The organism is bacterium (assembly GCA_008933615.1).
Lineage (GTDB): Bacteria > CLD3 > CLD3 > SB21 > SB21 > SB21.
The window spans coordinates 1-57671 of record WBUR01000022.1; the positions used below are offsets into that span (position 1 = coordinate 1).

At 43.4% G+C, this 57671-nt stretch carries 57 protein-coding genes, 2 tRNA genes and 1 riboswitch (1 of these 60 running past the window's edge); of the genes, 24 read left to right on the forward strand and 35 right to left on the reverse strand.

Annotated features, from left to right (window positions below; genetic code table 11):
- From F9K33_09395 to F9K33_09430, 8 genes are all read right to left on the reverse strand, one after another.
- Positions 1 to 1158: hypothetical protein (locus F9K33_09395; protein ID KAB2879322.1), on the reverse strand; the 1158-nt coding region annotated here is incomplete at its 3' end.
- A 1-nt stretch (position 1159) separates the two neighbouring features.
- Positions 1160 to 1825, reverse strand: coding sequence for a DUF3137 domain-containing protein (locus F9K33_09400; GenBank protein KAB2879323.1), 666 nt, complete (start codon positions 1823 to 1825; stop codon positions 1160 to 1162).
- Positions 1826 to 1829: 4 nt separating this feature from the next.
- Complete coding sequence (gene trpS, locus F9K33_09405; protein ID KAB2879388.1) at positions 1830 to 2825, reverse strand: tryptophan--tRNA ligase; 996 nt, start codon at positions 2823 to 2825, stop codon at positions 1830 to 1832.
- Between the two features lie 81 nt (positions 2826 to 2906).
- A complete protein-coding gene (locus F9K33_09410; protein KAB2879324.1) occupies positions 2907 to 3416 on the reverse strand; it encodes an HNH endonuclease in 510 nt (169 codons plus the stop codon).
- Between the two features lie 147 nt (positions 3417 to 3563).
- Positions 3564 to 3917 (reverse strand): DUF190 domain-containing protein, encoded by a 354-nt coding sequence (locus tag F9K33_09415; protein KAB2879325.1) that lies wholly within the window; start codon positions 3915 to 3917, stop codon positions 3564 to 3566.
- A gap of 13 nt (positions 3918 to 3930) precedes the next feature.
- Positions 3931 to 4302, reverse strand: coding sequence for a fluoride efflux transporter CrcB (gene crcB, locus F9K33_09420; protein ID KAB2879326.1), 372 nt, complete (start codon positions 4300 to 4302; stop codon positions 3931 to 3933).
- A gap of 13 nt (positions 4303 to 4315) precedes the next feature.
- Complete coding sequence (locus F9K33_09425; protein KAB2879327.1) at positions 4316 to 5185, reverse strand: 4-hydroxybenzoate octaprenyltransferase; 870 nt, start codon at positions 5183 to 5185, stop codon at positions 4316 to 4318.
- 17 nt (positions 5186 to 5202) lie between these two features.
- The gene (locus tag F9K33_09430) at positions 5203 to 5784 is read right to left on the reverse strand and encodes a hypothetical protein (GenBank protein ID KAB2879328.1); all 582 of its coding nucleotides are present in this window, start codon (positions 5782 to 5784) and stop codon (positions 5203 to 5205) included.
- Positions 5785 to 5928: 144 nt separating this feature from the next.
- On the opposite strand from F9K33_09430, the gene xth reads away from it, so the two are divergent.
- The 7 genes from xth to ruvB all read left to right on the forward strand — a co-directional run bounded on the left by xth (position 5929) and on the right by ruvB (position 13654).
- Entirely contained in the window at positions 5929 to 6693 is a 765-nt protein-coding gene (gene xth, locus F9K33_09435; GenBank protein ID KAB2879329.1) for an exodeoxyribonuclease III, read from the forward strand.
- A 128-nt stretch (positions 6694 to 6821) separates the two neighbouring features.
- Positions 6822 to 7688, forward strand: a complete 867-nt coding sequence (locus F9K33_09440; GenBank protein ID KAB2879330.1) for an isoprenyl transferase — start codon at positions 6822 to 6824, stop codon at positions 7686 to 7688.
- Positions 7657 to 10131, forward strand: a complete 2475-nt coding sequence (gene bamA, locus F9K33_09445) for an outer membrane protein assembly factor BamA (protein ID KAB2879331.1) — start codon at positions 7657 to 7659, stop codon at positions 10129 to 10131. Before F9K33_09440 ends, bamA begins: the two co-directional genes overlap by 32 nt.
- A gap of 15 nt (positions 10132 to 10146) precedes the next feature.
- On the forward strand, positions 10147 to 10839 hold the full coding sequence (locus tag F9K33_09450) for an OmpH family outer membrane protein (GenBank protein KAB2879332.1): 693 nt from the start codon (positions 10147 to 10149) through the stop codon (positions 10837 to 10839).
- Between the two features lie 41 nt (positions 10840 to 10880).
- Positions 10881 to 11456, forward strand: coding sequence for an OmpH family outer membrane protein (locus tag F9K33_09455; GenBank protein KAB2879333.1), 576 nt, complete (start codon positions 10881 to 10883; stop codon positions 11454 to 11456).
- A gap of 72 nt (positions 11457 to 11528) precedes the next feature.
- The gene (gene lpxD, locus F9K33_09460) at positions 11529 to 12551 is read left to right on the forward strand and encodes a UDP-3-O-(3-hydroxymyristoyl)glucosamine N-acyltransferase (GenBank protein KAB2879334.1); all 1023 of its coding nucleotides are present in this window, start codon (positions 11529 to 11531) and stop codon (positions 12549 to 12551) included.
- A gap of 50 nt (positions 12552 to 12601) precedes the next feature.
- Entirely contained in the window at positions 12602 to 13654 is a 1053-nt protein-coding gene (gene ruvB / locus F9K33_09465; protein ID KAB2879335.1) for a Holliday junction branch migration DNA helicase RuvB, read from the forward strand.
- A gap of 61 nt (positions 13655 to 13715) precedes the next feature.
- On the opposite strand, the gene thiE is transcribed toward ruvB, so the two are convergent.
- The 8 genes from thiE to secD form a co-directional block, all read right to left on the reverse strand.
- The gene (thiE, locus tag F9K33_09470; GenBank protein KAB2879336.1) at positions 13716 to 14351 is read right to left on the reverse strand and encodes a thiamine phosphate synthase; all 636 of its coding nucleotides are present in this window, start codon (positions 14349 to 14351) and stop codon (positions 13716 to 13718) included.
- A gap of 60 nt (positions 14352 to 14411) precedes the next feature.
- Positions 14412 to 16100 (reverse strand): 2-oxoglutarate dehydrogenase, E2 component, dihydrolipoamide succinyltransferase, encoded by a 1689-nt coding sequence (sucB, locus tag F9K33_09475; GenBank protein KAB2879337.1) that lies wholly within the window; start codon positions 16098 to 16100, stop codon positions 14412 to 14414.
- A gap of 42 nt (positions 16101 to 16142) precedes the next feature.
- Positions 16143 to 16231 (reverse strand) — tRNA-Ser (locus tag F9K33_09480).
- Between the two features lie 98 nt (positions 16232 to 16329).
- Entirely contained in the window at positions 16330 to 17784 is a 1455-nt protein-coding gene (gene gatB, locus F9K33_09485; GenBank protein ID KAB2879338.1) for an Asp-tRNA(Asn)/Glu-tRNA(Gln) amidotransferase subunit GatB, read from the reverse strand.
- A 17-nt stretch (positions 17785 to 17801) separates the two neighbouring features.
- Positions 17802 to 19076 carry an adenylosuccinate synthase gene (locus tag F9K33_09490; GenBank protein KAB2879339.1) on the reverse strand — a complete coding sequence of 425 codons (1275 nt, stop codon included), beginning with the start codon at positions 19074 to 19076 and terminating at the stop codon, positions 17802 to 17804.
- Between the two features lie 96 nt (positions 19077 to 19172).
- On the reverse strand, positions 19173 to 19511 hold the full coding sequence (locus F9K33_09495; protein ID KAB2879340.1) for an STAS domain-containing protein: 339 nt from the start codon (positions 19509 to 19511) through the stop codon (positions 19173 to 19175).
- Positions 19512 to 19582: 71 nt separating this feature from the next.
- Positions 19583 to 20479, reverse strand: a complete 897-nt coding sequence (gene secF, locus F9K33_09500) for a protein translocase subunit SecF (protein KAB2879341.1) — start codon at positions 20477 to 20479, stop codon at positions 19583 to 19585.
- A gap of 36 nt (positions 20480 to 20515) precedes the next feature.
- On the reverse strand, positions 20516 to 22471 hold the full coding sequence (gene secD / locus F9K33_09505) for a protein translocase subunit SecD (GenBank protein ID KAB2879342.1): 1956 nt from the start codon (positions 22469 to 22471) through the stop codon (positions 20516 to 20518).
- Positions 22472 to 22727: 256 nt separating this feature from the next.
- Here secD and lhgO point away from each other — a divergent pair, with 256 nt between their 5' ends.
- The 3 genes from lhgO to F9K33_09520 all read left to right on the forward strand — a co-directional run bounded on the left by lhgO (position 22728) and on the right by F9K33_09520 (position 25099).
- Positions 22728 to 23942 (forward strand): L-2-hydroxyglutarate oxidase, encoded by a 1215-nt coding sequence (gene lhgO / locus F9K33_09510; protein KAB2879343.1) that lies wholly within the window; start codon positions 22728 to 22730, stop codon positions 23940 to 23942.
- A 112-nt stretch (positions 23943 to 24054) separates the two neighbouring features.
- Complete coding sequence (locus F9K33_09515; protein ID KAB2879344.1) at positions 24055 to 24708, forward strand: hypothetical protein; 654 nt, start codon at positions 24055 to 24057, stop codon at positions 24706 to 24708.
- A complete protein-coding gene (locus F9K33_09520; GenBank protein ID KAB2879345.1) occupies positions 24689 to 25099 on the forward strand; it encodes a hypothetical protein in 411 nt (136 codons plus the stop codon). Before F9K33_09515 ends, F9K33_09520 begins: the two co-directional genes overlap by 20 nt.
- 38 nt (positions 25100 to 25137) lie before the next feature.
- Here F9K33_09520 and F9K33_09525 read toward each other — a convergent pair whose 3' ends face one another.
- From F9K33_09525 to F9K33_09560, 8 genes are all read right to left on the reverse strand, one after another.
- Positions 25138 to 29568: a tetratricopeptide repeat protein gene (locus F9K33_09525; GenBank protein ID KAB2879346.1), complete on the reverse strand. Its 4431-nt coding sequence runs from the start codon at positions 29566 to 29568 to the stop codon at positions 25138 to 25140.
- Positions 29569 to 29664: 96 nt separating this feature from the next.
- Positions 29665 to 30087 (reverse strand): hypothetical protein, encoded by a 423-nt coding sequence (locus F9K33_09530; GenBank protein KAB2879347.1) that lies wholly within the window; start codon positions 30085 to 30087, stop codon positions 29665 to 29667.
- A gap of 12 nt (positions 30088 to 30099) precedes the next feature.
- Complete coding sequence (amrA, locus tag F9K33_09535) at positions 30100 to 30663, reverse strand: AmmeMemoRadiSam system protein A (GenBank protein KAB2879348.1); 564 nt, start codon at positions 30661 to 30663, stop codon at positions 30100 to 30102.
- A 26-nt stretch (positions 30664 to 30689) separates the two neighbouring features.
- Positions 30690 to 31547, reverse strand: a complete 858-nt coding sequence (aroE, locus tag F9K33_09540) for a shikimate dehydrogenase (GenBank protein KAB2879349.1) — start codon at positions 31545 to 31547, stop codon at positions 30690 to 30692.
- Positions 31548 to 31571: 24 nt separating this feature from the next.
- The gene (locus F9K33_09545) at positions 31572 to 32375 is read right to left on the reverse strand and encodes a hypothetical protein (protein KAB2879350.1); all 804 of its coding nucleotides are present in this window, start codon (positions 32373 to 32375) and stop codon (positions 31572 to 31574) included.
- Between the two features lie 115 nt (positions 32376 to 32490).
- The gene (locus F9K33_09550) at positions 32491 to 33234 is read right to left on the reverse strand and encodes a hypothetical protein (GenBank protein ID KAB2879351.1); all 744 of its coding nucleotides are present in this window, start codon (positions 33232 to 33234) and stop codon (positions 32491 to 32493) included.
- Between the two features lie 173 nt (positions 33235 to 33407).
- Positions 33408 to 34340 (reverse strand): thioredoxin-disulfide reductase, encoded by a 933-nt coding sequence (gene trxB / locus F9K33_09555; GenBank protein KAB2879352.1) that lies wholly within the window; start codon positions 34338 to 34340, stop codon positions 33408 to 33410.
- Between the two features lie 16 nt (positions 34341 to 34356).
- Positions 34357 to 34830 carry a hypothetical protein gene (locus F9K33_09560; protein ID KAB2879353.1) on the reverse strand — a complete coding sequence of 158 codons (474 nt, stop codon included), beginning with the start codon at positions 34828 to 34830 and terminating at the stop codon, positions 34357 to 34359.
- Positions 34831 to 35179: 349 nt separating this feature from the next.
- Here F9K33_09560 and F9K33_09565 point away from each other — a divergent pair, with 349 nt between their 5' ends.
- Positions 35180 to 36124 (forward strand): hypothetical protein, encoded by a 945-nt coding sequence (locus F9K33_09565; protein KAB2879354.1) that lies wholly within the window; start codon positions 35180 to 35182, stop codon positions 36122 to 36124.
- A 251-nt stretch (positions 36125 to 36375) separates the two neighbouring features.
- On the forward strand, positions 36376 to 37314 hold the full coding sequence (locus tag F9K33_09570) for a hypothetical protein (protein ID KAB2879355.1): 939 nt from the start codon (positions 36376 to 36378) through the stop codon (positions 37312 to 37314).
- A gap of 87 nt (positions 37315 to 37401) precedes the next feature.
- Here the strand turns inward: F9K33_09570 and F9K33_09575 are convergent, their stop codons facing one another.
- Together F9K33_09575 and F9K33_09580 are read right to left on the reverse strand one after the other, a co-directional pair.
- Positions 37402 to 39552: a TonB-dependent receptor gene (locus F9K33_09575; GenBank protein ID KAB2879356.1), complete on the reverse strand. Its 2151-nt coding sequence runs from the start codon at positions 39550 to 39552 to the stop codon at positions 37402 to 37404.
- A gap of 76 nt (positions 39553 to 39628) precedes the next feature.
- Positions 39629 to 40006 carry a hypothetical protein gene (locus F9K33_09580; GenBank protein KAB2879357.1) on the reverse strand — a complete coding sequence of 126 codons (378 nt, stop codon included), beginning with the start codon at positions 40004 to 40006 and terminating at the stop codon, positions 39629 to 39631.
- A gap of 182 nt (positions 40007 to 40188) precedes the next feature.
- On the opposite strand from F9K33_09580, the gene rpmE reads away from it, so the two are divergent.
- The 8 genes from rpmE (at position 40189) to F9K33_09620 (ending at position 46559) form a co-directional block, all read left to right on the forward strand.
- Positions 40189 to 40410, forward strand: a complete 222-nt coding sequence (rpmE, locus tag F9K33_09585; protein KAB2879358.1) for a 50S ribosomal protein L31 — start codon at positions 40189 to 40191, stop codon at positions 40408 to 40410.
- 103 nt (positions 40411 to 40513) lie between these two features.
- Positions 40514 to 41584: a peptide chain release factor 1 gene (gene prfA / locus F9K33_09590; GenBank protein ID KAB2879359.1), complete on the forward strand. Its 1071-nt coding sequence runs from the start codon at positions 40514 to 40516 to the stop codon at positions 41582 to 41584.
- Between the two features lie 151 nt (positions 41585 to 41735).
- Positions 41736 to 42896, forward strand: a complete 1161-nt coding sequence (mqnE, locus tag F9K33_09595; GenBank protein ID KAB2879389.1) for an aminofutalosine synthase MqnE — start codon at positions 41736 to 41738, stop codon at positions 42894 to 42896.
- Between the two features lie 63 nt (positions 42897 to 42959).
- Complete coding sequence (gene mqnB, locus F9K33_09600) at positions 42960 to 43616, forward strand: futalosine hydrolase (protein KAB2879360.1); 657 nt, start codon at positions 42960 to 42962, stop codon at positions 43614 to 43616.
- Between the two features lie 16 nt (positions 43617 to 43632).
- On the forward strand, positions 43633 to 44430 hold the full coding sequence (locus F9K33_09605; protein ID KAB2879361.1) for a 1,4-dihydroxy-6-naphthoate synthase: 798 nt from the start codon (positions 43633 to 43635) through the stop codon (positions 44428 to 44430).
- Positions 44431 to 44500: 70 nt separating this feature from the next.
- Complete coding sequence (locus F9K33_09610) at positions 44501 to 44776, forward strand: DUF3098 domain-containing protein (protein KAB2879362.1); 276 nt, start codon at positions 44501 to 44503, stop codon at positions 44774 to 44776.
- A 15-nt stretch (positions 44777 to 44791) separates the two neighbouring features.
- A complete protein-coding gene (locus F9K33_09615; protein KAB2879363.1) occupies positions 44792 to 45136 on the forward strand; it encodes a hypothetical protein in 345 nt (114 codons plus the stop codon).
- Positions 45137 to 45203: 67 nt separating this feature from the next.
- Positions 45204 to 46559 carry a hypothetical protein gene (locus F9K33_09620; GenBank protein ID KAB2879364.1) on the forward strand — a complete coding sequence of 452 codons (1356 nt, stop codon included), beginning with the start codon at positions 45204 to 45206 and terminating at the stop codon, positions 46557 to 46559.
- A gap of 57 nt (positions 46560 to 46616) precedes the next feature.
- Here F9K33_09620 and erpA read toward each other — a convergent pair whose 3' ends face one another.
- Complete coding sequence (gene erpA, locus F9K33_09625; protein ID KAB2879365.1) at positions 46617 to 46982, reverse strand: iron-sulfur cluster insertion protein ErpA; 366 nt, start codon at positions 46980 to 46982, stop codon at positions 46617 to 46619.
- A 206-nt stretch (positions 46983 to 47188) separates the two neighbouring features.
- Here erpA and F9K33_09630 point away from each other — a divergent pair, with 206 nt between their 5' ends.
- Together F9K33_09630 and feoB are read left to right on the forward strand one after the other, a co-directional pair.
- Complete coding sequence (locus tag F9K33_09630; GenBank protein ID KAB2879366.1) at positions 47189 to 47458, forward strand: ferrous iron transport protein A; 270 nt, start codon at positions 47189 to 47191, stop codon at positions 47456 to 47458.
- Positions 47443 to 49497 carry a ferrous iron transport protein B gene (feoB, locus tag F9K33_09635; GenBank protein ID KAB2879367.1) on the forward strand — a complete coding sequence of 685 codons (2055 nt, stop codon included), beginning with the start codon at positions 47443 to 47445 and terminating at the stop codon, positions 49495 to 49497. Before F9K33_09630 ends, feoB begins: the two co-directional genes overlap by 16 nt.
- A gap of 1 nt (position 49498) precedes the next feature.
- On the opposite strand, the gene F9K33_09640 is transcribed toward feoB, so the two are convergent.
- The 6 genes from F9K33_09640 to F9K33_09665 form a co-directional block, all read right to left on the reverse strand.
- The gene (locus tag F9K33_09640; GenBank protein ID KAB2879368.1) at positions 49499 to 49687 is read right to left on the reverse strand and encodes a (2Fe-2S)-binding protein; all 189 of its coding nucleotides are present in this window, start codon (positions 49685 to 49687) and stop codon (positions 49499 to 49501) included.
- Positions 49687 to 50232, reverse strand: a complete 546-nt coding sequence (locus tag F9K33_09645; protein KAB2879369.1) for a cob(I)yrinic acid a,c-diamide adenosyltransferase — start codon at positions 50230 to 50232, stop codon at positions 49687 to 49689. Before F9K33_09645 ends, F9K33_09640 begins: the two co-directional genes overlap by 1 nt.
- A 19-nt stretch (positions 50233 to 50251) precedes the next feature.
- A complete protein-coding gene (locus tag F9K33_09650) occupies positions 50252 to 51241 on the reverse strand; it encodes a hypothetical protein (GenBank protein KAB2879370.1) in 990 nt (329 codons plus the stop codon).
- Positions 51242 to 51287: 46 nt separating this feature from the next.
- Positions 51288 to 51851, reverse strand: coding sequence for a hypothetical protein (locus F9K33_09655; GenBank protein KAB2879371.1), 564 nt, complete (start codon positions 51849 to 51851; stop codon positions 51288 to 51290).
- Between the two features lie 121 nt (positions 51852 to 51972).
- A complete protein-coding gene (locus tag F9K33_09660) occupies positions 51973 to 54222 on the reverse strand; it encodes a TonB-dependent receptor (protein ID KAB2879372.1) in 2250 nt (749 codons plus the stop codon).
- 213 nt (positions 54223 to 54435) lie between these two features.
- Positions 54436 to 54613, reverse strand: a riboswitch (cobalamin riboswitch).
- A 62-nt stretch (positions 54614 to 54675) separates the two neighbouring features.
- Positions 54676 to 55737, reverse strand: a complete 1062-nt coding sequence (locus F9K33_09665) for a PQQ-binding-like beta-propeller repeat protein (protein KAB2879373.1) — start codon at positions 55735 to 55737, stop codon at positions 54676 to 54678.
- A 130-nt stretch (positions 55738 to 55867) separates the two neighbouring features.
- Here F9K33_09665 and F9K33_09670 point away from each other — a divergent pair, with 130 nt between their 5' ends.
- The gene (locus F9K33_09670) at positions 55868 to 56788 is read left to right on the forward strand and encodes a methyltransferase domain-containing protein (protein ID KAB2879374.1); all 921 of its coding nucleotides are present in this window, start codon (positions 55868 to 55870) and stop codon (positions 56786 to 56788) included.
- 162 nt (positions 56789 to 56950) lie between these two features.
- Positions 56951 to 57022 (forward strand) — tRNA-Glu (locus tag F9K33_09675).
- A gap of 60 nt (positions 57023 to 57082) precedes the next feature.
- Here the strand turns inward: F9K33_09675 and F9K33_09680 are convergent.
- The gene (locus tag F9K33_09680; protein KAB2879375.1) at positions 57083 to 57394 is read right to left on the reverse strand and encodes a DUF559 domain-containing protein; all 312 of its coding nucleotides are present in this window, start codon (positions 57392 to 57394) and stop codon (positions 57083 to 57085) included.
- Positions 57395 to 57559: 165 nt separating this feature from the next.
- On the reverse strand, positions 57560 to 57671 hold the 3' end of the coding sequence (locus tag F9K33_09685) for a hypothetical protein (GenBank protein ID KAB2879376.1). The gene runs 515 nt beyond the window's last position; 112 of the gene's 627 nt are visible here — the last part of the coding sequence; its start codon lies beyond the right edge, outside the window; it ends in the stop codon at positions 57560 to 57562.

Sequence of the window (57671 nt, forward strand, 5' to 3'; positions counted from 1 at the left end):
CACTTTTTCTTTATTAGCTGCGTTAGTTGTGGTTTCATCGTCTGAAGAGTTCTGGCCAAACTCCTGACCCTTTTCATTCGATATGTCATTAACAAGTACCCGTTCATCGTTTATTGGTTCAGTTACTTCCGTTACCGATTTGGTCAATCCAGTGTCCATTAATGCCTCTGTATATTCAGTCTCCGATTGCGCGTGATCATCGTCTAAAGCCTTAATGCCGTTCTCAACAAACTCAACTTTTATCTCTGCAGGCGTAGTCAACGTCTCCGGCGAAACTTCATCCTGACTCACATCAGAAACTGTCGATATCGCGTCGATGGTCGATTCAGTTTCAACTGTGTCATGCGAAACGTTTTTACTATTCATCAATTCAGTCAATTCGTGCAGGTCCGTTTCAACACGCTCTGCTTCCGGAATCATATCCTCTTGGAATTCCGATGCTTTGTATATCCAGATATCATCAAAAATAGAAGCTTGTTTAATGGCGATATCGGCCCTCTTCACAAGATCAAGTAGGGCGAGAAAAGTAACAACTATCTCTACCTTTGCCATATCTTCGCAAAGTTCCGTAAATAAATAACAAGTACGTTCTCTGAAAAAATTCATGATGTATTTTTGCTGATCTTCAACCGTCACATTGAGCCTCTCAATGCTGTGAAAAACAGCTATCGGCTTCTTTTCAAGGGCCTTCTTATAGGCGGCCAATAAATCAAAAAAAGATATGTCTTTTAGCCCAATGACTTCTTCCTCGTTTTGCGGCAAAAGGTCAAAATTGAAATAACTACGTCTATAGACCTGGCGCCAGTATTCGTCCAATTCCGACAGTGATTTAGAGGCTTCCTTAAATTGACGATACTCGATCAGGCGGCGGGATAACTCTTCCCTTGGATCCATCATATCTTCCTCGTCCTCTGCCACAGGATCTTTAGGAAGCATCGTCCGAACTTTTATCCGCATGAGCGTCGCCGCCATGAGAATAAATTCCGAAGCAATATCAAGGTTCAAGTCCTGCATTAATTGTAGGTACTCGAGATACGATTTAGTGATGCGCGCCAGAGGAATGTCATAGATATTCAGCTCATCTTTGCGAACAAAAAAAAGCAGGAGATCCAGCGGACCTTCGAAATTTTGTAGTTTTATTTTATATAAAGTAGTCATACTAATTTCTTCTGCGTCGATTCATTTCGTCCAGACGATCCGAGATGTCGCACATAAAATTAATTTTCTCTTCATAACGCAACATGTGTTTTTCGTCAATGATCGTCTCAGGCGCTTCATAGTAGAACCGATCGCCTTTCAATTCTACCCCAAATGCAGTGTACCGCTCTGCAAAATCCATGAATTTTGTAAGAAGCATTGGCGATAACATGGAACGAATCTTTTCTTCGTTATTAGATTTTACTATAAATTCTTTATCAAACGCTTCGTCGCCGATTGAAATATCCTGCATGCCAAATTTGGTTAGCAATGTTGTGAAGAACCCCTGTTCATAAACATTAAACTGAAAATCATCCGGGTTGTCGACGTGAAGCGTGAAAGCCGTATAGGTCTTCGATCTCCGGTTCTTGCCTGACCCCGACGAGCGGCTGAACATATATACTCGCAATGATCGTTTTCGATATACGCCGTTGAGCGAAGGAAAACCGCCAAAAAACCCTGTCGGAATAGAGGCCGGACAACCAAGCCTTTCTGCAAAAAATGCAAAACTTTTACGCAGTTTTCTTCTTTGCCGGACTGCAAGATATAAAACTAGAACAGGAATACAACTAAATAATACAAAAAAGCCGGCAAATATTATTGACTCATTTTCTAATAATCCGCCCATCCCCTTATTCCATCAAGTTCATTGAACGTCGAACCTGTTTGAGTGTGTCAGAGGCGATCGCGCGGGCTTTGTCTGAACCATCGGCGATGATCTTCTCTACTATATCAAGATTACTGACCAATTCTTTACGTTTTTGTCTAAACGGTTCTATCTTTGCAGAAATTTTTTCTCCCAGATTTTTCTTACATGCAACACACCCCAGTTCGCCCGATTTGCAGTTATTTCCAATTTCATCAACTTCACTCTTATTAAACACAGTGTGATACGTGAAAACGGAACAAATTTCCGGACGCCCCGGATCGTTTTTACGAACTTTATTCGGGTCGGTCACCATTTTTCTTACCTGCGACTGTACCGTAGCGTCGTCGTCGGACAGATAAATACAATTGTTCAGGCTCTTACTCATCTTCATATTGCCGTCAACACCGGGCAAACGCGGAGTAACGGTGAGTTTATGCTGCGGTTCAGGAAATTGGAAACCGGATTCACCAAACAAAAAATTAAACCGCCGCGCAATTTCCCTGCACAGCTCAATATGCGGTATCTGGTCCTCGCCGACAGGAACCGTATCGGCGCGGTAAACCAATATGTCCGCCGTTTGAAGCACAGGATATCCTAAATGCCCAAAATCAATTTTGGCCATCTCTTCGTCATTTGCATTCTCGATCAATCCCATTTCTCTTGCTTGTTGTTTGACTGCAGGATTTCTGATTAACCACGGCGTCGGCGTAATCATCGAAAAAAGTAAATGAAGTTCGGCATGTTCTTTTACCAGCGACTGAAGCATGATAATACTCTTATTAGGATCAATTCCCACGGAGATCCAGTCAATCGCAGTTTCTAGAATGTATTCATTTAGTCTGGAAGTATCTTTGTAACCGGTCGTCAACGCGTGCCAGTCAACAATTCCGTAGATAGTATCATATTCGCTTTGAAATTTAGTCCAGTTTTCTAAAGCCCCTACCAGGTGTCCCAAATGCAGTTTTCCCGTCGGACGCATCCCGCTGAATATTCTTGGCAAATGATTTAGCTCCTTCTTGTAAAAAAAACCTTGTTCAAATTAATAGAATTCGATACTCGATCACTTCATAAATAAATACTGCTTCCAGCGTTCATCCCGGACGCCCACATGTTTTTGTATGAAGCTCAAATGATGAGGTTTACGCGGATTGGTCATCAAGCGCATCTGCGCTTCCTCCGGAGTCATGTCGCCTTTTCGATTATTGCAGTGAATGCAAGCCGTTATCATGTTTTCCCAAGTGTCTTTTCCGCCGCGAACTTTCGGCATAATATGATCCACCGTCATCGAGTGCGTCTTGCTTCCGCAATATTGACATTCAAAACCGTCCCGTTTTAAAATGTTTTTTCTGGACAGCATGATTCCTTTATTCTTTTTATATATATAGGAATATATCCTGACAATGCTTGGAAAGGGATAAGATGAACGGACGGAACGTACCGCTTTACCTTCTATCACTTCAATAATCTCTGCCTTGCCCAAAAAGATCAATACAATGGCTTTTTTTACGTGACAAATGGTCATCGGCTCATAGTTCTGATTCAGAACGAGCACGTGGCCGCTTAGGGACATAGAAAAATCACACCCACTTTCAATGGTTTACACATTAAGTAGAGTTTTTACTAATGTTTAAGATACAGTAAAAAGAATCGTATGTCAAGAAAATGTTTTTTGTAACTCCCGCGAAATGCTGATTTTATGCCTGTCTACGATAGATAGTCAAACGCTACTCCTAGACGTATATTTGATGATCTCCACGCGCTCTAATGTCACCAACACACCGCAGTTTGACTCATTAATCATATTTTCAAAAACCGGGAGCGCTTCTTTAATCCTCTCGTCCGAATCGACGATCTCGATCAGCATTGGCAAATCTTCAGACAACCGCAGGATTTTTGCAGTGTGAATTCTGGAGTTTGCTCCAAAACCTTCTATGCCCCTTAAAACGGTCGAACCGGCCATACCTATTTCCTTAGCCTTTTCAACAATGGCCTCAAAAAGCGGTTTTGAATGGAATTTATCCGATTCCCCGACAAATATTCTCAGCAATTTTCCTTCGCCATCGATCTTCATAGTATACTCCCTTTCATATAATACGCGCTGTTATAAAACCCAACCAAACAGCAGTCAGGCCTATCAAAACGCTACTGATAATATTATACGAAGCGCGCATGAATTCTCCGTCTCTCAATAACGAAAACGTCTCATAACCGAACGTGGAAAAGGTTGTAAATCCGCCCAGAATCCCGACGGTAATAAATATTCTGAGCTGCGGATCAACAAAATATCGATTTTCAGTTAACTCCATGAAAAGTCCGATCAAAAAGCAGCCAATAATATTCACCGCCAATGTGCCGTATGGAAAACCCGTTCCTGCAAACTGATAGACAATGCCCTGCAGAGCATACCGACTAATCGCGCCGATTGCGCCCCCGATTCCAATAAGTATATATTTCATAGCTGCACGGCCCTTACACTAATAACCATACATCCGCTGCTGTAAATATAAAGTAGATCATACTGATGATTCCATTCATATTAAAAAAAGCCATATTGATTTTTGAAAGATCATGCGCGCGGATAAGGTTTTGTTCGTAAACAAGGATAATTCCCACGATCACAACTCCAGTGAAATACAGCCAAGACAACGCAAGCCAGAACCCAAGAATAATTAGAACAAGAAAAGCCATTGCATGTAACATCCTGGAAATGCGCAGCGCATTGACAACGCCAAATGTTTTTGGAATCGAGAACAGATTCTCCTTCTTATCAAATTCATAATCCTGACAGGCGTAGATAACATCGAATCCAGCAACCCAGCATACAACGCCGCACCCTAAAAGGAATGCCTGCCAACCCCATTCCCCCGTAATGGCAATCCATGCACCTAAAGGCGCCACGCCTAATGCGGCACCTAAAAACAAATGTGCAAAGGAAGTAAAACGTTTTGTATAAGAATAAAAGAAAACGATCGCCAGCGCCAGCGGTGATAATTTGAAACACAGATCGTTGAGACAATACGATGCTCCAACAAGTAAAAGCGACGAAGCCAGAACAAACAGAGTGGCCTGGGCTTTCGAAACAGCCCCGGTCGGTATCTCGCGGTGAGCTGTTCGCGGATTTTGTGAATCAATGCGGGCGTCCACAATCCGATTGAAACCCATGGCTGCGCTGCGTGCGCCCACCATAGCAACCATGATCCAGAATATTTTTTCAATAGATAGGTGAAAATATCGTGACGCAAGCACTGCCGAGGTCAATGCAAACGGCAGGGCAAAAATTGTGTGCGAAAACTTAATCATGCTACCAAAACGCACGATCGCCGAAATAACAGATTTCATATTTTATGCAGATGGGGCTAGTTGGGTGCGGTAAATTCGTCACGAATAAAGGCGTTTAGGTTCTCAAATTTCATTTTTGGATACCCGTGTTCCCTCGCTGCGTCAAAATAACGGCGCGCCGTTATTTCATCGTTTCGCAAAACATAGATAACCGAGAGATTAAAAAAGGCAACCGGATATTTTGAGTCGGTTTGAAGTGCCCGATTGAGAAATTGTTCAGCTTGCTCGAGGTTCCTTTTATATATATTGCATTTCCCTAGATAGGCCAATGCAACGGCTTCCACTTTGAATGAATATAACCCGTAGGAGAAGAACATCAGCCACTTGATCCATGGCGATTCTTCGACGTCTTTGAGAAACAGCTCGAATCGTTGAATGGCTTTGTCATAGTTTTTCTTTTCCAGGTTTTTGCGGCCTTTGAAAAAATCACGCCAATAATATTGAACTAATCTTCCCGGAACCAAAAAAACAAGCGCAATGATCAAAAGTTGGTATAGTTCCCAGTGAAAATTCGTTATCAGATATGCAAAAGCGATGAGTACAAGCAACAACACCGCAAAATATAGAACCCGGTTGCGTGCGACACGATGTTTAAACATAAGAACCTCTCCATTTTTACATTGTCATATACTAATATTTTCGACTCTTTTCAAGAATTTTTGTTGTTAAACAAACTCTTGCATTGAAAAATGCAGTACCATACATTATTTGGTTACTATTCAATTTTATACACCTGATGGGCGATGATTATTCTGTCGTGGAACGTTAACGGCCTGCGCGCCGTTTCCAAAAAAGGTTTCCTCCAATGGTTTGCTCAGGCTTCGCCTGACGTGTTATGTTTGCAGGAAATCAAGGCGCAAACCGACCAACTTGACGAGTCCCTGCTTCATCCGGACGGTTATGAAGGCTATTTCAATAGCGCCGAAAGAAAAGGGTACAGCGGCGTAGCAACCTATTGCGCAAAAAAACCTGTCGATTTTAAGAACGGATTTGGCATTGCAAAATTTGATTCTGAAGGACGCGTCTTGATGACCGATCACGGGGATTTTTTGCTATTCAACATCTATTTTCCAAATGGAAAAATGCGCCAGGAACGGCTGGACTATAAAATGGAATTTTATGAAGAGGTTTTGAAGTATTTTGAATCACTCAGGAAAAAAGGCAAGAAACTGGTTATTTGCGGCGATTACAATACCGCCCACAAAGAAATCGATCTCGCCCGGCCCAAGGAAAATGAGAAGATTTCCGGATTTCTGCCCATGGAACGCGCCTGGATGGATACATTAGTGGCTCACGGATTTGTCGACACGTTCAGGCAATTTAATAAGGAACCCGAACAATATACATGGTGGGATATGCAAACGTTTGCAAGACAGAGAAACGTTGGTTGGCGAATCGATTATCATTTTATATCCGAAGATCTTCTACCGCACCTGAAAAATGCGTGGATAATGCCCGACGTTTTGGGATCGGATCATTGTCCCGTTGGCATTGAACTCGTTTTCTGATGCCGATTACCGCCCTCCATCTAACCACAAAAATCCAATTTTCACCTTGCAATTTTTAATATCAATCTGTATATTTTTTTTCAATTTATACCGTATATTATACAATATTTTTTGGAGTGTTCCACGCCGTGTCTGCCCGCAATACTGATAAGTCCTCACGCAAGTCGGTCTTCGACGCCTTCACCCGTAATTTCTCAAAATCTAAAAAAGAAAAATTATTAGCCGAGGTGCAAGAAGCGGGTAATTTGCCGAGGCACATTGCGATCATTATGGATGGCAACGGCCGTTGGGCAAAAGAACGCGGCATGCCGCGAATTGCCGGACACAATCAGGGCGTGAAATCGGTGAAAGAAATCGTTGAAGCCTGCGGTGAATTAGGCATTGAGGCTTTGACCCTATACGCTTTCAGCCAGGAAAACTGGAAAAGGCCTACTTGGGAGGTTTCAGCTCTGATGAAGCTGCTGATGCGTACGATTAATAACGAGATCGACAACCTCAATTCGAACAATGTTCGCATTAAAACCATAGGCCATATTGAACTCCTGCCGCCTGAAACACTTAAACAAGTCCAAACCGCGATCAACATTACTAAAAGCAACACGGGCTTGGTATTGAATCTTGCATTAAGCTACAGCGCACGAATCGAGATCATGGATGCCGTCAAAAAGATTGCAAAGAACATAATTCAAAATTCGATTAACTTTGAAAAGATAGACGAAGATTTTTTTTCAAAAAACCTGGACACTTGGGATTTGCCCGATCCGGACCTGGTTATTCGAACGAGCGGAGAATACAGGATAAGCAATTTCCTCTTATGGCAGATCGCTTATTCTGAAATTTATATAACGGACACGTACTGGCCTGATTTCAGAAAACCGCAATTGTATGAAGCCATTCGCAATTATCAGAAACGGGAACGTCGTTTCGGGAAAGTAAGCGAACAGGTCAACGTCGAAAAAAAACATGCAAAAAAAACGATCCACGGCAAAAAATAAAATTGTTTACATCAGTGTGCTCAAATTCATTCACTCAACAACGGAACGGAAATTCTCATTAATGAAAAAATTGTTTTTGCATCGTCTGCCCATCGTGCTTGTTATGGCCCTGATCTCATGTCTTTTCACTGTTCACATTGCAGCGCAGACGCAAGGCTTGGCGGGGCGTCCTAAGATCGCTTCGATCAAAGTTGAGGGTAATCTCAAATCGGATGCTGAACTTATTATTATAGCCTCCGGCCTTTCTGTAAGTCAAGAATTCAATGCTGATGATATTACCAAAGCCATAGAAAACTTATGGGAAATGAACGTTTTCAAAGATATCCAGGTTTATGGCGAGCAAGTCGAAGACGGTATTGAGGTAGTTATCGTAGTGAAAGAATATCCAAGACTCGAATCGATGGACTTGGAAGGCCAGGACAATATTGATGAAGAAGACATTAGAGGTAAAATGGGGCTTTATACTTCGCAAACCGTAAGCCCCCAGCACATCAAAAAAGCAATCGAACGTATAAAAAGAAAATATGCGGAAGAAGGTTATTTGAATGCCGATGTGGAGATCACAACCTACGCTTCACAAAATGATTCCAACAAAGTCTTGCTTAAGATAAAAATCACCGAAGGAGCAAAAGTCAAAATTCGGGGAATCAACTTTTTTGGCAACTACTCCTTTGCCGACGCAAAACTGGAAGGTACCTTTGACGACACCAAATCCAAGTCCGGCGTTTTTCGGTGGTTTAAAGGAGGAGATTTCGATGAAAAAAAATACAGAGAAGACGTTAAGAAGTTAATTGCATATTATAAGAAAAAAGGGTACCGGGATTTCCAAGTTGTAAATGACTCTACGTATTATGCAAAGAACAAAAAAGATTTTTTTATAGATATTCACGTTGAAGAAGGCGTTAAATACAGAATTGGAGACGTTAGGTGGACAGGCAATACACTTTTTTCCAATGAAGAATTAAGCCATGCTTTCGGGTTCAGCCGTGGAGAGATTTTCAATCAGGAAAAATACGACAAAAACATGCAGGAACAGGTCAATGCGATGTATTACGATCGCGGCTACATCTTCGCTCAGATAGTTCCAATTGAAAAACCGGTCAGCAAAGATACGCTCGACCTTGAATTTATCGTAACCGAAGGTAACCAGGTATACATCGAGAAAGTTGAAATAAGAAATAACACCAAGACCAAAGAAAAAGTCATTCGGCGCGACGTAGTTGCATTCCCCGGTGAAAAATTCAGTCGCGAGGCATTGATACGATCCCAACGAAACCTTATGGTTCTCAATTATTTTGAAAACGTGATTCCCGATGTGCAGCCGATAAGCCAAGACAAGGTCAATGTCATCATGACGGTCACTGAGAAACCGACGGACACAGCAAATTTATCGATGGGATACAGCGCGCAGGACGGACTAATTGGGTCTGCCGGCGTTGCATTTAACAATTTCCTTGGCAATGGACAGATAGTGAGCTTGAATCTCCAATTAGGCGGCGCCGGATATAGGGTGTTTTCCGTCGGATTTTCCGAGCCTTACCTCTTTGATACCCGTACATCCTTCGGTGCCAGTTTCTACTTTTCACTTGACGGCAATCGTCGCGCGCAGTACGTTGGGTATAAACAAAGAAGTTTCGGCGGCTCAATCAGTTTCGGACGCAGGCTTAAATGGCCTGATGATTATTTCCTGGCAAACTGGTCGGTCGGTTACGCTAATTCAACTTTGAAACCGTTGAGTTTATCGAATTTATTCCCCCAGTTTACTTATGGTCAACAGCAGAGCCTGACTCTGACGCAGGTGATTCAACGTAACAGCAAAGATGCCGCTGAATTTCCAAAATCCGGTTCTGTTTACACATTGACAACCGACTTTGGCTTCGTTAGTATCGACACCTCCGGATATGCAAATGCAGTACGTGTATTGCCGCAGAATTACACGCGACATACTTTCCGAGCAGAAAATTATTACCCTACTTTATGGTCATTTGTTCTGTACACGGATTTTACCATGGGTTATTCACGAACATTTAAGAGAAATCCTTTAGTTGAAGAAATTCCTCAACTTGATCGTTTTTATATGGGTGGAAGTGCTTTGGATATAGGTTCAATTCAATTACGAGGTTATGGCGGCCGTGGCGTTGGACCGCAAGAGAGCGGTTTTGCCGCCGGCGGAGCTTCGATGGTAAAATACTCGGCAGAAATACGATTACCAGTCATTCCAAGCCCGACCATGTATATTCTGGGATTCGCCGAAGCAGGCAATGTATTTCGTTCACTGAGCGAGACTGATCCGTTTAAGGTGAAACGATCCTTTGGATATGGATTTAGGCTCTTTATGCCGCTGGTTGGAGTCATCGGATTGGACGTGGCTTATGGATTAGATAAAACGAATAAGAATCGGAATTTCCCACGTTTTCATTTCCAGTTGGGACAACAATTCTAATCACAGGAGTCTAACGTGAAAAAAAATATTTTCATCTTTTTATGCGGGATCGTTTTGCAATGTCCGGCTATTTATGCACAGAATAAGATCGCCTATATCGATTTTCAATATATCATATCCCAAGTGAAGTCAGCTGAAGATGTTCAAATCGAGATTCAGAAGCTGGCTTCAGATTGGACAAACGAAATTGTGGCCATGACGGACACTCTTACGAATCTTGAAAAGGACATTGAAACAGTCAGTCTTACGCTGAGTAAATCGGGAAGAGAAATACTCGAAAAAAGAATCAGTGATAAACGGCAGAAAATTGCTGCATTTCAGGAGCAAAAGTTTTCACCGGTCACAGGTGAATTATACAAGAAGCAGCAAGAATTACTCCAGCCGCTTATCGACAGAGTTCGCCGTGCCATTGATAATGTGAGGCTTCGTGAAAAAATAGATGTTATTTTTGACGTATCGGCAGGAAACCCGGTTTCCATCGACAAAAAATATGACGTGACCATTTTGGTTATAGACGAACTGGTCGCCGTTGGCCTTACTGTTAAGGAACAAGCCGTCAGCACCGAGTCGCGCACAAATATCCCCTCCGGTGGTCAACGAGAAATTCAATCCGGTTCAAGAAAAGTACAACCCGGCAAGGTGGAAGAAAAAGGTAAATCTCAGCAAATTGACGAGCCTAACAAACAAGAAAAAATAGAAGACAAATAGTAGTTTGCATCATATATTTAACATCCTAAGGAGACAATGAAGTGAAACGCTTAATCATGATACTCAGTGTTGTTCTGCTGGGAATGACGGCTAAATCAACCAGCGCACAAAGCAAGATCGGTTACGTCGATTCTCAAAAGATCATGCAGTCTTTAAAAGAAACGCAAGCCGTTCAAGCTAAACTGCAAGTGGAACAGGAAAAAATGGCCAAACAATTTCAATATCTGCAGGATTCTCTGGCAAATGCTCAGGACGACTTTGTAAATAATTATAAGAATAATCCTCTTATAAAAGAGAATATCAGACAATCCATTCAGAAAGGGATTGAAGAATTGGCGTATTATGTGCAGACTGCAGGCCAACGCTATAATGAAGAATTAGGTAAAAAGCAGCAAGAACTGATGCAACCCATTTTTGACAAAGTTAAGAAGGCCTTAGAAAACGTACGTAAGGCCGAAGGCATGGACTTTATTCTGGATTCTGCGTCAGGTATTTTGCTGGCTGAAGATACCAAATACGACCTGACGGAAAAAGCCATAAATGAATTGATAAAAATGGCCGGAACAACAACCAAAGATACCGGTGTAAAAGAAACCAAAGACACGGGCAAAAAATAGCAATTTTTCAATCCGTCTCATAAATGGAAACTCTTCCCGGAGAGTTTCCATTTTTTATTCACACGTATTATTATGATTTCATTTAGTCAAATTGCCGTTGAAATCAACTTAAATATTGTTGGCAGAGATATTTCCATCTCCAATATTTCAGACCCTGTTAAAGCGCTTGAGAATGAAGCCGTTTTTATTATCCAAAAAAAAACATTATATCATAAAAATATTATTCGCTCAAAAGCCTGGATCATAAATAAGGCGCTGTTCAATCCGGATCTTTCACAATTTTTAGAAAACTCGCAAATCAGCTACATCGTTTCAGACGATATTTACGATGCATTGTCCAAAGTAATCCGGTTATTCTACCCAAGTATGCAGTTGAAACCGTTGATTCATTCGTCGGCAGTCATAGATGAATTTGCAGATTGTGAAAAAACGGTGCACATAGGGCCGCACGTTACTATTGGAGCCTATTCTCATATCGGAAGTCGGGTAACGATCATGGCAAATTCTTTTATTGGAAATCATGTTCAAATCGGCGACCACACCATTATTTATCCCAATGTGACTATTTACGATAACTCATGGATCGGAAAGAACGTAATCATTCATGCGGGAACAGTTGTCGGTTCCGACGGATTTGGCTATTATAAACAAAATGATCGTCACCAAAAAATTCCGCATGTCGGGAAAGTAGTGATCGAAGATGATGTGGAAATTGGCTCTAACTGTACGATAGATCGCGGTACGTTGGGTGAAACACGCATTATGAGAGGTTCTAAACTGGATAATTTGGTTCAAATCGCGCACAATGTAATCATAGGCAAGAATACGCTGATTGCCGCTCAATCGGGCATCGCCGGAAGTACGACCATAGGCGACTGCGTTACGATTGCTGGACAGGTTGGCATCGTAGGACACATCACCGTGGGAAACAATGTTACCATCGGCGCGCAGTCAGGGGTCATTTCTTCTATCGGCAATGGAGAAACAGTTTCCGGATATCCAGCGCAGAACCATGCAGAATCTCTGAGAAAAGAAGCCTATATTCGAAAAATTCCGGATATACTTAGGAAACTTAAACAGAAACCTGATAAATAGTTTTGTGTATTGATTCACGCGTAAAATCTAATTAGATTTTAAAAAATTTTATGGAGATTGTTTTGGCGCTGCAACAAGAATCCGACGATATTATTCGCCCAAAGAAATCCTATGAGGATGTGGATCTTGATCTGTCATTGAGGCCGTCAAAATTCAACGAATTCGTTGGGCAGAACAAGATCATTCAGAATCTGAAAGTATTTATCGAGGCGGCAAAACTTCGCGGAGATTCCTTGGATCACGTTTTGCTTTCAGGGCCACCCGGATTAGGCAAAACCACGTTGTCTCATATTATTGCGCATGAATTGGGCGCCCAAATTCGCGTGACTTCCGGGCCGGTACTCGACAAAGCAGGTGACCTCGCAGGTATTTTAACCAATCTTGAAGAACGGGATGTATTATTCATTGATGAAATACACCGGCTGAATCCTATCGTTGAAGAATATCTGTATTCAGCGATGGAGGATTTTCAACTGGATATTGTAATCGACAAAGGTCCCAGCGCGCGAACTATTCAGCTGACTCTCCCCCATTTCACTTTAATTGGCGCAACCACCCGCGCCGGTCTGATAACCGCGCCGTTACGGTCACGATTCGGCATCAGCTGCCGGCTTGATTACTACAATGATGAGAATCTCACTGACATTGTAACACGATCAGCCGATATTCTAAATACGGAAATCAACAAAAAAGGGGCGGAAGAAATTGCAAAACGGTCCAGAGGGACGCCGCGAATAGCGAATCGGCTTCTGAAGAGAACGCGTGATTTTGCGCAGGTACAACAGCAAGCCATTATTGATAAGGCTATTGCAGATTACTCCTTACGTGCTTTGGAGGTGGACGAACATGGACTAGATGATATGGATAAACGAATACTGACGACGATTATAGAAAAATTCAACGGCGGACCGGTTGGTGTGGACAACATTGCCATTTCCGTAGGAGAAGAAGCGGGCACTATTGAAGAAGTATATGAGCCATTCCTGATTCAAAAAGGGCTTTTAAAAAGGACACCACGTGGAAGAGAAGTTACCCATCTTGCATACGATCACCTCAAATTAAAGCCAAGACGCAGTACTAAGCAAACCGACCTGGATATTTAGTTTTTTTTTGCAAGAATTCTGTGCAAGTTTCTACTCCAGATATTTTCATACAATATCTCCATTACACTTTTCTTTGTCGATCTATGATGGCACGTAAACACTCAGCAGTTTCTCGTGGAGTATCCGATTTCATGATTGATGAGATAACGGCGACGCCCGTTACGCCGGTTTCCATTACAGCCGCTGCATTAGAAACATCAATTCCGCCAATAGCGACAACCGGTAGCTTAGCGCACAGAACTATTTTTCTTACTCCTTCCACGCCAATGATTCCAGTAATATCATCTTTTGACACCGTTGGAAATACTGTTCCGGCTCCGACATAATCTGCGCCTTTTATTTCTGCACTATATGCTTCTTCCGGATTATGTGTCGAAATTCCAATTATCTTCTTATGCCCAAGAATTTTTCTGGCCTGTTCTATCGGCAAATCGCCTTGCCCCAGATGAACTCCATCAGCATCAATCTCACAAGCCACCTGAATGTTATCATTAATGATGAAAGGAACCTGATACTTCGACGTAATGACACGCACGGCACGGGCAATTTCCATAAATTCGTGAAATGTATTATTCTTGGAACGAAGTTGTACGATAGTAACGCCTCCCATTAAAGCTCTTTCTATGGTCTGAAGAAAGGGAAGACAAGTTGAGATTTCCGTATCGGCGATAAGATATAATGACAAGTTTGGTTTCATATAATAAAAAACTCCCGATATTTTACCGGGAGTTCTAATTTGTAGAATATTTCTGAGAAATTAAAGAGGCGTATTCATATCAAAATTCTCCAGATAATGTGTAACCCTCTGCAAAAATGCGCCGCCGAGCGCTCCATCCACGACGCGATGATCATACGACAGTGACGCAAACATAATCGAGCGTATCGCAATCGTATCATCGCCATCCGAAGACTCGATAACCACCGGACGTTTTTTGATCATCCCAACGCCCATGATCGCAACTTGCGGCTGATTGATGATCGGAAAACCTGCCGTGCTTCCAAAAACGCCCATATTCGTTAGCGTTATAGTTCCATCCTGAATTTCATCCAGTTTAAGTTTTTTCGTACGTGCCCGCATGGCCATATCATTGGCAGCCCGGCAAATACCCGTCAGATTCAACGTATCTGCATCTTTGATTACGGGAACTATGAGTCCGGTGTTATTCTCTATTGAAACAGCCATGCCGACATTGATATAATTTTTCTTAATAATCGTGGTGCCCTCGACAGAAACGTTGACCATCGGCAAGTCTTTCAGAGTTTTTGCCATGGCATCAATTAAAAATGGCGTATAAGTCAGCTTAAAACCTTCGCGTTTTTCAAATGCGTCTTTATGCTTCGTTCTGAATTTGACAATATTAGTCATGTCCACTTCGGTCATTGTATATACATGAGCCGATGTATCAACGCTTCTGCGCATATGCTCCGCCGTCAACTTACGAACGTTGTTCATTTCGATGAATTCTACACGCTCTTTGTTAAATCCGTACTTCACTTCGCTCGGCTGTTTTGCGACAGCCGAAGTAACGGCAGCAACTCTTGTAGTTTGCGGAGTAAAAACACCTTTACGGCGAGTACCCAAATATGCCATAATATCATTTTTCGTCACGCGGCGGTTCAATCCGCTGCCGGGAACGGTTTCCAGTTCCTGCATCGTGATTCCTTCTGTTTTGGCAATATTTCTAACCAATGGCGAATAAAACCTATCGCCGTTGCCGCCACTCAGCAGCGCGCCGGATTGAACGGTTGCCTTTACAGCGGGCGTAAGAATCTGATTCTGTTTCTGAAAATCTTCGATTGAACTTGAAAAGTGCATGGCCTCTTCTTTTTTTGTTTCCGTTTTAGACACCGAAGCGCCAACTTCACTTCCGATTCGAGCGACTAGTGTTCCAACCAATACTGTCTCACCTTCCGGCACCAGGATTTCTGTAATGAGTCCTGATACAGGCGAGGGAATTTCTGAATCCACCTTATCCGTACTTATTTCCAAAACGGTTTCATCCTTGGCAACCTTGTCTCCGACTTTTTTGTGCCACTTTAGAATTTTGCCCTCAGTAATGCTCTCGCCCATCTGCGGCATAACCATATCTACAGAACCTGCGGAACTCGGCGAAGCTGATTTCACCGGAGTTACTGCTGCGGATTTTTGATCGTCCTTTTTCTGAACAGAAGGTGTAGAAACGGGCTTTGATGATACGCTTACCGACGCATCAGTTTCTATGCGTGCGATCAAAGTCCCAACCGACACGGTTTCTCCCTCTGCAATTACTAATTCTGTGATGACCCCAGCGGTAGGAGAAGGGATCTCAGAATCCACCTTGTCCGTGCTGATCTCCAGAACGGTCTCATCTTTGGCAACTTTGTCGCCGACTTTTTTATGCCACTTTAGGATTTTGCCTTCGACAATACTTTCCCCCATTTGCGGCATGACCATGTCAACTTTCATAGGTCGCCTCCTTACGTTATGTTACTTTTATAAAACTTGAAGCGGAGAGAGTGAGATTCGAACTCACGGCACGGGGTTAGCCGCACACACGCTTTCCAGGCGAGCCAGTTAAACCACTCCTGCATCTCTCCTAAGACCATTTAATTTCGACACTATTCAACAAAAATCCACTTTTTTCAAAGCGGTGCAAGATAAAAAATATCGTTATGACCTGCAAGCAATTTTTCCGCTAGCCATGCTTCTTCAACTTCTCTTTCAATATCTCATTGGTCATACCGGGGTTGGCTTTGCCTTGTGATATTTTCATTACCTGCCCAACAAAATGTCCAAATAATGCCTTCTTGCCGCTCAGGTATTCCTTGAGCTGGGATTGGTTGGACTCGAACATTTTATCAACCAATTTTTCGATTTCTTCACGATTTGTGATTTGCAGTAATCCCTTTTCTTTCACGATAGTATTTGGATCTGCACCCTCTTTGCACATTTCTTCAAATACGCTTTTAGCCATCTTGCCGCTGATAGTTTCCTTAAGAATAAGATCCAGCATTATACCGAGATTTTTAGGCGTCACGATGAACTGATCCGCCTCTTGTTTGTTTTCTTTCATGACAGCCATCATCTCGCTCATGATCCAGTTGCTTGCGAGTTTTGCATCCTTCACAAATTTCAGAGTTTCTTCAAAATAATTTGCCAAAGATTTATTTAACGTCAACACTTCAGCATCGTATTTTGGAATTCCATACTCCTTCACAAAACGATCGCGACGCGCCTGCGGTAATTCAGATAAATTTTCAGAAACGGATTCAATCCACTCCTTTGAGACCTTTAACGGCACGAGATCCGGTTCTGGAAAATATCGATAATCATGCGCTTCTTCTTTGCTGCGCATGGCGCGGGATTCTCCTGCATTATCATCCCACAAAAGAGTTTGTTGAATGATCACACCGCCTTCCTTGAGCACTTTTGCTTGTCTTGCCATCTCATAGGCCAAAGCCCTTTCAACCGCCTTAAACGAATTCATATTCTTAAGTTCAGTCTTTGTTCCTAGTTTTTCAACGCCGACAGGGCGCATGGATATATTCGCATCACATCGAAGGCTGCCCTCCTCCATGTTTCCATCGCATATTTCAAGGTACTGGACGATCTGGCGTATTTTGGTAAGATAGGCGGTCACCTCTGCTGCAGATCGAAAATCCGGTTCAGATACAATTTCAATTAAAGGCGTGCCGCAGCGATTCAGATCAATAAATGTTGCGCTTCCTCCCGTTACTGCGTCATCATGAATAGATTTGCCGGCATCTTCCTCAAGGTGAATACGTTTGATACCGATGCGTTTGGTCTCCTCCCCAACTTCTATTTCAATCCATCCGTGTTCACATAAGGGTTTATCGAATTGTGAAATTTGATACCCTTTTGGCAAATCAGGATAAAAATAGTTTTTTCGCGCAAATATAGATTCGGCGGCAATAATGCAGTGCGCGGCGAGTCCCATGCGAATCGCAAATTCAACAGCCTGCTTATTCAGCACAGGCAAGGCCCCCGGAAGTCCCAGGCAAACCGGACAAGTTTGTGAGTTGGGTGTCCCGCCGTATGCCGCGCTGCAAGTGCAAAACGCTTTGGTATGCGTCAGCAGTTGACAATGAACTTCCAGCCCCATGACCGGTTCAAATAATTTATCACTCATAAAAACCTTGAATCAAATTATATCATAAGTGTACGATCTCGTTCCTGACCGACTGAAACAATTTTAATCTTAGCGTCTTCCATGAAATCTTCTATAAACTTTAAGTACGATCTGGCCTTTTCCGGAAGATCTGTATATTTTTTGGCATTGCTGGTATCCGATAACCAACCTTTAACGGTTGTATAAACAGGCTCAACTTTAGCAAGTTCTCCTGCATCCGTTACGGGATAATCTATTTTCACACCATCTACTTTATAAGCAATACATACTTTCAATTCGTCTAAAGTATCAAGTACGTCCAATTTTGTTATAGCCAATTCGTCAATACCGTTTACCACCATTGCATACTTTAGCTGTACAAGATCAAGCCAGCCGCAGCGACGCGGACGCCCGGTTACCGCGCCATACTCGCCCCCCAATTTTCTAATTTTTTCAGAAAATGTTTCATCAAACTCTGTTGGAAACGGCCCGTTGCCGACCCTAGTGGTATAAGCTTTTGCCACGCCCATCACATGATCGATTTTTGTCGGCCCCAAACCCAACCCCGTGCTGGCGCCGCCACTGCTGGAATTTGACGAAGTCACAAACGGATAGGTCCCGTGATCAATATCGAGCAGGGTACCCTGGGCGCCTTCGAGCAGGACTTCTTTGTTTGCCTTAACTGCCTCGTATAAATAAACAGCTATGTCTTTTACATATTCACTCAGCCGATTTCCCAGTTCATGAAACTGTTTGATCATTGGATCCGGAGCCAACTCCTCAGCGCCAAAAGCCTTAAGTATTTTATTTTTTTCAGATATATTTTTTTGCAGTTTTCCGGTTAGCTTCTCATGGTTCATTAAATCGATGGCTCGGATTCCGCAACGATCAATTTTATCCAAATAGGCAGGCCCGATGCCGCGCTGCGTGGTTCCCACCTGATTCTTTCCAAGATATTTTTCCTTCGCCTGGTCAATGAGCATGTGATACGGAAAAATAATGTGCGCATGCGGACTCACCATGATCCGGCCTTCCATTTTAATACCGCCCTTTGCAAGACCATCCAACTCCAAAAAGAACGCTATCGGATCAATAACAACCCCGTTGCCAAGAATACACATCACGCCGTCGTGCAATATGCCCGAGGGTATAAGCCTCAGTATATATTTCTTATCACCGTCCCATATCGTGTGACCTGCATTTGCACCGCCTTGATACCGCGCAACGACCTGAACTTTACTCGCAAGCAAATCTACAATTTTTCCTTTTCCTTCGTCTCCCCATTGGGCCCCAATAATAACTCTAACCGGCATGATTTCTTCCTTAGAATTGATAATATGCAAAAAATAACCCAAAACCTGCTGGCAGATCTTGGGTTTTGTACTATCATAGATTCATTAAATGCTACATCATGAGAAACTTTTTACCGCGTCATCTACGGTTTCAAATTGTTTGAAAACCGATGCCAATTTCGTAATCTGAAATATTTGCCTGATCTTCTGGGAAAGATTACTCAATCGTAAATCGCCGCCGTTGTTTTTGACATTGGTCAGATTGCTTATTAATATACCCAACCCGGAACTGTTGATTAGATCCACCGCCTGCAAGTTAACAATGAAGTTTTTTTTGCCTTCCTTTATCCAGCGATGCACTTCGTCGTTGAGTTGTGTCGCGTCCGGGCCGCCCAGGATGCTGCCGCAAACCTCCATTATCACAATTCCGTTTTTTTCAAGCGTGTTGAATTCCATATGAATTCTTTCTTATGATTAGACATCAAAACAAAATACACGATTTTCAAAACCCAGTCAAGTTGAGAAAATTATTTTGCTTTAGCTTTCAGGTCTTCGCCGGCCTGCCATTCGATTAATACCGGGCTTGCAACAAAAACCGAGGAATAAGTTCCAACTATGATGCCCGTGAGAAGCGCCCAGGCAAAAGGTCGAATTACTTCGCCACCAAGTATCAGCAGTACTATTACTGACAGCAAAGTCATGAATGACGTCATGATCGTCCGGCTCAAAGTTTCATTTATGCTTTTGTCTACAACCTGTTCAAAAGTCAAACCCCTTTTAAGTAATCGAAGATTTTCACGAATACGATCAAAAACGACAATAGTATCATTAACAGAATATCCGACAATCGTAAGAAACGCGGCAACCGCTCCGAGTGAAAACTCCAATCGTAAAACCACAAATACACCCAAGGTGATCAAAACGTCATGGGACAAAGCAATGACAGCGGCTAATCCCCACTTCCAGTGAAACCGGATGGCCAAATATACAATAATAAAGAATAAACCCCAAAGCGTAGCCCAAACAGCAGAACTTTTTAATTCTTCGCCGATCTTCGGCCCGACCTGGCTTACCGAACGCATTTCCGCCTGGTTAGCCGTAAAGTTGGCGTTTAACAAGTTCAAAACTTCGCCGGCTACCTTATCATTTTGTTCAATGACATGAATCAATACGTCACTTGGAGATCCGAAATTTTGTATACGATCGGCGCCAAATTTACTGGAAACAACCGAACGAACTTTTTCCAACTCAACCGGGTCCTTGAATTTCACTTCGAGTGAAGTTCCACCAACAAAGTCGACACCGTAGTTCAGATCCATAACAAAAAATAAAAGCAAACTCAATATGATCAAGCTGCCTGAGACCAGATAGGCCTTGGTTCGCAGCGCCACAAAGGCATAATTCTTATTAACCAAAAACTCCATTACAAATGCTCCTTACACTTTCGTGTATTATTTTTCTTAAACTTTTTGAGTTGCTATACGGTCATAATTCACGCCGATACTGATTCGTTGCTCTATCGTTGCACGATCGTAGATCAAATCCATAAGAACCCGTGTTACAAAAACTCCACAGAAAATTGTTGTAATAATTCCAATCATGAGCGTCAAGGCAAAACCCTTTATCGGGCCGGTACCAAACTGAAATAGTACCAAGCCGGTTCCAAAAGTGGTCAAATTAGCGTCAAGAATAGTAACAAATGCTTTTGAAAAACCCGTTTCTATAGATGCGCGAACGGTTTTGCCCAGACGTATCTCCTCACGGATACGTTCGTATATTAGCACGTTGGCATCTACAGCCATACCCATGGTCAAAATCATACCTGCAATGCCCGGCAATGTCAACGTAAATCCAAACCCGGTCAGAATTCCCATCAAAAAAAGCACATTAAGGACGAGCGCCATATCGGCAACGCCGCCTGAATTTCGATAATATATAATCATCGCAATAGCAACGACGATGAATGCAACCCAAAAAGCTAATTTTCCGCTGTCAATCGAATCTGCGCCGAGCGATGGGCCAATGGTGCGTTCTTCAATAATGTGAACAGGCGCCGGCAGAGAACCTGCGCGTAGTGCAATGGCAAGGCTCTTGGCTTCTTCCATGTTATCCATGCCTGTAATCTGGGTATTGCCGCCCGAAATTTTTTCAATGATATTCGGAGCCGATTGTACTCTGTCATCCAAAACTACTGCAATGCGTTTGTTAATATTCGCCCCGGTCACAACCGCCCAACGTTTGCTGCCGTCTGGAGTCATTTTTAGAGTGACGATAGGCCGCCCCGCCATACCGGGATCCATTCCCTGGTAAATATCCTGCTTCGCTTCGGTTACCACCGCGCCGGATAACTCCGCTGCTTTTTTTACAACGTAGGCGGCGTAAAATCCTTCATGAACTTCCTTATTGCTGAATAAAATTTCATTCGATTCACCGATAGCGGCTTGTACACCTGGCTTGATTTTTGTTCGGTCGCCGACTTTCATGAATAGCAGGGACCTCACGAATTCCAGGTTCTGCGCAGCAACATAAAAATCATAACCCGTTTGGCCGATCTGTTGTCCGATAATATATTGCGTAAACGGTTTCGCCCCGGATTGGATACCGGCCGTATCCGTTTTTGCAGTATCGCTTTCGGGCTTAAGCAATTCAGCCGATAGACCACTTAACCTGGTGGTATCTTTAGCAACTTTCACTGTTGAATCCGTCATTAAACCTTGCGCATTCAGCGTATCAATTCGCGCAAAATACGTATCCAATCTTTCAAATATGTTACCTGCATCCTGCGGATCACGGAGCAGTTTGAATTCGAGTAATGCCGTTTGCTGGATTAGATTCTTGGCAATAATAGGATCGTCAATTCCAGGCAATTCAACGACAATACGATGGTCGCCCTGTTTCTGAATTGTCGGTTCACTCACGCCGAACTGATCCACACGGTTCCTAATAATCGATTGGGCACGATCAACGGCGTCCTTAGCTTCGTCATTAAGAAATTTGACAACGCCGGCATCATCTTTATGTTTATCTCCCCAGTAATTAATCATCGGCAGGCTGGCTTCGGAAAAATGATTCTCCAATATCGTGGCAAAATTGGATTCCTGATCGGTGCGGTATTCGGCAGCCGCTTTCTCAAATATTTTTACAAATTCGTTATCTTTGGTCTTTACAAGATTCTCAAACAGCGTGACCACATCCGCTTCCAAAACAAGATGAATACCGCCTTTAAGATCAAGCCCTAGATTAATAGATTTGCCCTGAAGGTCGTTCAGTTCTTTGGTTCCCTCTGCCGATTCACGCATCTTCGCTTTATCGTCATTAGATAATCCATAGAATTTGAACGTCGGCCACAGTGCAACCAAGGATAACGCTATGCAAACGAGAATGATTCCTATCCTGACATTTTTGTTCTTAAACATTCCTTAAAACCCTCCAAGTAAACAAATAATTAACTATTTAATAGTTGATTATCCTATGTGATGTTAAAACTCAAGCTCTCCAAAAAGAGAGCCCAATATAGTTTGCGGTATCAAAAAAGTCAAGGGATTATTAGACATGCAAATGATATAGGTTTTTATTTTTGAATTATTTGTGATCAGTTCAAATAGTCGTTGAATATGAAACGAAGTTGATCGATATTTTACAGCTATACTTATATGTTTTATTTTTATTTGTATGTCCCAGCAGTTTGACATTGGTATTATCGGCGGCGGAATCGTCGGTTTGGCAACAGCTTATCGTCTATCGCAGCAATATCCTGGTCTAAAAAACGTCATCATTGAAAAAGAAAATCGGCTCGCGGCGCATCAAACAGGCCATAACAGCGGCGTTATTCATTCCGGGCTTTATTATAAACCGGGTTCGACAAAAGCTTCAACCGCCGTACGTGGCGCTCAAATGATGATTCAATTTTGTGAGGCGAACTCGATTCCATACGATCTGTGCGGAAAGGTTGTCGTAGCAACGGATGAAAGTGAGTTACCGGCTCTCGACGAACTTTATCGGCGAGGCGTCGCCAACGGCGTCGAGGACCTGAAAATCCTAAGCCGTGAAGAGTTGAAGGAAATTGAACCTCACGCTGCAGGAATACGCGCCCTGCATGTTCCGCACGCAGGAATTGTTGATTATGCGCAGGTTTCTGAAAAGTTAGGAGAACACATTCAGTTAGCCGGCTATCAAATTCTTCTGGGTTCGCGCGTAGTCTCTATTGCAAAGAACTCAAAAAATTGGATCTTGCGAACACCGCATGATGAAATTCAAGTCCGCTTTATCATCGGATGCGCAGGCTTATTTTCAGATCGCGTCGCACGTATGGGCAGAATAGATCCCATGGTCAAGATCGTGCCGTTTCGCGGCGAATATTACAAGATCAAACCCGATATGGACTACTTAGTAAAAGGACTCATTTATCCGGTTCCCGATCCGCGCTTTCCCTTTCTTGGCGTCCATTTTACCAATCTCATTCACGGCGGCGTCGAGGCCGGGCCGAATGCGGTGCTGGCATTCAAGCGCGAAGGTTATAAGAAAAGCGATTTCAATTTGATCGATACAATCGAAACACTCATTTATCCGGGCTTTCTAAAATTGGCCAAAAAAAATTGGCGTATGGGATTTGGCGAAATGAAGAGGTCGTACTGTAAAACGTTATTTGTCAAAGCGCTGCAGAAACTGGTGCCTGAAATTAAATCCTCCGATCTGATGACAGGCGGCTCCGGAGTGCGCGCGCAGGCTCTACTGCCCACTGGCAATTTAGCAGACGACTTTATGATCATCGCAAGCGCGCATGCCATACATGTCTGTAATGCACCGTCGCCGGCGGCAACGGCTTCGCTTTCGATAGCCGATACCATTGTTCAAAAAGCAGCCGAATGTTTTAACCTCTTAAATTAATTATTTTATGTTTTCTTTTTTTATAGAAAGATCATTCAGGTTCGAATGTCCTTGCGCCAAAGTCGAAATTTCTGATTGAACCATCCGCTAACTAATACGATGTGAGGTTGATATGATTAAATTTTTTACAATTCTATTATGTTTTGCAACCGCTTATCCTCCCCTGTTTGCTCAAAAAGATATTCGCGAGGTCACAGAAAATATTGCAGAAACAACGGTTTCGAATTTACAAGCACGATACAACAATAATCCGGGTGCGGTCAGAATCGGTGTATTTAATCTCGACCGGCAGGTTCTTAATGAAGCAAATCTTACTTACTCCATTTTTGAAAATTATATGACGGATCAGATCATCATTGGATTGATGAATAATAAAGAGCGAATTGAGTTTGACGTGGTTGAAAGAGGTTCACTTGAAAAAGTTCTTTTGGAACAGCAGTTGGCCATAAGCGATCTTGTTGATCAAAGTAAAAGTGTTGAAGCCGGGAAGTTACTGAATGCCAACGTTATACTGACCGGCTCGTATCAGGTATTGCCCGAAAATATTCAAATTACAATGAAGCTAACGGACGTTCAAACCGGCAGCCTTATCAGCGTCATGTCCTACGAAATTAAGATTGATAAAAGAGCAGATAATCTGCTTGGCATAAAGGACGAAATGGCCATTCGTGAAAAAAACCAACAACGACAGAAAGAATTATATCAGCAAAAAAAGGGGCGTTCGCATAGCTTTTTTTGGCGGCGGAATGAGCCTTATGTACCTTAATAGTTCGGGGAAAACCGATATCGACCATTATGCCGGAACGCTGGACGTATCCTTTGGTTATCGCCGAGTGGTGGCCAGCATTGGTTACGGATATTACTCATACAAATATAATCTGCGTAATAACCATTATCTTTTGGCTGGACTAAGTATTCGCATTATTTCCTTTTTAAGATTGGGCTATATGGTAGGATTACCGCTTGACAAGGATAATAGTTTAGGGCAAACCGTCAGCAGCGGGAGTCAAACGGCTCATTATCTCAAATGGACTGTTTTTGAACTTCGCCCATGTGACATTTCCCTGAATTATGCCGTGATTAATAAAAGAGCGTTTGCGCAATATTCAAATAATACTAACTTTGAATTTTGGGGCCTTGGCTTAAGTTTTCATTGACCGGCTTTAGCTTCTCGGAAAAAACCGCGACATCTGAACTATTTCATCAACTTTATCACCGCCTGCGCAAACTCACCTTGAGGCGCCCTCTGGAGATATTCTTTAAACTGCATTTTACTTTCAGCCGGCTGTTTGAGTTCGCGATATACCAACCCCAGATAATAATGATTTGCCGCCGCTTCTTTATCAAGATAACCTCGCTGGCTTTCAACCGCCTGCTCTAAGTACATTTTTGCATTTTTAAAATCGTTTTTGTGATAATAAATTATTCCGAATAAACCTTTGTACAGAAAATTCGTCGAGTCCTGAAGCCATGCCTGTTGTGCAAAATCCATCGCACGTTTCAGATCTTTTCCGGTTTTTACATACAGGCAGGACAATCGGTAAGCCGCAAAATCGAGACTGGGCCGGTTTTCAATTGCCCTTAAATAGTATTCAATGGCTTCGTGAGGAAGTTCGGCTTCCTCAAAATCCTTGGCGATGTCCGTGTACACGCGTGCTTTGTCAGGAAGCATGCCGAGTACAATTTCAAATTGAGCTTTTGACTCTGTCGTTCTGCCCCACTTTTGATACAGAATACCGAGATGACGATAAGCAAAATCGCTATAAATATCGTATTCAATGGTTGATTTGAACTCATCTTCAGCCTTTTTGAAATAGGCGTTCGCCGAGTCTTGCTTATTTGTCTTCATCAGGGCAATACCCATTTTGAAGTGAATCCATCCCATCGTGTCAAAGTAATAAGGATTGCGTTGCGACAATTCGATGGATTTTTGTGATAACTTCTCCGCTTCCGGCAGCCGTATCGCATCCGTCGCATAGCGCCAGGCCAGGTTATTGTAAGCGCCGTTCTCCTCCGGAAATTTTCGTATGTTCTCATAGAATAGCGAGTCGGCAATTTCCTGCATACCTGCAGACGTATAGAAATCCGCGTAGATCTGGTCGAGATTGGGCAGCGAAGGATTTGCCGCCTTTACAAAGTCGGCAGCTTCCAAAGATTTTCTGAGCAATGCCCATTTTTTTTGCGCTGTAAGAAAACGATTATTCACTTCCGTTTGATATAAGCCGCTCAAACTAAGATAATTTCCTATATTCTCTGGTTCGTATCGAATGGTGAATTGCGCTTGCTCATAAGCTTGTTCAAAATCTCCGGTCTCAGCCAGATAACCGGATAGTAAATTACGCGGGGTCGAAGTGAGCGGATTGATACGAATTGCCTGTTTAATCTCAGCAATAGCTTCGTCGTATTTTTTCTGAGCAAAAAGCGCGCTGGCCGTATATACGTAATTAATGATATTTGATTCGTCCAACTGTTTAGCCTTTTTAGTGATCTGCAGAACTTTGTCATAGTCATTTTGCGAAAGCATCAAGCTTGCACGGCGCAACACTAATTCAATGCTTGTGGGATTCAATTGCAGAAGAGTATCGAGAACAGCGGACGCCTGATCGTAATTATCTTTTTGCAGATGAATCAGCATGATCCCTTCCATCGCGCTCTCATAGGTTGGCAAAATAGTGAGCGCATCCCGATACTTCGACATAGCTTTTTCATACTGATGTTCCCCTATCGCTTTATCGCCCTGCCATTTTAGTTCAACCGCTTTGCCGGTTGTTATTGGCCCTTCCGTTACATTGATCTCTTTATCAAATGGAATAATGATCGCACATTCATTTCCGCTCTGCCGCCATTCCTGCAGGAAATCATCATATGAAACCGCCTGGTTATTAGCTACTGTCGGGTCATGCATGATGATCTGATGTTTGCTCTCGTCATAACCGATTACCACGACCACATGGCCGTATCCAAATGGCGTCAGAAAAACCAGAACCGGTATGCCTTGATCAATTCGTTCTTTGAGATCCTCTATCGTTCCGATATAGCCAAAGGACTTATATGTACCCAAACTTCGGGGATAAGAAAGGATATCATTGGACTGAGCTCCTGCATAATCGCTTTTAATAACTGAATAAATATCGTCTTGATCTATATAATGGTTATAATAGGACAACACCATAGACAGCGATGCAGCCGCGCATTGCGGGCCATGCTGCTTGACATAAGGAATATTTTCAATCACTACTTTTTTTGGCGGCTCCAGCTTCTCAAATTTGATATTAGTGAGAACGGCGCTATAGGACGCTTCCTGCAGTTCTGTAGTGGCTTTAAATTCGTTGAACTCTTTTGTCGAAAAATTATTAGAGAGCTTCCGTATCAATCGTTTCCCCGAATCAAATTCCAGTTCCGCAACGCCCCGATGTTGAATTGAAATGCGCCCTTGTTCTCCATACCGCGCCGCATCATAACTTCCGGTGATGCCATAATATTTTTTTCCATAGGCAATACCGTCGCTGATTTCTTCGAGCTCGGTCACCGCATCAATAGAACCCAGTTTGAAAACGTATTGATTGGATTTCCACATTTCTCCTTCGTATGTACGTTTTCTTAAGAATGCGCCGTGCAGATCTTCCATGACGGCTATTACAAAACGCGGCAAGGCGTGTGGATCGCTTTCCAGTAATCCGTAAATATTCGTGACTCCGTATACATCGGACATCCGTAAATATAATCGTTGCCCAATGGAACTCCGTTCTTTGGATGTCAATGCATACCCGTCGATAGAAATAATATCGAGCGCAAACTCAACCTCACCGTAATCAGTTATATCCTGAACTTGTTCCCGGAAAACGATAGTGAGTTCCCTCGACAGGTCGCCATTGGCATCAGCCCCGATGAGCGCATCGTTTTTGGATTTTACTTTCAGTGTGTACGTATTCGTCTGGCCGATTCTAAGTGAATCGTCAAAAACAACAAACCGATCTCCTACTCCTGCATAATCACTTCCAAGGCCATGGGTTTGCATATCTGAAACGGTTGGGCGAAAATAATCCGGATCTGCGACGATCAACCGATCATATGTTTTCACCGCATTGGTCATATCGGATTTATCGGCATATGTTTTTGCAAGGTAGTACATGGCATCAAAATCCAGCGAATCCAATTCCACCGCTTTGTTGAAATGCTGTATAGCTTTGTCATGAAAATCGATCTGGGAATATGTAAGGCCCAAATTATAATGAAAGACCTTTTGAATAACGGGATCGGAAGTAAATGTAACTCCCTTGACAAAAGACGTTTCAGCCAGTTTGTACTTGCCTGTTCGCATCCGCAGCAAACCAAGCTGCATGTATGCTTCGTAATAAGACGAATCAACGGACAAAGCGAGCTGCAGATAATATTCGGCAGAATCAGGCGATGACGCGCTTGTTCCTTTTTCATAATAGCGATACGCATCTTTATTAATTTTTCCATCTATCAACTTTTGAACCGTCACCATATAATCTCTGATATTGACCTGACGATTATCAAGTTCCAGAGAGCGTTGATAATATTCCTTCGCCTTGACCCAGTCCTGGCGGCGGAAATACAAATAAGCCGTATTGCCATATTCAAACGCGCCCATACGGCCTTGTTGAATTAATTTTTCGTAGTACCCTAATGCTTCTTCATCCTTGCCCAGAATAAAATTGATCCGGCCAAGTTCAGTCAGGACTAATGTAAAATTCGGCTCGATTCGTATAGCTTCTTTTAAAGAAGACAGGATGATTTCATATGCTTTTCGTTTATCTTTAACCGCATTTACGAGATCCATTTGCGATCGCGCGTCAAGATAATTGACAAAAGCGTTTTCATTAAATTGGCCCTTCAGGATAAGCCTGATGAGTCTTGCGTATTCGTTAACAAGATCGTCTTTGAATCCAATGGCCGCCGCTCGGTCAAACTGATTCAGCGCCAGCTCCCACAGCTTCATTCTCAGAAGACAATCACCGAATTCATAATACACACCAGCCTCGGCTGCTTTACCGGTTTTCACAACGCGGTCATACACCGGTATTGCCCTTGCATAATCCTTTTCATCGTAATAGAATCGCGCCAGTGATATCCACGAATCAAGACTACTGGAATCAAGCTCTGTGAGCTTCAGAAAGAAGACTTCAGCGCCCGGATCATTCAGGGCGCGGGCAGTTTCAGCCAGCCATACGACGCCATCTATATTATCCGGATAAGCGGCCGTATACCGCTGTAAACTGATATAAGCGCTTTCATATTCTTCCGTGTTAAAAAGCGCTTTCCCATACGGCAGATAAAGCTCAGTCATGCGGCTGTCTAATAACAGCGCCTTGCCGTAATTCTCCGCGGCCTTGCGATAAAGGCCTTGCCCGTCATATACTCTCGCCAGGGCAGCATTGGCCTCGGCAAAGTTATTGTCGATCCTCACAGCTCTCCGATACGCGTCCAGAGCGGATCGCCACTGGGACATTCCCTTTTTTTCAAAAGACCGGCCTTTTAAGTAGAATTCCTTAGCTGCCTTATTTTGAGTTGACAGCGGAATCGATGTGCAGGAAATCGTCCACGATAACGCCAAGACAATAAGCGCTGAAACGTATGACGATGCAATTTTGAATTTCATGTTACCTCAACATTTAGATAAGAAGCGCGTGCATATTGTACAAAAAAGGCGACACGGTGTCGCCTTGACGAAGAACGCGCGATGTGAAATATGAATTTATAAAACTCTGAATATGACCGATTGTTCCACGGCACAGTCGCCTTGGTTTAGCGGAATTTTTACAAATTGCATTTGCAGGAAAATCCCTTTCATACACTCCAGAAAACCAGCATTCTTAGTGCCGTCAAACACGATCGTCACGGAATCGACATTTCCGGCTGGCTTGATAACAAAACGAAATCTCACTTTAAATTCCCTCGCTTCACCGGATGTAATATTCCTGCCGTAGCAATTCGCAAAATACTGCGTCTTTAGATTGACCCGTTCCGCGATCTCGCTTTCCTCTCGTCCTTTGCCGTACACTGCAGGGGCAGTGCAGAAGATACTTAAACTTCCGCTTTGTGCATCTTGCGCGTTCGCTATGTCACAACTCGGCAAAAACGCAAACAACAATCCGGCAAAAAGAATAAAGTTATTCATTCATCCCCATTTTTAATTAATTCCTTCTTCATTGAAAACTAACGCGGTGAAACAGTAAATAACCGTCTCTGGCTTTTTCCATGCGTTTTTTGGCAATCCCGCTTTAATGCAAGTCTGTTCAAGGAATGTTTCCCTGTCCCATCGGTATTCCGTAGCAACTTGCGGAAGCAATAAGCCATGGTGGAACCCGCTCTCTATCAAGAGCCCGTGTTGACCGGGCAAGATACTTTCGACATCTTTGACTTTTTTCATCGGCGATAATACGCTGATTTCAATTTCGATGTTCCCTAATTCACCAACCGTTAATGGGCTAAAACGATTATCATGCAGAGCAGCTGATACAGCGGCCTTACTGACCGTCTCGGCAAGCGGTTCGTTGCTTTGGATATAACCCACACACCCGCGCAGGTGCTGATCAATCTCGATTGTGACAAAGGCTCCTGCTTTTATTTCTAACGAAGGAGAAATAGTGTAGCTTGCCGCCAAATCCGGTACCGGCACTCCTTTCACGGACGATACAATCGATTGCCGTGCGATGTCCAGTAAAAGTTTTTTTTCTTCAGCAGATAAATTCATATGTAGTTGAAATATAAGTCTGAAGACTACTGATTATCAACTTTTTCCAATAAGTTTTTTTTTACAATCTCGATGGGCATGATTCGCTCAGTCCACAAATAAAATGCCGCCGCTGCTTGTTCAACCAACATGTCGAGTCCGTTGATCGCAACTGCTCCGGAAACGTGCGCATACTGCAAAAACAGCGTTTTTATCGGATCGTAAATAAGGTCATAAACAATCATTTCGGAATCAAAAAAATCAGGCTCAACGAGGCATTCTTCCGAAGCTAACCCTACCGACGTTGTATTGACGATGACTTTGGACCCAAGTTTTGGCCATTCATCTGACGAAACAAACCGCAGTGGAATTTCAGGCCTTATGGATGCAAAGTCACTGATCAATCGCAACGCGCGTTCTTGAGTGCGGTTGTAAATAAAAATTTCGCCGACATCATAATTATTTATTAATGCATATATCACAGCCCGTGCGCTGCCGCCTGCGCCTAGAACCAACACTTTCTCATTTTCAATATTTTTTCGGAAGGGCTCCATTGATTTTGTAAACCCTACGACGTCCGTGTTATAACCGATCCATTTACCGCGCTTTTGGACAACCGTATTCACAGAACCGATCAATTTTGCCTCAAACGAAACTTCATCCAAATAGCCGGTCACAGCAACTTTGTGTGGAACGGTCACACTGAACCCGGCAACGCCAAGCGCTTTAAATCCGCTTAGAGATCCTCTGAGATCGAGACTATCAAACGCCAGAAAAACGGCATTGATACCTGACAATTTAAATGACGTATTGTGAATAAGCGGTGAAAGGGAATGTCGGATTGGAGAACCAATGAGGGCATATAATTGAGTAGAACCATTAATTTCAATTGAAGAATCAGTCATGCTCAGAATCAGATCCGATCAGATTTATGGCAAAAGGGCTTGGTTGTTTGAAAAAACATCCTCGTTTACTTGATCTAATATTTTAATTTTTTCCGTTTTGATCGTTCTGTTTTTCCTCATATTCTGTTTTTCCGTAGAAAATTTCATGGCGCCGTACGGCTTCCAGTTTTTCCAATAATACGATCCGTCTTCCGAGTCCTGAAGAAAAAATCTCCATTGGTCCATCAGGTATGTTTCCGGATTGATGAAAGCCCAATACTGATCCTTTGGCGTGAGGCCAACCTGATCGAAAGTCAGATGCAACGTTTCATAATTAATTCCGGACGCAGAATCCTTTTGCAGGCCGTTATAGTTCAGCGTAACGCCGGGATCCCTCAATTTCCACGGCATGATGATCCAGTACGTATCGTTAATGAAACGGTTGTAACCGTACTGAAGTTTATCCTCCGCCTCTTTTGCATCCAACAATTTACCGTCAACGTACGCCCGCCCCCTTTTCTTATTAATGTCCTCATACAGCATACAATAGGATTTTCCATCTCTCATTTTTCCCTGCACGCGGTAGCGTCCGGTGAATTTATCCCATACATGCTGATGCCTTGAGACTTCCTTCCCGTCTGCTTCAACAACAAAATCAAACCTGAAATAACGCGTTTCATTCCATGCGTTTAGACCGCCCATCGCGTTCATCATACGGTCGGCAAGTTCCAGAGCCTTATTATCAGTGGTATTGCCTTTTCCTGCGGTTTCATTTCTCGATGGCGTCGATTGTTTGGTTCCGCAGGCGCTCACGAAAAGAATCAAAATATAAATAAATCGAATATTCATTAAACTCTATTTTTGAGTGTCACAACTCGGTTAAAAAAACGATTAGCCACGAATCCACACAAATTTCCACAAAAAATTCAAATTCGTGAAAACTTGTGCCGTTTGTGGCTAATAATTACTTCTGAGTCTTGATCTTTGCTTTTTGCGTCAGCAGGTAATCTTCGTCCACCGTCTGCCATTTAACGCCGTAAGATCCGAGTGACGTTACGTCATATAATAGAAAAAATTTTCCGTTTTTCATTTTAAAAATCTGCACCTGCAGTACTTTTTCATCGGAATCGTTCGTTAAATTATCAAATATAGAATATCCGCGTAATTCTGCGGGAGTGATTTCAGGACCAAGATCCTCGTCAAGAATGTACGGAACAAGCTCGTTGTTAAAAGAATACTCCTCGTATTTGGTAAAACTGGAACCTGCAAATCCTCCGCCGACCATGCCGCCTAAAATTACTGCCATGGAAAGAGGATGGGCCATAGCCGCAGCCCCGCCCTCGCTGGATGCCGCTGAACCTACTGCATAACCTCCGGCAATCCCCAAAACACCGCCGATCACCGAGCCCCAGATAATTTTCTTCTTCTTATTGTGATCTCCGGAAAAAACAATTTTTGAAATGACTTCAACGGGCAATTCGGCATTTTGTCCGTTCTGCGAAACCACCAATTTATCATTTGAGGCGCTCATTATTTTCGTCTCAAAGTCAACATTGGCTATGAATACCGTTACGCGGGCATGCGTCTTGTTTTCTTTATTCGCCTGCCAATCCGCTTGATTGAGCATCTGGCTGCGCGGTCCGCAACTAATAACCAGAATCGTAAACAATAAAAACGCTAAGCCTCTAAGGAGATTTTTTGGCAACATGACTTGAACTCCGGGTAAGTTTATCATTGAAAACATATCTATTCGTTATAGTCCGCAAGAATCAATCACCACCGTTACAAAATTCTTGGATTGCTGTGTCATCCAGTTGTATTTCGCAAAATCTTCTTTTCTCTGTGCACTCCGTTTCTCCGTGGTAAGTGTTTGCATTTCGTCTAATGCGCTAAATATCTTTCGGCATCGATTGCCGCCATACATCCGCTGCCCGCCGCCGTAACCGCTTGACGGTAGTAACTGTCCTGCACGTCTCCGCATGCAAATACCCCGGGAATATTGGTTTTAGTGGACGTGCCTTCCGTGATCAGATATCCGTTTTCATCCATATCCAAGATTCCCTTGAATAAATCGGTGTTCGGTTTGTGTCCGATCGCAAGAAAAAATCCCTGCGTTGGAACATCTGAAATAACGCCGGTTTTCACATTTTTGACTTTCAGAGATTTAATATGCGAATCCTGTGTTCCTACTATATCCACCACTTCGGAATCCAAAAGATATTTGATCTTTTCATTTTTTTTGGCGCGCTCGATCATGATCTTCGATGCGCGGAATTCCTGCCGGCGATGAATCAGCGTTACGGAGTTTGCGAATTTCGTGAGGAACGTTGCTTCCTCCATTGCCGTGTCTCCCCCGCCGACCACGTGAATATCTTTTCCTTTAAAGAAGAACCCGTCGCAGGTCGCGCATGCCGAAACGCCGTAGCCCATCAATTCTTTTTCTTTGGGCAATCCAAGTAATTTTGCCGACGCGCCGGTTGATATAATTACAGTTTCTGCAAGATGTTCCACCCCGCCGTCGTCCACTACTTTGAACGGTCTCTTAGAAAAATCAACTTTCTCAATAGACTTAAATTCGCATTTTGCGCCAAAACGTTTTGCCTGCTCTCTGAATAGCTCCATCATTTCCGGCCCCAAAATACCTTTGGGAAAACCGGGATAATTTTCAACTTCTGTTGTAATAGTCAATTGTCCGCCGGGTTGATTTCCTTCAAAAACAATTGGATTTAAATTAGCTCGTGATGCATAAATAGCCGCGGTCAAACCTGCCGGGCCGGAACCGATAATAATGACGTGGTGTACTGTCGCGCCCAAGTGTTATACTCCTTTTCTACAAATTGGTTAAACTTAATTTTCGCAGCCGGTTAAATAAAAACCACTGCAGCGGAATCTGTATCGCCAACTGGACACATCCGCCGATCAAAAAGTACTGCAGTGTCTGCGTCCAATCGATCCACCGAACTAATAACAGCGCCATTGTAAATAATATTCCGGATAAAAAAAAGAAAAAAGGCGCGCGGCTCACGTAAGCCTTTAAAGAAAAAGGTTTATTGAACTTTTCTGAAACAAAAAAATACCACGCACGATCAGCAAACCAGCCTGAAAATGTGATGGAAAGACATAAAGCTAGTATTTTTAGCCAGACGAAAATATCCATATTCGATCCTAACAATACAGTTCCAAACCAGATGAACATTGCGCTGACATTTGCGAATGTAAAATTTCTCACCGTCCCGTTCCATACTGTTTCCGAGTCGGAACTGAGCAGATAGTTTTTCATCGATTGATGTTCTTCGGGGGTCATAGTTTCATACTTTAATAGATTCTGTGCGACAAGAAGATAAAGTAAAATCAGCCTGAAATCAATTAATCGGACATAAAATTTTGTTATTCTTCTCTCAACGAGTAATTGCTTTTTTTTGGCAGCTTTTGCCGGAGGTATTCTACAGTAAGAAAATATAAAAAAACATGACGAAGGTCATTGTTTTTAAAAAAAATTTTCATACATTTTTTATACGTAGCCCATCTAAAAAAGCCAAATAACCAATCACGGAGGTGACTATGACCTGCAACTCACGATTGGCATGCAATCTGCCGGGGGGGGGTAATACTCTTCTGCATTTTTCCTTTTAAAGTAGTGAAGGAGATCAATCATGAAACCGTATATATATATTGCAGTCTTTGTTTTCTGGACTGCCTGTGACTCATCGGAAAAACACACCATAAGTCCCCCGCAGCTCAAAGGGAAGATCGTGTATTCAAAACCAATCGTTTCGCTTCCGTTACGGGTCCTGGTTGCTCGGGATCTGGACAGCGTTTCGGAGCAATATATATCAGATTCCACCGATGGTTATGGTTCTTTCAATGAGCCAAATTGGAGTCCTGATGGAAATAGAATAGTATGTACTTTTTTTGGTTTTGAGGGGCCTTTCAAATTGTTCATTTATGTTAACTCAAAGAAATATGTAACGCTCTCGTCTTATTTTGATTATGAACCATTATGGAGTCCGGGTGGAGACAAAATACTCTCTTCAGTAGGATATTTTACTTTCCAAATTATTGACACCATTTCAAATACAGTCTATTATAATGGCCCTGACTCTTCAGTATGGAATTCAAAAGTAGTCTTCTTGAAGAAAGGCCACGTGCGATGGAATACGGAAGAAGAGATTTTCTTAGTCGCCACACCGCATAGGCCTGACTATCCGCCACATGCTCAGCATGACAGCCTGCGCGAGATATACCGGTACAATTATGTGACAGAGACTTTGGTAGAGCGTATGACAAATAATCTGCTGGATGAGAGTAACTTCGAGATCTCATCGGACCGCCAGCGTATTGTTTTCAGCCGCGGTTATGAGGCAGATAAAATCACCTACCTGATGAATATCTCCGACACGTCGGCTACGCCGATCATTCAAGGCAAGCACGAGACGGTGAGATGGTTTGGCAAGACGCATTATTTGTATTATGTCCGCTTCCCGAATCCCACGGTGTATGTCATGGACACCGATCATCCGGAGAAAGAATACGAATTAATGCCCGTCTATGATGCCAATATCGACATCTGGGCACAGCCGGATAGCGTGGGAGATTGAGAACTCAAGAAAAAAACAGTGCCATTTTTTATGAAGTACTTGCACTAATGGTCTATGAAGAAGTCTCCGGTCAAAACGGAGATTTCTTTTTTGTTAAGAATCCTTATTGATTGTGGACACCCCACAAATGGGATGGATTAGACGATTCCGGGAACGCGGTTGCCAGCGGCGTATACCTGTATCGCATGCAGGCGGGCAGCTATATCCAAACACGCAAAATGATGCTTTTAAAGTAGTGAAGGAGATCAAACATGAAACCGTATATATATATTGCAGCCTTTGTTTTCTGGACTGCCTGTGACTCATCGGAAAAACACACTATTAGCCCCCCACAGCTCAAAGGCAAGATCGTGTATTCAAAGCCAGTTGCTTCACTTCTCAAAAATGTCTTAGTTGTTCGGGATCTAGACAGCGTTTCGGAGCAATATATATCAGATTCCACCGATGGTTATGAGTCGTTTAGAGAACCAAATTGGAGCCCTGATGGAAAAAGAATCGTGTGCACATATTCTGGATTTGAGGGGCCATTTAAACTATTCATCTACACAGACTCAAGGACATATGTATCTCTCTTTCACTATGCAGATAATACGCCATTGTGGAGTCCTGGAGGAGACAAGATACTTTCCTCATTTTTGTATTTCTCTTTCTCAATTGTTGATACACTTTCCAGTACGATTCGTCTTGGTGGGCCTGACTCTTTAGTATGGAATTCAAAAGTAGTCTTCTTGAAGAAAGGCCACGTGCGATGGAGCGCAGAAGAAGAGATTTTCTTAGTTGCTACACCGCAGAGGGGTACTGAATATGCGCAGTATGACAGTCTTCGCGAGATATACCGGTATAATTATGTGACAGAGACTTTGGTAGAGCGTATGACAAATAATCTGCTGGATGAGAGTAACTTCGAGATCTCATCGGACCGCCAGCGTATTGTTTTCAGCCGCGGTTATGAGGCAGATAAGATCACTTACCTGATGAATACTTCCGATACGACGGCCACGCCAATCATTCAAGGCGAGCACGAGACGGTGAGATGGTTTGGTAAAACGCATTATTTGTATTATGTTCGCTTCCCGAACCCGACCGTCTATGTCATGGACACGGATCATCCGGAGAAGGAATATGAATTAATGCCCGTCTACAACGCTAATATCGACATCTGGGCACAGCCGGATAATGCAAAGAATTAGAATGTGAGTCTATAAACGAATGTACGATGATTTGAAATTGTAAACAAAAACCCCGCATTTTTAGTGCGGGGTTTTTGGTAGAACGCTCTAATTCCACCCGACTGTCATCGAGAAAACAAAATTTCTCGGTAAACCCGGTTCGAGATAAACCGGCTTTCCATCGACCATATCGGGATTAACAAATGCAGAACCTGCGTATTTTTTATCCATCAGATTATTAATGCTAAAAAATGCTCTGACAAACAGATGTTCGGAAAGCTGAATCGGTTTATCCAAACCCAGCGTCGCATTAAATACCGCATACGAAGGAACTTGAATCTGATTGGCATCGTCAACGAAATATTTTCCAACGCCCTGGAAACCTAATTCAATAAACCCGCCTTTCATCCTTTCAGGAGCATAACGCAGACTGGAACTGTAGAACAGATCCGGCACGCCTGCAACCTTATTATCTTTATAATCCGCCGATTGTCCAGGCCTTCCGTAATGCACTGAATCTACAGTATAGTTAACGTACCGGTTATTCGAATACGATGCGGAGGATTGAATCGAGAACCCGTGGTCCAGTTTAAGATTCACACCTAATTCCGCGCCGATCCTTTGCGTTTTTCCCGCCGTAAAATAAAATCGCCCGCCCTTGTAAGGAATAATGTCGTTTTTCACTTGAATCCAATAGAACGCGGCATCGTATGTAAGGAGCTGAAAAAATCCGTCATCAGCCATTTCGACAACTTGCTTGGTTCCAATCTCGGTCGTAAGAGATCGTATAGGCTTTAAAAGCGGATTAACGGCATACGCAGTGTCGGATGGCAATGTGCCTGCCGGGTCGGTTTCATTTCCGGCCGGAACCTCCACGCCTCCGCCGACATTCGCATACACGCTATGTTTTTCCGTAAACCGATAACTGATGCCGGCTTTGGGCGTCAGCCCCGTGAATGATTTAGTTTGCAGTCCCAACTGGGTATTTATGAAGTTCTCATTGAAATATTTCACCACATCGTATCTCAAACCTAGTATGACGGAAATGTTCTCATGGAAATCGGTTTCATTCTGCATGAACGAACCGAAACTATTGGCGCCTTCGCGTTTGTTATCTCTCAATTCATTCCCACGGCCTCCATCGCCGGTCAGTGAATAAAACAAGATCGCGCCGTCCTGATAGGCCTCATCCATACCGATCAGCGTCACATTTTTTACGGAGGAAGATAGCGACCATCCGTGACGATACATTACGTTTCCGCCGACATGATATCGTGTGAAATCACGGTAGGTATTTCGTTCCGAACGCTGGAGATATTTCGGATTAATATACGCCATTGCAGAAATTCCATTGTCATCATTGATCTGATGCTCAAGCGTGACGCCGATCCGGCCGGTTTTGTTATTTCTACTTTCGACACGGCTGAGATAAGTCGGATTACTTTGTTTTGCAGAAGAATCATATTGTGTTTTATTCAACGGACCGGGAATATGAAATAAGTTTCGCGTACCGACCAGATGTACACCCAGCGTTGTCGCGTCGGAAACGGAAGAGACGATTCCCAAATTGACTATATCACGTTCACTTGCAGAATTGACGCGCCACCCGTCAAACGACGTTGTCGTGTAATTAGCGTAAAATCTAGTTTCGCCGACAACCGTACCCGCCTGAAAAAAATATTCCTGCAATCCGAAACTGCCGAATTTTGCAGAGGCATTGGCGTAGGGTTTTTCAAAATACGGAACCGTACTGATGCTGACCACTCCCCCGCCCGCATTCCCCCAAATGGCGGATGCATTAGAGCGTACCACTTCCATATTTTGCACAGCATTGAGGTCAACCATGTCAAACGACGTTCTTCCGTCCGGTTCTGTTTCCGGTATTCCGTCCATCAGAACTCGCACGCCCCGTGAAGTGCCGGCATTGGACCGGTCGCCCGCGCCCCGCGCTCCAAAACCGCGGATCGAAATCCGGATGTCCTGATTACCCGATCGCGACTGCGCCAAAACGCCCGGCACATAACTTAGTGCGTCATTCAGTCCGTATCCGCGTTGACTCTGAATCTGTGAACGGCCGATGACCGTGACAGCCAACGGAACTTCGATGATGGGCTCAGGAATCCGTGTTGCGGTTACCGTAATTCCCTCCAATTGATACAATTTGTATGTAGAATCCGCTTTGTCATTCTTCTTTTCCTGCGAACGGACTGAAACCGATGCAAGACAAATCAGAATGAAAAGGAAAGTACGTTTATTCATTACCACTCCCGATCATATGATTTTTGATGAAGGTGCAAATCCTGGGTTTTGATGCCGACCAGGCATTCAACTGATGTTATGCGGGGAGATTCGGCGGATGAAAGTGTGCGGTTATAAAGCTCTGGTGTACGGGGATAAACGAATGATCACCGTTATCGATAAAAAAAAGCGATACAAAAACAAACTTTTTTTGATTCGGAAAGTATTCAATTTTGATCTTCAGTTTCAGTTTACTCTTCTGATCATGATCGCGTTTGGATTCCTCCTGATACACTATATTGGAAGTTCCGTCATCTGTATTAATCCTGCTCACAAAAATATCCTCGTCCTGATCAGCAACATCCCAGTAGATCGTGACCTGCAGAGGATGAAAAGCGAGGCTGAAAAAAGCATACGGGTGCGTGACGGCCAGAATATTGAAACACAGCGCAATGTTAAGGAATACTTTCATCATAAGCGGAATATTCTAATGCCAAATCAGTTAATAATCAAAGGATTTCAAAATGTAAGCGGAGTCAAGTGAGTAAAAAAAAAACTAAAAAAAATATTGTGTTTTTATGTATTACTTTGTATAATGCGCCGCTAAAGTACTGAAAATAATTTCTTTGAACAATAAATTTATCGAGGATTTCGACAATGAAAGAAAATATTCACCCTGCATACCCGCTGTCCCATGTGACTTGTTCGTGCGGCAATACGTTTGTCACCCGCTCGACGGTTGGCGATATCAAGGTTGAAATTTGCTCAAGCTGCCACCCGTTCTATACCGGGACGCAGAAACTGATTGACACCGCAGGCCGCGTCGACAAATACAACAAGAAAATCGCCAAATTCAAGGAAGCTAAAGAAAAAGCTTAGCTTACGTTTTCTAAAAAAGGAATATACCCTGTCTTTTTTCATAAGGTGTATTCCTTTTTTTGTGCCTAATTTCGAACACCTTAAGAGTCCTCTGAACAAAATCATGTTAGATCAATTAGAAAAAATAGAGACCCGGTTTAACGAAATCAACGATATGCTGACGCGGCCTGAGACCATTTCGGATCAGAACCGATTCAGAACATTAAGCAAAGAACGCAGCAGCGCCGAAGAGATTGTTGACAAATACCGCGTCTATAGAAAAATATTATCAGATATTAAAGGAAATAACGATATCATACATAATTCGGATGATGTGGAATTACGCGAGATGGCGCGAGCCGAATTGATCCAATTGGAACTTGAAAAGGGCACGATCGAAAACGAGTTGAAATATCTTCTTATTCCGCGAGATCCGCACGACGAAGGCGGATGTATATTGGAAATTCGCGCAGGCACCGGCGGTGATGAGGCCGGTATTTTCGTTGGCGACCTTTTTGCCATGTATCGGTACTATATCGAAAAAATGGGATGGCGGTTCCAGACCTTAGATTTTACCGAGGCTAATCAGGGCGGGTTCAAAGAAATGATCATTGAAGTTGAGGGTAAAGGAGCGTACGGAAAACTGAAATTCGAAAGCGGAGTGCATCGGGTGCAACGCGTGCCAAAAACAGAAACACAAGGGCGTGTTCATACCTCAGCCTCTTCTGTTGCCGTTCTTCCAATCATTGATGACGTTGATAAGGAAGTAGTGATCAGCCCCAACGATCTACGCATCGATATTTACCGCGCTGGCGGCAAAGGCGGACAGAACGTCAATAAGGTTGAAACCGCCGTGCGTATGACGCACATCCCGACCGGAATCGTTGTGCAGTGTCAGGAAGAGCGATCTCAGTTGAAAAACCGCGAAAAAGCAATGAAGGTATTGAAGTCGCGAATCTACGAGAAACAAAAAGAAGAGCACGATGCGAAAATCGCTTCCAAGCGTAAATCGATGGTCGGCTCAGGCGACCGCAGCGAAAAAGTGCGCACGTACAATTTTCCGCAGAACCGCCTCACCGACCATCGTATCGGCCTCACCCTATACGACCTCGAAGGCGTCATGGGCGGCAAGATAGACGAGATTATCGAAAAGCTCCAACTCGCCGAAAATGAAGAACTGCTGAAGGCGGGTTGACATCCAATCCTAAAATATTTCTTGTAATTTGACAGCCTATCTTTTACATTTGTTCAATTCAAGTTTCAGTAAATTTTGAAACTTTGTTTATACTCAAGGAAAGTTTATGAACACGGTCGCCGCAGGCTCTAACCACGTTTTGATCAAATCGATGATCAAGAAATCCGGATTGGACGATATTTACCAGAAGGTTATGGATCATCAGAGCTTGTCATTTGAGGACGGTCTGAAATTATTTGAATCAAAGGACCTGAGTTCCGTCGGTTATATGGCCAACATCGTTCGTGAGCGAATGCATGGCAATCGTTCTTTTTTTGTCCGCAATCGGCAACTGAATCCAACGAACGTCTGCGATTATTCATGCATGTTCTGTTCCTTCTATCGCCGTGAAGGCGAAGAAGGCGGCTATACGATGACCATGGAAGAAATTGCCCAACGCGTCAAAGACGGTATTAAACATGGAATTCAGGAAATTCACATTACATCCGGGCTGCATCCGGGCCTACCTTTCAGTTATTACACCGATATGCTGCGAACGATCAAAGAGGCAGCTCCTCATCTGCACATCAAGGGCTTCACGGCGGTTGAAATTGAATATTATGCGCATCATTATAACATGACCCTTCGAGATGTATTAACTAAACTAATTGAAGCCGGCCTCGAAGCCATGCCGGGCGGCGGCGCAGAAATATTTGCCGACAGGGTCAGGAAAAAAATCTGCGATGAAAAATCAACGGCGGAAGGATGGCTTGCCGTTCACGAAATGGCGCACGAACTAGGGCTCATGACAAACGCCACATTGCTCTACGGACATATTGAAACGTATGAGGAACGCGTGGATCATATGTTGCGGCTGCGCGATCTGCAGAACAAGTCCAAATCAAAAGGATCCAAAGGACATTTTAGTACTTTTATCCCTTTGAAATACCAACATGAGAATAACCGCTTAAAAAATTTACCGGACGTAAGCGCATTCGAAGATCTCAAAATGATCGCGGTCCCCCGCCTCATGCTGGATAATTTTCCAAATATCAAAGCTTACTGGGTTGTGATCGGCAAAAGAATGGCGCAGATGGCATTGAGCTATGGAGCTAATGAAATTGAAGGAACGATTCTCGAGGAGAAGATCATGAGTATGGCCGGAACCGACAGCGCGCGGGGTATGACGGAGCCTGAATTGATCAAGCTTATTAAGGACGCGGGCCGCCAGCCGATTGAACGCGATGCATTATACCACGTCATCAAGTCGTACAATGACAACGATATTGAACTAGCTTTAAATCCAAAAGCCTCCATACCAATTTTGAACTAATAATGAACTATACGGATCTTCATCGACCTGCTCTCATGGGCAGGTTTTATTTTTTAACATGTCATGAATATTCTTATTGTCTCAGCAACCCACTCTGAATCCGAGAAAATAACCTCGCACCGATTCGATCATCATTTAGTGCATGTTGAAGTAACAGGTATCGGCATGACCAACACCGCTTATCATTTGACTAAAATTCTTTCCAAGGGAACCTTCGACCTGGTTTTGAATATCGGGATATGCGGCAGTTATGGCCGTTCAAGACCTATCGGGGATGTTGTGCACGTAATAGAAGAAATTTTTTCTGAAATTGGCGCCACCGATGCAGACGGAAATTTCCTGGATCTGAAAAAAATGGGATTCAAACATTTTACTAAAGACGGAAAAGAATACTACAACCGTATTCTCAACCCCAACAAATTATCTGATTTCTTTGATTATTATCCGAATAACGTAAAAGAGGTACGGAGCGTAACAGTTAATACCGTCAATGGAGATGCCCGCCGTATCGAAAGTATAAAATCATTATATGATCCGCACGTCGAAAACATGGAGGGCGGCGCAGTAGCCTGCGTGTGCCTGCAGGAAGGAATTCCTTTTTTTGAGTTTCGTTCTATTTCCAATTATGTCGAACCGCGCGATACGTTACAATGGAATATCCCTTTGGCTTCAGTTAATATTCAGCATTTCATGATTGAATTCCTGTCACACCTTAAATAACAAAATCCCAACGAACATGACCACACTTACGGTCGGTTATTCTACTTGTCCCAACGACACATTCATTTTCGATGCCATGATTCATGGAAAAATCGATACCGAAGACCTTCGATTTGAACCGGAACTCGCGGATGTAGAAAATTTGAATATGCGCGCCTTTAAGCAAGAATTGGACATCAGCAAACTCAGCTACCACGCGTACCTGTTTCTGCGAGACCAGTATGCGCTGTTAAATTCCGGAAGCGCGCTAGGCCGTAATTGCGGGCCCTTGCTGATTAGCAAGAAGGTTGTAAATATAAAGAATTTGACACCGGCGCACATCGGAATTCCGGGTAAATATACAACGGCCAATCTGCTTCTCCAGCTTTATTTGAGAAAGAAAATCGATGCTAAAATATTTTTGTTTTCTGATATAGAAACGGCTTTGATTAATGGAGAAATTGAGGCCGGCGTAATTATCCATGAAAACCGTTTTACTTATGAAGCGAAGGGACTAAAAAGAATTCAAGACCTGGGCGAATTTTGGGAATCTCAAACTAAACTGCCCATTCCTTTGGGCGGAATTGTTGTCAAAAAACAGTTCAGTGTTGATTTACAGCAAAAGATTGACAGAATATTGAAGCGAAGCGTTCAATTCGCTTTTGACAATCCGGAATCCAGTCGTGAATACGTCAGAAAACATGCACAGGAAATGAGCGACGACGTCATGTTGAGTCACATTGCACTTTATGTGAATAATTATACGTTGGATTTGGGTAAAACCGGACACACCGCCGTTGAGCGATTGTTGACGGTATCCTCGGACATCTTATAGCGGTTTAATTATCTTGACAAATGAAGACGATTTCTCTATATTTTTGCCGTTCAAAAAACAAAGGATGGTAATGTCTGTTAACTTAAAGAAATCAAATCTCGCAAAGAACCAGGCCAAGAAACTACAAAGCAAGAAATCGGCATTGCCGTTTACGGCCGAGAATTATTATTTGTTTTTTGCCGGCTTGGCAACCATAATTGTCGGATACATTTGTATGGCCAGCGGGCCGGTCTACGGATTTTTGTCATTAACGGTATCCCCTCTTATCCTTTGTATCGGCTATTTAGTTCTTATTCCCCTGGCCTTGATATACAGAAAGAAACCGCAGGATCATATCCAAAATTAATCAGAAGGGCGAACTATGAAAAAGATGCTGTATTCTATAGCTTATTTTGTTTCAGTTCTTGTTGTCATGAGCTGCGGAAAAGAAGTCAAGACGGAAAAAGCAATCGTAAAGATACCGACCTCGATTTGCGGTGAATGCGCTAACACGATCAAGACCGCGGTTATGAAACTCGACGGTATTAAAAATGTCGACGTGAATACGGATACTAAATTGGCCATGATCGAATTTATTCCTGCATCGGTTAAAGTCTCTGAAATCGAGGATGCTATCGTTATGTCGGGTTACGGAGCCAACGACAAGGCTGCAAATAAAGAAGCATTTGAAAAATTACCCGACTGCTGCCGAAAAGAAGAAAAATAGTTCATCATAACATAGCTCCGGACTTAAAGAGAATGCCGCTCGGCGTTCTCTTTTTATTTTGTAAAACATGAAATCATTTATTAAACAATTTTTTGAGATCAACGGCTCCGAAGTCCGGGAATCGCGCAACCGGATCTCTGTAAAGCTATCCGATGAATTGCGAGAGTATTTCAGTCTGGATGAATTGCAGTTAGTATTTGATGCAAAAGACGTAGACGAAAAGAGTGAGTTGGTCACTCACGGGAGTTACGTACTCAATACAATATATAATTATCTTCAGGACCGCGGCGGTAAGATCGTCAGCCGCCTGGATGACCGCTACCAGCCGACGCGCGACGAACTGCTTAATTGCATTAAACTCGACCACGGCAAGGTCACGTCTTTAAAGTCAAAAAAAGAAAAAGTCGTCGATATTCTGTTCAACTTCAAAGTCACGTATTTATCAGACGAAAAACTTGAGGATATCTTCACTTTGGGCGTTGATGGTACAGGAGCCGTTTTTGAATCTGGCGAATATTACACGAATGCGGTAATGAAAGATGTGGTGCCTCTCCAGCAAAAAGGCAGTATCGAATTATCACGCAAAGATCTGGAAATTCAATTTCGTGAATGCCTGAAAGCCGCATCGGAACGGGCCCAGGAATACGGTAAAAGCTTACAAAACGAGATATTAAAACGTCTGCACCGTAACGTATCCCGCATCAAAGGTTATTATACTGCGCAGATACAGGAACTACACCGCAATCAGCCCAGTTATGAAGAAAAACGAATTCACCTTGAGCGTGAAAATGAACTAAAGCTCAAAGAAGAAATTGATAATCACAAACTCCGCATTGTTTTAAAATTGCTCAGTTACCATATTATCGAACGTTCTGAAATCCGGATTTCTGCAAAATTAGCCTCTCCGTCGTCTGGGCCGGAAGCTCTTCTGGAAATGGTGTATGACCCTTACTTAGGAGAGATAGATTATGGTTCCTGCCCGGTGTGTCATTCCAATATGGAAAGAATTATTCTGAGCGATGACGGGAAAATCGGATGTTCACATTGTTCTTTTGTTTGCTCGACCTGCAAAAAGCATTTCTCGGATCTTCAACATGCGGCAGCGTGCGTTGTCTGCAGTGATCCCCTTTGCTCCAATTGTCAGACGGGATGCCATACCTGTCATCAGCCCGTGTGCGATAAGCACCACCGCGTTTGTGCCGTGGGCGATGAAACGGTCTGTCAGTCGTGTCTAAAAACATGTTGTGTTTGCAAGAAGGACTTGTGCGCCGACCATACATTTGAGTGCCATGCTACGAAGGATACTATTTGCTTTGAACACCGCGTGATCTGCAACGGTTGCCGTAAAATATACTCACCACGGTATGTCCAGCAACTTAGGAAAAATGAAAAAATTTGCCCTAATTGCAAAACTCCATTTTAGAAAAACAAAAAAGGCGTCCGTTTAACGAACGCCTTTCATACTGCTATAGCAAATCAATTAAGCTGAGAAGGAACTCCCGCATCCGCAGGTCTTTACGGCATTAGGATTATTGAATATGAACCCGCGGCCGTTCAATCCGTCCTGGAAATCCAACGTTACACCCTTCATGTATAAAATACTTTTGTAATCCACTACAACTTTAACCGAGTCAAATTCGAACGGCATGTCGTTTTCACTCGTATGCTCATCAAAGGCCAGCGAATATTGAAAACCGGAACAACCGCCGCCTTGTACGCCGATGCGCAAAAAATAATTCTCAGGAATGCTCTGTTCCTTTATAATGTTCTTTATTTCGGCGATGGCTCGCGGAGTCACAACTACATCCTGTGCGACTTGCTCGTTTACGTCCGTCATCGTATCCATGTATACCTCCAAATTAAATATTCCACAATTGTATGTTAACTGAAATGAATTTATCTATAAAATATTCCCAAAGCAACCAAAAAATAATTATCCTTTTGTTATTCTTGACAAACGAGTCCGAAATACATATATTTAGAACAGAAAATTGAGATTGTGTCTCAATTACTTTATTAAACGAAACGATCACATCAAAATTATTACGTTGTATGGTAATAGAAAATAAAGATTTAAAGTCCGATTCAAAGCCGAGAACCGTTGCTGAAATGGGATGCGGAGAGTGTGCTACGATATGCAAACTAAGCGGAGAGCATTTGGGACAGAATTCTCCATGCATCAAATTGCTTGAACTTGGTTTTACACCCGGTCAATTGGTTACGATCATTGCAAAATCCCCTTTTCAAGATCCGGTTGCCGTTTGTGTTCGCGGAACCGTCATCGCGTTGAGAAAACAAGAGGCGGAATGTATTCAAGTGTGAAAGTTTCCGCTTCATGTCATGACCGATCCGATTCCGTCGTTGCACCTAATGATTTACCGGTTATTACGCTGGTAGGACAACCCAATTCCGGTAAGACAACCCTTTTTAATCTACTGACAGGATCGAACTTTAAAACGGCCAATTATGCCGGAAGTACGGTTGAGTTTTCGGTTGGTAAATTTGACGCTAAATATGATTTTAATGCGCTGATCATCGACTCTCCGGGTGTTACAAGTATTCATCCGCAATCTCCCGATGAAGAAACCACTATTGACGCCCTTTTTCACCACCCCGTTTATAAGTTACCCGACCTCATTATCGTAACGGCAGATTCGTCGCAACTCTCACGCCAACTCTATCTGGTTCATCAGCTCATTGAATCCGGATTTAACGTGGTCGTCGCATTAACCATGAACGATCTTTTGGAGAGAAAAGGATTTGAATTATCAGTCGCAAAATCGGAAGAGCTTCTGAAATGCCCTGTTGTCAGGATAAATGGACGAACGGGGGAAGGTTTACCTGATCTGATCAGCCGTTGCCGCCAGCTGTATGAATTGGTCATCTTTGAAAATGCAAAAAAGAATATAAAACGCCCGGCTCCGCCGACCGAAGAAAGTGTCATCGCGCTTTACTCTTTCACGGAAAATATCGAGAAACAAGTGGTACTCCCCCGGCAAAAACCGGTTGACATTCATGCAGTAAATAAAAAAATATTTAACGTTAGGTCTCACGACGCCGATGAACACTCCGTAAAATTGGATAAATTATTTCTTCATCCGTTTTGGGGATTGGTGTTCTTCATCGTTTCCATGAGCGCGATATTCACATCCATTTTCTGGCTGGCCCAGCCGATCATGGACGGCATTAGCGAAGGATTCGGGTTATTGAGTTCATGGACAAGCGCCCTGCTTCCGCCATCCTGGCTGTCCGACCTCGTTGCTCAAGGCATTATCGCAGGCATTGGCATGGTTGCGACTTTTTTGCCTCAGATCGTAATTCTATTTCTGTTTCTAGGAATTCTTGAGGATACGGGCTATCTAGCGCGAGGAGCCATGTTAATAGATAAGCCTCTGTCCAAGATAGGATTGAATGGGCGTTCGTTTGTTCCGATGTTATCCGGATTTGCCTGCGCAATTCCCGCAATCATGGCGGCGCGAACGATTTCCAATCGCCGCGAACGCCTTCTCACTATTTTTATTATTCCGCTCATGAGTTGCAGCGCACGATTGCCCGTGTATGCGCTTTTGCTTGCGCTGGTAGTACCTCCGGACAAACCGTGGATCGCAGGGTTGTCTCTCGGCGCCATCTATCTAACGAGTCTCACTATTGGAGCTATCGCGGCGGGTATCATCAGCAAATTAGCCGGAAAAAAAGGGAACTCTGCATTCATGTTAGAACTACCCGCCTATCGGAAACCCGTGGTGAGGTATATTCTAAAAGGAACCTATTATAAATCAGTTTTGTACATCCAGAAAGCAGGCGGAACGATCGTATTTTGTTCATTGTTTATTTGGGCGCTTACCTATTTCCCAAATACCGAACCCGCCCTCAGCACGGAAAAAACGAAAAATCTGACGAGCGCAGAGATAACAAAATTAATCGAATTTGAGCGGACCAACACCAGTTATGCGGCATCGATCGGACATATGACAGAGCCTTTTCTGGAGCCATTAGGATGGGATTGGCGCGTAGGAGTTAGCCTGATTTCGGCTTTCGTAGCGCGAGAGGTCTTTGTCAGCGCGATGGCGCTGTCCTTGCGAATATCAGAAAACGGGGATGATCTTCAGGCATCCATGCTTGAATCCATGCACGAAGCTAAAATTGCTAATTCAGATAAACCGCTTTTCACAACGGCGTCAACCATCGGCCTGATCATATTTTTCATGATTGCGATGCAGTGTATATCGACACTGGCTATTTCAAGGAAAGAAACCGGTTCATGGAAAATCCCCATTATTCAGCAGAGTGTATATTCCATCGCGGCTTATATTGCGGCGCTTGCCGCAGTAAACGGTCTCCGCGCGCTGGGAATTCAATAAACTACCCTATTACTTCAAACTTCGTTTCACCGGTTTCCAGCATTTTTTTTACATACGGCCGGCACATGCCGCAGGCTTCGCCAAACGCAAGATACCTCTGGATACATTGAATGTTAATGCATTTATGTTTATCGGAAACCTGCTTCATCTTCTCAAATGTCACCTCGCTGCATACGCATTTGGTTACCATCAGCTTTTCTCCCACTTGATCTCATCCATGCCGGCAATATGATTCATCCATCGTGCCATAACAAACAGTAAATCCGATAAACGGTTTAAATAGATTAGTACATAGCCGCCAATCGGCTCCTCTTTGGACAGCGTTACCGTCAGCCGTTCTGCGCGCCTGCAGACATTCCGCGCAAGATGCAAGTGTGCAGCGGCAGGATGGCCTCCCGGCAGAATAAAATTAGTCAGAGGAGGTAATTTTGCATCGAGTTCATCAATCCATTTTTCAAGTTTTTCAGCATCATTTTTTTGCATACGCACGATAGACTCATTCTTCACGGACAGAGGCGTAGCTAGATCAGCGCCTAAATTAAAAAGATGATTTTGAATTTGAAGTAATATGTTATCTGTTTCCTTGTCTCCTATCATACTCCGGGCTATTCCTATGACGGAGTTGAGTTCATCCACCGTTCCATACGATTCGATTCGAACAGCATCTTTGGAAACGCGTTTTCCGCCAAATAGTCCCGTGGTACCGTCATCACCTGTTTTAGTGTATATTTTCATTGGTATGCCCAGACTTATTTCAGTTGAATGTTATTCCGCCCGGTGACCTGCCTACTTTGAGTTTACGCCGTATTTTGAAATCCTTACTGAACCACACCAACTCCCCGTTGGATATAAAATCAAGCCCGTCCGTTGCAAATAGTTCGTGGCCGCCAAAAACCAATGAATGATAATTACCGGAAATTGTTGTGGTTACGGCCGACTGTTTCAAATTCCACACCTGAATAGGTCCATTAGACGAACTGATGTAAGCGAGTAAAGAATCCTTCAAAACTACCTTCACAGGCTTGATGTTATTAAATTCCCCAATCTTCCCAACGATCTCATTCGTTGCGCCGTCAATGACGCCAATGTATCCCGTGCTGCCGCTCCCTGAACACGCTACGTATATCCGATTCGCTGCCGAGTCAACAGCCATTGAAACCGGATTCTTCGTAAGCATGATCGTATCGCTCTGAAGCGTTCCCAAATCAAGAACGGTAATCACGGAATCGTTCATGTTCGGAGAATTAGAAATATAAGCCTTATTGTTTAGAACAACGATCTCATCAGGACGGTGGGTAAGTTTAACCCGAAAATCCGGAGTGCGTGTCGCAAAACTCAACGAGACTATCGAACTATCTGCATTACTCGTAATCAACAGTTTATCACTCCACGTAATTATATTTCGCGGTGAACTAATTCCGCCGATAGTCTCGACACTTTTAAACGTATGGGTGTCAATCATCTCGACCTTATCCGAATTAGTTACGGTAATAAATCCCACCGAACCGACCACCAGCATGCTATGCGCATGATCGCCCAAATTACGCCCATTCACAGTTGCAAACACGTTGTTAAACGTCGTATCCGTTTCAATGGAATCCAGAATACTTAGAGATGCATTCCCACTGCCGTAATTTCCTTCACAGACGATAAAAGCCTGCGAGAAGGAAGGCAATTCCACGTCTGGATTGGAAGAGTCCGAACAGCCGGCCAAAAATGAAATCCAGCCTATCGTTACCGTCACTAGGTTGCGATATACAGGAGATCTGAAGATACTTAGGATTACATGTTTATTTTGCAACGATAACTGCCGATTTTTTTAACGATCGTGAAACAAACCAGGAAATCAATTCATATGAAATTACAAATATGCTGACGAAGAACATATCCCCGGCAAGTGAGTTTCTGAAAAACGGCAACGCCATGACATAACTCTGAATCAGGCCGCTCAGGTCTTTGGTGTATAAGCCGAGCGTCAGCCATGATCCGAAATTAGTCACAATATAAAAAATAAGAGAGGAACCAAGTGTGCCCGACACCAGCGACGCCGTAAATGCCGCTTTATTTTTTCGGCGCGTGCCGATCCAGATGCCGATTAGAACGGCCAGCAATATCGACCCGTACACAAACGGCATATCGAATAAACTAAATCCTAAAAATATATCCGCGATCGCCATCGATGCGATCGGCAGTATGAAAGCCCATTTCTTATTCAGGTATATACCGCCAAATATCGCCGTCGCCGACACCGGGACAAAATTCCATGGATGCGGTAACAAACGGCACATAGCGATCATCAGCACAGCGAAAATGGTGGGCATCGAATTGGCCATTTGTTCTTTTGTTGGTTTCATAACGGCACTCCTCTTTTTTTATCTGTTAATTGAATATTAATTCAAGATGGGTTTATGAATATAAAACATTAATCCTTTACTGTCAATGTGGCTTAGCGTCATTTTTGATACATTCGTTCGCTTAGAGTAAATAGCGGAAACTTATCAGAATACCTCGGCCTCGATTTCTAAAGCCGCGAATTTCGGTTGCCTTTTCATCAAAGATATTTTCAACTTTAAAATTGACGATCCATTGCGTGCTCAGCGTAAATCGCGCCGACGCATCCACGCTCCAGTAACTTTTCAGAGGCGTGTAAGCAAGAGCTCCGTAGGGGCCGAGCGTTTGATCATAAAAGACATCCCGCCGCATTCCCGTGTACTGTGCATTACCTGTCAATGTGACGTTGCTTTTTACATGGTACGTTACGCCCAGATTTCCCGTATGCGGTCTCCGTATGAGTTTCGAAGTCTTAATTCCCTGCGTCAGAAACGCTCCGTTAGAATACAGTTGAACATGGTTACCTTGGGTCTGCGCCACATCGATCTTATCCGCGTCATAATTCAAGTGCCCCCGAATCAATGCACCATTACCGAAGAGGATCAGTTTAGAATTGAGCCGCGCATGGAAACCGGCTTCTATGCCCCGTATGATCTGATCGCCAATATTCAAGTACGTATCGCCGCGATAGTCGTCACGAAAGAAGTCAGTCCCCAGCGAATCAATTGAGACATTTTTATCCCATAAATACACGTAATCAATATAATTTTTTACTTTGGTGTAGAACCACGATATGGAAAATCGTACATCGTCCAGTGTTTGTTTAAAACCTAATTCATATGAAACGGACGTCTCCGGTTTTAAATTTTTATTCCCTCTTTGAATGTCCGATGTATAATACGTTTCCGGCGTGAATAAACGATACAAAGACGGCGCGTTGAATCCCGTGGCATACGAAGCGAAGATCAGGGAACGTTCCGTTAAACGGTAAGAAGGATTAATTTCATACGTAAAATTATTACCGTACGAACTGTGACGATTCACTCGTCCGCCCAAGCCGACGGCATATCTGCTCAAGTTGTCGTTGATCACTTTCCCCGGTATATCCACATGAACATATCCGTTATAAATCACAGAATGGATATCAAAGGAATCCAAACTTGCCGTACTGCTATATGAAAAAAATGGATCCGTGTAAAGAAGAAAAGTGTTTGCCGTCATGGTTTCTTTATAAGTTCCCATCCCTGCAACCCATTGGATCCCATGCAAATTCAAATTAGCCTGAAATTCATTATTACTTAAAGTTCCCGCATAATCACCTTTAAAATAACTGTGATTTGAATTCCCCATATTATCTACGAAATTAGAGTCGTTAACTGCATTTCGGGCCGTTGAAGAATATTCTCCCATATAACTAAAACTCAATTGTTCATTCAAACGGTAAGCTGCGCCGTAGCTAAGCAGTTTTCGGTTGAAATCTATCGTATAGTTTGGGTCGTCAACAAAAGCACCCACGTCCAGGTTGCTCTTTTGGGCTGCATTTTTGTACGAGGCGAAAATATCCCATTTTTCATTTTTATACCCTATTTTGCCAATCAAGTCCAATTTTCTAAATCCGTCGTTATCAAAATGTTTATACGCGCCTTGCTGCGTAACGGTGTCCACTGCGGCGTTGATGCCATTTACTTTTGTATGAACTACTTCCCCGTTAGCGTAAAAACCGTTTGAAAAAGTATAGTTCACATACGCGTTTGGGCTCAACTCCGAAGTTCTTTTGCCGAAATAACCCGTTTGAATACCGGCATCGACGTTGAGCCCGGGGGAATTATTTTTCTTTGTAATAATATTAATTACACCGCCGATGGCGGCTGAGCCGTACAGCGTACTATGGGCGCCTCTGACCATTTCAATTCTTTCAATATTCGCTAATGACAATTCCGATATATCGGCTGCATTGTCTACGCTGGATGGATCGGTCACGCGCATGCCGTCCAACATCACGACGGTATGGTTGCTGTTCGCGCCGCGCATGGAAATGGTCTGAATTGAGCCTTGCGTTTGTTTTGTTCCGACCATATAAATTCCCGCCTGCTGTTCCAGTAATTCGCCGATATTACGATAGGAGGAATTCTTTATTTGCGCTTCCGTGATAACGGTTACGCTTCTCCCGATATTGGCTGCGTCTTCCGCGTTGCGAGTGGCGGTCACAATAATTCGATCAAGCACATAATTTTTCAAGCTGTCATTCTGAGACCAGACCGAATCCCCGGACAGGAACAGAAAGCCAATTGCCAGCGGCCCAACAAATCCATTTTTCATCTTCACTCCTGTTAATAATAATATTGAACTACACAATAAAAAAACGCGCTTATCGGGTTTACTCACATACGTCATGGTGAGCCCTTCGGCGGGGCTCAGGACAAGTTTGTCGAACCATGACCAAGTTTAGTAAAATCAGTCTTCCACTTCGCTCAGACTGAAGGGTTCTCTTCCATTTGTGAGCCAACCCGATAAGCACATAAAAAAATCCTCATTCCGAAAGGGAATGAGGATTAAATTTAAATAGAATAGTTGTCTATTTGTTTTTAACACCCGCCTTCCCTCGAGGACTGTTAATACAGTTTAGGCAGGTCTCCTGACTTACGAGTTACCGGTCACCTTCCCGCCAGCCGGAGGCTGACAGTGGATTTCAAATCTCGTTTACAGTTGCGGGGCAGTTCACGAATTTAACGTGATTCCCTTTTCATCACGCCGGAGGCGTGACACCTAAACTAAAATTACAAAGAACGATACGCCCGTCAATATAGATTGGAAGAGAGCATTTGTCAAGAAATTTTAAATATTTTATTATTTTTCACTTTTGTACACATCAGCAGAATCGGCCGCCGGCTTGTTTTGCAGCAGATAATCCAGGCTCCAAACGATGATGGATCCGTCGCCTCCGGTCGAGACGAAATGCCTTCCGTCCGGGAATACATCCATGCTCCATGCGCCGAGATGATGCGCTTTCCGGATTTCGGTCAGCCTTGCATAATCGCTCGTTCGCCACAATACGATACTCCCGCTCATATCCCCTGTCACAAAATACTGATCGTCGGATAAAGAGACCATGCACTTAATCTCGTCTTCATACGATACGATCGTATCCGTACGATCGGTTGTCCGGTTCCATACATGCAAATCACCGGCGCCGGCGGTAATGATCTTATTCGCATCGGGCGACAGGAGGCAAGCATTGATCGCGTCGGCTTCGGGGAAATTCTTGATCTCGTGGCCTGCTTTCAAATCCCATACTTTGACATTTTTATCCCACCCGACGGAAACGATCTTCGAAGCGTCGTTGGTAAAACAAATTGCCGTCACGGCGTCTACGTGTCCGTACGGCGCGGCAACATCGGCCGCGTGTCCTGAAAAATAATGAAGCTGTTTGCCCGTCTGCGTTTCGTAAAAGGCGATGCTGAAGTGATTTGCAACGACGATACTTTTGCCGTCGGCGGCAAATTTGACCAGCTGAATATTATTCGTCTGTCCTTTTTTTCCCCACACTTCAGCTTTGGTCTGCATATCATACACTACGACCTGCGCAGTATTTTGCGTATTGTCGCCGCACGTAGCTGCAAAATATTTTCCATCCGGCGAGATCGCCGCAGATAAAACTGCGTCGGGCTGTTCATCCGACACCCAAACGCTTTCTCCGTTGGCCGCATTCAGAATCCTTATTTTTTTATCTTCCCCGCCGATAATAAGCCATTTTCCGTCCAATGAAACACTGACGGAATTAATACTTTTTTTATTGATCACAGCATACGTTTTTGGGGCTTCGGCCGTTTTATTCTTTGCCGTGTCCGAGGAACAGGCGGCGCAGATCATGCAGACGGTGGCGATACATAGCAACGGTTTCATAAACATTATCTCCGGATAATACAAGTGCGCATGAAAATATTTTCGTGCTTTTTTGATTGAATAAAGTTAACTTACCGAGATTCAAAAATTAAATCAAGCTTTAAACAACGTAAAATTTCAGCGATCGGAAGAATGTATGGCCGTGAGAAAAAAGCCTAAACCCAAAAAGCATGTATCCGTTAAGAAAATTGTCCGAAAAAGTGCGCAGGGTAATAAACGCGTTCCAACAAAGAAAACGACAAAGAAAAGATCAACCCCCCGCTACGTCAGCCGCAATGTGCCGCAAATCGAAAATTTGTTGTCTGAAATCGAATACGGCGAATCTATTGCCCAATATTTTGACATCCTCTATCCCGAAGAAGTGTTAACGCGCGTTCAGGCTGCATTCTATGAAATGATCCTTAAAAAGTATAACGTCAAGTCCGCGTGCGATCTCGCCTGCCGGACAGGGCAAACGCTGAAACTGCTGAACAAACTCGGCATCAAAAAATTAGCCGGCGTGGATGTAAGTCCTGCTATGATCGCACGTTGTAAAAAGAAACTTCCCAAAAGCGTTCCGCTTTTCATCAACGATGTATATTTAGCGCCGATGTCCGTGGGCGAAGTAAAATACGATCTGGTGATCTGCACCAAAGATTCCCTCCCGATGGTGTTGGACGATGAAGCGCTGATGAATTTTTTTGCACAGGCGCGTGAACTCTTGACCGATCAAGGCGTTCTGATCGTGGAAATGTGGAATTACGAAAAAATATGGAGAAATAAGGAACGATTCATGCCCGTGATGGACCGGTGCACCAAAAAAGAGTCCAGGCTTTTCTTTCTGGAAAACGATTTTCATCAGGAACTGCTCGTGCGTAACCTGGTTCGCCTGGAGAAGGATAAGAATGAATGGAGCCTGCGGGCTCTCTCTATTCCCGCAAGGCCGGTCACCCGCAACGAAGTGGAATTTTTTGTGAAGGAAGCGCAATTCTCCAAATGGGGATTTTTAGGTTCTTATGGCGGCGGCCCGTACGTGCCGCAAGAGTCGATGTACACGATCCTGATTGCAACAAAGTAAGGAAAATTCGCCACAGAGAACACCGAGATACATGCTGTTGGTTTTATTTCCGATTCCTAAGTCATCGCTAAATTTTTAAAAAATATTTTTCTCTGTGAACTCTGTGGCTAACCTTGACAAAACTGATTTAATATACTATATTCGCAACGCCTTTGAATAACTGCCGCGTTCGTCTAACGGTTAGGACGTAGCCCTCTCAAGGCTGTAATACGGGTTCGATTCCCGTACGCGGTACGAAAAATAAAACCCGAATACATGATGTGTTCGGGTTTTTTGTTTGGCTTTGTACTATCATCAAAGCTTCGTTTCTATTTCACTTCTTATGCGATCCAGGATCTTGTCGATGTTTTTATGAACTTCTTCATCTCTGATTCGTAAAAACCTGACTCCGTAAACCTCTATGATTTTCTGCCTCTCTGTATCATACTTCTTTGTTTCTTCCGAGTCATGTGAATAGCCGTCCACTTCGATCGCCAACTTTAGTTCCGGACAATAAAAATCCAGCACAAAAGGACCAACACTATGCTGACGACGAAACTTGAAGCCTTCAATCCCGCGATTTCGCAGGCTTTGCCAAAGCAGCCTTTCGGCGCGTGTCGAGCGCATTCGCAATGCCCGCCGTTTTTTTTTGAGTATTTTGATTGAATATTTTATTCATTGGGTTCTCTCCAACCTCACCCTGTCCCTCTCCTCGATGAGGAGAGGGAACGTACTATCTGAGTCAGTACGTCCCCTTCTCCTTTTCAAGGAGAAGGGACAGGGATGAGGTTGCTACACCAACTCCCCTTTAAACGCCCTCTGCATCAAACTCTGAAACAAATTCTCCAATTCCTGCTCCGTTGCGCGCTGCTTCGCGCGCATAGCTTCGACTTTCTCGACCAGC

Coding starts and splice junctions, on each gene's coding strand:
- F9K33_09400 (KAB2879323.1), bottom strand. CDS start 1,825: ATGGGCGGATTATTAGAAAATGAGTCAATAATATTTGCCGGCTTTTTT.
- trpS (KAB2879388.1), bottom strand. CDS start 2,825: ATGCGTCCGACGGGAAAACTGCATTTGGGACACCTGGTAGGGGCTTTA.
- F9K33_09410 (KAB2879324.1), bottom strand. CDS start 3,416: ATGTCCCTAAGCGGCCACGTGCTCGTTCTGAATCAGAACTATGAGCCG.
- F9K33_09415 (KAB2879325.1), bottom strand. CDS start 3,917: ATGAAGATCGATGGCGAAGGAAAATTGCTGAGAATATTTGTCGGGGAA.
- crcB (KAB2879326.1), bottom strand. CDS start 4,302: ATGAAATATATACTTATTGGAATCGGGGGCGCAATCGGCGCGATTAGT.
- F9K33_09425 (KAB2879327.1), bottom strand. CDS start 5,185: ATGAAATCTGTTATTTCGGCGATCGTGCGTTTTGGTAGCATGATTAAG.
- F9K33_09430 (KAB2879328.1), bottom strand. CDS start 5,784: ATGTTTAAACATCGTGTCGCACGCAACCGGGTTCTATATTTTGCGGTG.
- xth (KAB2879329.1), top strand. CDS start 5,929: ATGATTATTCTGTCGTGGAACGTTAACGGCCTGCGCGCCGTTTCCAAA.
- bamA (KAB2879331.1), top strand. CDS start 7,657: ATGCAAAAAAAACGATCCACGGCAAAAAATAAAATTGTTTACATCAGT.
- lpxD (KAB2879334.1), top strand. CDS start 11,529: ATGATTTCATTTAGTCAAATTGCCGTTGAAATCAACTTAAATATTGTT.
- ruvB (KAB2879335.1), top strand. CDS start 12,602: ATGGAGATTGTTTTGGCGCTGCAACAAGAATCCGACGATATTATTCGC.
- thiE (KAB2879336.1), bottom strand. CDS start 14,351: ATGAAACCAAACTTGTCATTATATCTTATCGCCGATACGGAAATCTCA.
- sucB (KAB2879337.1), bottom strand. CDS start 16,100: ATGAAAGTTGACATGGTCATGCCGCAAATGGGGGAAAGTATTGTCGAA.
- gatB (KAB2879338.1), bottom strand. CDS start 17,784: ATGAGTGATAAATTATTTGAACCGGTCATGGGGCTGGAAGTTCATTGT.
- F9K33_09490 (KAB2879339.1), bottom strand. CDS start 19,076: ATGCCGGTTAGAGTTATTATTGGGGCCCAATGGGGAGACGAAGGAAAA.
- F9K33_09495 (KAB2879340.1), bottom strand. CDS start 19,511: ATGGAATTCAACACGCTTGAAAAAAACGGAATTGTGATAATGGAGGTT.
- secF (KAB2879341.1), bottom strand. CDS start 20,479: ATGGAGTTTTTGGTTAATAAGAATTATGCCTTTGTGGCGCTGCGAACC.
- secD (KAB2879342.1), bottom strand. CDS start 22,471: ATGTTTAAGAACAAAAATGTCAGGATAGGAATCATTCTCGTTTGCATA.
- lhgO (KAB2879343.1), top strand. CDS start 22,728: ATGTCCCAGCAGTTTGACATTGGTATTATCGGCGGCGGAATCGTCGGT.
- F9K33_09515 (KAB2879344.1), top strand. CDS start 24,055: ATGATTAAATTTTTTACAATTCTATTATGTTTTGCAACCGCTTATCCT.
- F9K33_09520 (KAB2879345.1), top strand. CDS start 24,689: ATGAGCCTTATGTACCTTAATAGTTCGGGGAAAACCGATATCGACCAT.
- F9K33_09525 (KAB2879346.1), bottom strand. CDS start 29,568: ATGAAATTCAAAATTGCATCGTCATACGTTTCAGCGCTTATTGTCTTG.
- F9K33_09530 (KAB2879347.1), bottom strand. CDS start 30,087: ATGAATAACTTTATTCTTTTTGCCGGATTGTTGTTTGCGTTTTTGCCG.
- amrA (KAB2879348.1), bottom strand. CDS start 30,663: ATGAATTTATCTGCTGAAGAAAAAAAACTTTTACTGGACATCGCACGG.
- aroE (KAB2879349.1), bottom strand. CDS start 31,547: ATGACTGATTCTTCAATTGAAATTAATGGTTCTACTCAATTATATGCC.
- F9K33_09545 (KAB2879350.1), bottom strand. CDS start 32,375: ATGAATATTCGATTTATTTATATTTTGATTCTTTTCGTGAGCGCCTGC.
- F9K33_09550 (KAB2879351.1), bottom strand. CDS start 33,234: ATGTTGCCAAAAAATCTCCTTAGAGGCTTAGCGTTTTTATTGTTTACG.
- F9K33_09560 (KAB2879353.1), bottom strand. CDS start 34,830: ATGACCCCCGAAGAACATCAATCGATGAAAAACTATCTGCTCAGTTCC.
- F9K33_09565 (KAB2879354.1), top strand. CDS start 35,180: ATGAAACCGTATATATATATTGCAGTCTTTGTTTTCTGGACTGCCTGT.
- F9K33_09570 (KAB2879355.1), top strand. CDS start 36,376: ATGAAACCGTATATATATATTGCAGCCTTTGTTTTCTGGACTGCCTGT.
- F9K33_09575 (KAB2879356.1), bottom strand. CDS start 39,552: ATGAATAAACGTACTTTCCTTTTCATTCTGATTTGTCTTGCATCGGTT.
- F9K33_09580 (KAB2879357.1), bottom strand. CDS start 40,006: ATGATGAAAGTATTCCTTAACATTGCGCTGTGTTTCAATATTCTGGCC.
- rpmE (KAB2879358.1), top strand. CDS start 40,189: ATGAAAGAAAATATTCACCCTGCATACCCGCTGTCCCATGTGACTTGT.
- prfA (KAB2879359.1), top strand. CDS start 40,514: ATGTTAGATCAATTAGAAAAAATAGAGACCCGGTTTAACGAAATCAAC.
- mqnE (KAB2879389.1), top strand. CDS start 41,736: ATGATCAAGAAATCCGGATTGGACGATATTTACCAGAAGGTTATGGAT.
- mqnB (KAB2879360.1), top strand. CDS start 42,960: ATGAATATTCTTATTGTCTCAGCAACCCACTCTGAATCCGAGAAAATA.
- F9K33_09605 (KAB2879361.1), top strand. CDS start 43,633: ATGACCACACTTACGGTCGGTTATTCTACTTGTCCCAACGACACATTC.
- F9K33_09610 (KAB2879362.1), top strand. CDS start 44,501: ATGTCTGTTAACTTAAAGAAATCAAATCTCGCAAAGAACCAGGCCAAG.
- F9K33_09615 (KAB2879363.1), top strand. CDS start 44,792: ATGAAAAAGATGCTGTATTCTATAGCTTATTTTGTTTCAGTTCTTGTT.
- F9K33_09620 (KAB2879364.1), top strand. CDS start 45,204: ATGAAATCATTTATTAAACAATTTTTTGAGATCAACGGCTCCGAAGTC.
- erpA (KAB2879365.1), bottom strand. CDS start 46,982: ATGGATACGATGACGGACGTAAACGAGCAAGTCGCACAGGATGTAGTT.
- F9K33_09630 (KAB2879366.1), top strand. CDS start 47,189: ATGGTAATAGAAAATAAAGATTTAAAGTCCGATTCAAAGCCGAGAACC.
- feoB (KAB2879367.1), top strand. CDS start 47,443: ATGTATTCAAGTGTGAAAGTTTCCGCTTCATGTCATGACCGATCCGAT.
- F9K33_09640 (KAB2879368.1), bottom strand. CDS start 49,687: ATGGTAACCAAATGCGTATGCAGCGAGGTGACATTTGAGAAGATGAAG.
- F9K33_09645 (KAB2879369.1), bottom strand. CDS start 50,232: ATGAAAATATACACTAAAACAGGTGATGACGGTACCACGGGACTATTT.
- F9K33_09655 (KAB2879371.1), bottom strand. CDS start 51,851: ATGAAACCAACAAAAGAACAAATGGCCAATTCGATGCCCACCATTTTC.
- F9K33_09660 (KAB2879372.1), bottom strand. CDS start 54,222: ATGACGTATGTGAGTAAACCCGATAAGCGCGTTTTTTTATTGTGTAGT.
- F9K33_09665 (KAB2879373.1), bottom strand. CDS start 55,737: ATGTTTATGAAACCGTTGCTATGTATCGCCACCGTCTGCATGATCTGC.
- F9K33_09670 (KAB2879374.1), top strand. CDS start 55,868: ATGGCCGTGAGAAAAAAGCCTAAACCCAAAAAGCATGTATCCGTTAAG.
- F9K33_09680 (KAB2879375.1), bottom strand. CDS start 57,394: ATGCGCTCGACACGCGCCGAAAGGCTGCTTTGGCAAAGCCTGCGAAAT.